The 57,671-nt window shown below is 62.3% G+C and carries 36 protein-coding genes (1 of these 36 running past the window's edge); 16 read left to right on the plus strand and 20 right to left on the minus strand.

The window, feature by feature from the left end; genetic code table 11:
- Nucleotides 1-53: 53 nt before the first annotated feature.
- The 6 genes from LZ005_RS05585 to LZ005_RS05610 are packed head-to-tail and all read right to left on the minus strand — an operon-like array spanning nucleotide 54 to nucleotide 7,935.
- Nucleotides 54-4,688 carry a pilus assembly protein gene (locus LZ005_RS05585; protein ID WP_237805544.1) on the minus strand — a complete coding sequence of 1,545 codons (4,635 nt, stop codon included), beginning with the start codon at nucleotides 4,686-4,688 and terminating at the stop codon, nucleotides 54-56.
- A 5-nt stretch (nucleotides 4,689-4,693) separates the two neighbouring features.
- Complete coding sequence (locus LZ005_RS05590) at nucleotides 4,694-5,293, minus strand: hypothetical protein (RefSeq protein WP_237805546.1); 600 nt, start codon at nucleotides 5,291-5,293, stop codon at nucleotides 4,694-4,696.
- Complete coding sequence (locus tag LZ005_RS05595) at nucleotides 5,290-6,474, minus strand: PilW family protein (protein WP_237805548.1); 1,185 nt, start codon at nucleotides 6,472-6,474, stop codon at nucleotides 5,290-5,292. The genes LZ005_RS05590 and LZ005_RS05595 overlap by 4 nt, the downstream gene beginning before the upstream one ends.
- Nucleotides 6,471-6,890 (minus strand): hypothetical protein, encoded by a 420-nt coding sequence (locus LZ005_RS05600; protein ID WP_237805550.1) that lies wholly within the window; start codon nucleotides 6,888-6,890, stop codon nucleotides 6,471-6,473. The genes LZ005_RS05595 and LZ005_RS05600 overlap by 4 nt, the downstream gene beginning before the upstream one ends.
- Nucleotides 6,887-7,513 (minus strand): Tfp pilus assembly protein FimT/FimU, encoded by a 627-nt coding sequence (locus tag LZ005_RS05605; protein WP_237805552.1) that lies wholly within the window; start codon nucleotides 7,511-7,513, stop codon nucleotides 6,887-6,889. Before LZ005_RS05605 ends, LZ005_RS05600 begins: the two co-directional genes overlap by 4 nt.
- Entirely contained in the window at nucleotides 7,501-7,935 is a 435-nt protein-coding gene (locus tag LZ005_RS05610) for a type IV pilin protein (protein WP_237805554.1), read from the minus strand. Before LZ005_RS05610 ends, LZ005_RS05605 begins: the two co-directional genes overlap by 13 nt.
- Nucleotides 7,936-8,314: 379 nt before the next feature.
- On the opposite strand from LZ005_RS05610, the gene LZ005_RS05615 reads away from it, so the two are divergent.
- Together LZ005_RS05615 and LZ005_RS05620 are read left to right on the plus strand one after the other, a co-directional pair.
- On the plus strand, nucleotides 8,315-9,223 hold the full coding sequence (locus LZ005_RS05615; protein WP_237805556.1) for an alpha/beta hydrolase: 909 nt from the start codon (nucleotides 8,315-8,317) through the stop codon (nucleotides 9,221-9,223).
- A gap of 8 nt (nucleotides 9,224-9,231) precedes the next feature.
- Nucleotides 9,232-9,981: a sulfite exporter TauE/SafE family protein gene (locus tag LZ005_RS05620; RefSeq protein ID WP_237805558.1), complete on the plus strand. Its 750-nt coding sequence runs from the start codon at nucleotides 9,232-9,234 to the stop codon at nucleotides 9,979-9,981.
- Here LZ005_RS05620 and LZ005_RS05625 read toward each other — a convergent pair.
- A complete protein-coding gene (locus LZ005_RS05625) occupies nucleotides 9,968-11,584 on the minus strand; it encodes a glycoside hydrolase 43 family protein (protein WP_237805560.1) in 1,617 nt (538 codons plus the stop codon). The two genes, LZ005_RS05620 and LZ005_RS05625, sit on opposite strands and share 14 nt — an antisense overlap.
- A 37-nt stretch (nucleotides 11,585-11,621) precedes the next feature.
- Here LZ005_RS05625 and LZ005_RS05630 point away from each other — a divergent pair, with 37 nt between their 5' ends.
- Nucleotides 11,622-12,497 (plus strand): SMP-30/gluconolactonase/LRE family protein, encoded by an 876-nt coding sequence (locus LZ005_RS05630; RefSeq protein ID WP_237805562.1) that lies wholly within the window; start codon nucleotides 11,622-11,624, stop codon nucleotides 12,495-12,497.
- On the opposite strand, the gene LZ005_RS05635 is transcribed toward LZ005_RS05630, so the two are convergent.
- The 5 genes from LZ005_RS05635 to nirK form a co-directional block, all read right to left on the minus strand.
- Entirely contained in the window at nucleotides 12,494-15,445 is a 2,952-nt protein-coding gene (locus LZ005_RS05635; protein WP_237805563.1) for a TonB-dependent receptor, read from the minus strand. The genes LZ005_RS05630 and LZ005_RS05635 overlap by 4 nt on opposite strands.
- A 253-nt stretch (nucleotides 15,446-15,698) precedes the next feature.
- A complete protein-coding gene (locus LZ005_RS05640; RefSeq protein WP_237805565.1) occupies nucleotides 15,699-16,394 on the minus strand; it encodes a FadR/GntR family transcriptional regulator in 696 nt (231 codons plus the stop codon).
- A 76-nt stretch (nucleotides 16,395-16,470) separates the two neighbouring features.
- Nucleotides 16,471-17,061: an SCO family protein gene (locus LZ005_RS05645; RefSeq protein ID WP_237805567.1), complete on the minus strand. Its 591-nt coding sequence runs from the start codon at nucleotides 17,059-17,061 to the stop codon at nucleotides 16,471-16,473.
- A complete protein-coding gene (locus tag LZ005_RS05650) occupies nucleotides 17,061-17,840 on the minus strand; it encodes a formylglycine-generating enzyme family protein (protein ID WP_237805569.1) in 780 nt (259 codons plus the stop codon). The genes LZ005_RS05645 and LZ005_RS05650 overlap by 1 nt, the downstream gene beginning before the upstream one ends.
- A gap of 8 nt (nucleotides 17,841-17,848) precedes the next feature.
- Nucleotides 17,849-19,312, minus strand: coding sequence for a copper-containing nitrite reductase (nirK, locus tag LZ005_RS05655; protein WP_237805571.1), 1,464 nt, complete (start codon nucleotides 19,310-19,312; stop codon nucleotides 17,849-17,851).
- Between the two features lie 269 nt (nucleotides 19,313-19,581).
- Here nirK and LZ005_RS05660 point away from each other — a divergent pair, with 269 nt between their 5' ends.
- The gene (locus LZ005_RS05660; protein ID WP_237805573.1) at nucleotides 19,582-23,643 is read left to right on the plus strand and encodes a DUF3857 domain-containing protein; all 4,062 of its coding nucleotides are present in this window, start codon (nucleotides 19,582-19,584) and stop codon (nucleotides 23,641-23,643) included.
- On the opposite strand, the gene LZ005_RS05665 is transcribed toward LZ005_RS05660, so the two are convergent.
- Nucleotides 23,637-24,431 (minus strand): ferritin-like domain-containing protein, encoded by a 795-nt coding sequence (locus LZ005_RS05665; RefSeq protein WP_237805575.1) that lies wholly within the window; start codon nucleotides 24,429-24,431, stop codon nucleotides 23,637-23,639. The two genes, LZ005_RS05660 and LZ005_RS05665, sit on opposite strands and share 7 nt — an antisense overlap.
- A complete protein-coding gene (locus LZ005_RS05670) occupies nucleotides 24,428-25,042 on the minus strand; it encodes a LysE family translocator (protein WP_237805577.1) in 615 nt (204 codons plus the stop codon). The genes LZ005_RS05665 and LZ005_RS05670 overlap by 4 nt, the downstream gene beginning before the upstream one ends.
- Before the next feature lie 133 nt (nucleotides 25,043-25,175).
- Here LZ005_RS05670 and LZ005_RS05675 point away from each other — a divergent pair, with 133 nt between their 5' ends.
- Entirely contained in the window at nucleotides 25,176-25,604 is a 429-nt protein-coding gene (locus LZ005_RS05675; RefSeq protein ID WP_237805579.1) for a hypothetical protein, read from the plus strand.
- On the opposite strand, the gene LZ005_RS05680 is transcribed toward LZ005_RS05675, so the two are convergent.
- Entirely contained in the window at nucleotides 25,538-25,999 is a 462-nt protein-coding gene (locus LZ005_RS05680; RefSeq protein WP_237805581.1) for a helix-turn-helix domain-containing protein, read from the minus strand. The two genes, LZ005_RS05675 and LZ005_RS05680, sit on opposite strands and share 67 nt — an antisense overlap.
- A 75-nt stretch (nucleotides 26,000-26,074) precedes the next feature.
- On the opposite strand from LZ005_RS05680, the gene LZ005_RS05685 reads away from it, so the two are divergent.
- Genes LZ005_RS05685 through LZ005_RS05695 form a run of 3 tightly spaced genes read left to right on the plus strand, consistent with a single transcriptional unit; the run spans nucleotide 26,075 to nucleotide 27,368 of the window.
- Nucleotides 26,075-26,557 carry a DUF2938 family protein gene (locus LZ005_RS05685; protein ID WP_237805583.1) on the plus strand — a complete coding sequence of 161 codons (483 nt, stop codon included), beginning with the start codon at nucleotides 26,075-26,077 and terminating at the stop codon, nucleotides 26,555-26,557.
- 11 nt (nucleotides 26,558-26,568) lie between these two features.
- Entirely contained in the window at nucleotides 26,569-27,132 is a 564-nt protein-coding gene (locus LZ005_RS05690) for a flavodoxin family protein (protein WP_237805585.1), read from the plus strand.
- Nucleotides 27,129-27,368, plus strand: coding sequence for a DUF2798 domain-containing protein (locus tag LZ005_RS05695; RefSeq protein WP_237805587.1), 240 nt, complete (start codon nucleotides 27,129-27,131; stop codon nucleotides 27,366-27,368). Before LZ005_RS05690 ends, LZ005_RS05695 begins: the two co-directional genes overlap by 4 nt.
- On the opposite strand, the gene LZ005_RS05700 is transcribed toward LZ005_RS05695, so the two are convergent.
- Nucleotides 27,346-28,248 carry a DUF2145 domain-containing protein gene (locus LZ005_RS05700; RefSeq protein ID WP_237805589.1) on the minus strand — a complete coding sequence of 301 codons (903 nt, stop codon included), beginning with the start codon at nucleotides 28,246-28,248 and terminating at the stop codon, nucleotides 27,346-27,348. The genes LZ005_RS05695 and LZ005_RS05700 overlap by 23 nt on opposite strands.
- The gene (locus LZ005_RS05705; protein ID WP_237805591.1) at nucleotides 28,245-28,709 is read right to left on the minus strand and encodes a hypothetical protein; all 465 of its coding nucleotides are present in this window, start codon (nucleotides 28,707-28,709) and stop codon (nucleotides 28,245-28,247) included. The genes LZ005_RS05700 and LZ005_RS05705 overlap by 4 nt, the downstream gene beginning before the upstream one ends.
- Before the next feature lie 789 nt (nucleotides 28,710-29,498).
- Between LZ005_RS05705 and dsr1 the strand changes: the two genes are divergently transcribed.
- The 3 genes from dsr1 to LZ005_RS05720 all read left to right on the plus strand — a co-directional run bounded on the left by dsr1 (nucleotide 29,499) and on the right by LZ005_RS05720 (nucleotide 37,773).
- Nucleotides 29,499-33,227 carry an anti-phage defense-associated sirtuin Dsr1 gene (gene dsr1 / locus LZ005_RS05710; protein ID WP_269106532.1) on the plus strand — a complete coding sequence of 1,243 codons (3,729 nt, stop codon included), beginning with the start codon at nucleotides 29,499-29,501 and terminating at the stop codon, nucleotides 33,225-33,227.
- A gap of 145 nt (nucleotides 33,228-33,372) precedes the next feature.
- Nucleotides 33,373-34,164: a hypothetical protein gene (locus LZ005_RS05715; RefSeq protein ID WP_237805595.1), complete on the plus strand. Its 792-nt coding sequence runs from the start codon at nucleotides 33,373-33,375 to the stop codon at nucleotides 34,162-34,164.
- A 9-nt stretch (nucleotides 34,165-34,173) separates the two neighbouring features.
- Entirely contained in the window at nucleotides 34,174-37,773 is a 3,600-nt protein-coding gene (locus LZ005_RS05720) for a hypothetical protein (protein ID WP_237805597.1), read from the plus strand.
- Between the two features lie 128 nt (nucleotides 37,774-37,901).
- On the opposite strand, the gene LZ005_RS05725 is transcribed toward LZ005_RS05720, so the two are convergent.
- Both LZ005_RS05725 and LZ005_RS05730 read right to left on the minus strand, forming a co-directional pair.
- Nucleotides 37,902-39,500: a hypothetical protein gene (locus tag LZ005_RS05725; protein WP_237805599.1), complete on the minus strand. Its 1,599-nt coding sequence runs from the start codon at nucleotides 39,498-39,500 to the stop codon at nucleotides 37,902-37,904.
- Between the two features lie 2 nt (nucleotides 39,501-39,502).
- The gene (locus LZ005_RS05730) at nucleotides 39,503-42,148 is read right to left on the minus strand and encodes a hypothetical protein (protein WP_237805601.1); all 2,646 of its coding nucleotides are present in this window, start codon (nucleotides 42,146-42,148) and stop codon (nucleotides 39,503-39,505) included.
- A gap of 438 nt (nucleotides 42,149-42,586) precedes the next feature.
- Here LZ005_RS05730 and LZ005_RS05735 point away from each other — a divergent pair, with 438 nt between their 5' ends.
- The 4 genes from LZ005_RS05735 (at nucleotide 42,587) to LZ005_RS05750 (ending at nucleotide 48,963) form a co-directional block, all read left to right on the plus strand.
- Complete coding sequence (locus LZ005_RS05735) at nucleotides 42,587-43,801, plus strand: DUF1173 family protein (protein ID WP_237805603.1); 1,215 nt, start codon at nucleotides 42,587-42,589, stop codon at nucleotides 43,799-43,801.
- Nucleotides 43,802-43,954: 153 nt separating this feature from the next.
- On the plus strand, nucleotides 43,955-45,205 hold the full coding sequence (locus LZ005_RS05740) for a hypothetical protein (RefSeq protein ID WP_237805605.1): 1,251 nt from the start codon (nucleotides 43,955-43,957) through the stop codon (nucleotides 45,203-45,205).
- Between the two features lie 14 nt (nucleotides 45,206-45,219).
- Complete coding sequence (locus tag LZ005_RS05745; RefSeq protein ID WP_237805607.1) at nucleotides 45,220-46,464, plus strand: metallophosphatase family protein; 1,245 nt, start codon at nucleotides 45,220-45,222, stop codon at nucleotides 46,462-46,464.
- 21 nt (nucleotides 46,465-46,485) lie between these two features.
- Nucleotides 46,486-48,963 carry a DNA repair protein gene (locus tag LZ005_RS05750; protein ID WP_237805609.1) on the plus strand — a complete coding sequence of 826 codons (2,478 nt, stop codon included), beginning with the start codon at nucleotides 46,486-46,488 and terminating at the stop codon, nucleotides 48,961-48,963.
- 1,691 nt (nucleotides 48,964-50,654) lie between these two features.
- Here the strand turns inward: LZ005_RS05750 and LZ005_RS05755 are convergent.
- Nucleotides 50,655-50,963: a hypothetical protein gene (locus LZ005_RS05755; protein WP_237805611.1), complete on the minus strand. Its 309-nt coding sequence runs from the start codon at nucleotides 50,961-50,963 to the stop codon at nucleotides 50,655-50,657.
- 757 nt (nucleotides 50,964-51,720) lie between these two features.
- Here LZ005_RS05755 and LZ005_RS05760 point away from each other — a divergent pair.
- Nucleotides 51,721-57,671 carry the 5' portion of an RHS repeat-associated core domain-containing protein gene (locus tag LZ005_RS05760; protein ID WP_237805613.1) on the plus strand. 4,747 nt of this gene lie beyond the right edge of the window, so only the first 5,951 of its 10,698 coding nucleotides appear in the window; the start codon lies at nucleotides 51,721-51,723; the stop codon falls past the right edge of the window.

Raw genomic sequence — 57,671 nt, forward strand, 5'->3', positions numbered from 1 at the left:
TTTTTTCCGGGCAGATAAATGGGGTCTGACCCCGATTTTTATGGGGGGATAGATTACTCGCCGTTGCCGTTCACGCGGCGCCAGCCGGTCTTCTTGGCGCCTTGTTCGCCGGGGTTGCTGACGCCGGTCGTCACCGTCGCGCCGCTGGCGGTCGTGGTGATCATCTTCAGCGCACCCGAGGGCAGGCGCACGATGATGAAGCCGACCGCCGCCGAGGTGTTCGAGAGTGTGGTGCCGATCGTGTTGTCGGGCGTGACCGGATTGCCGTTGCAGACGTTGAACTGGTAGACGTTGCTGGAGCCGCCTATCGAACAGGCTGACGCGGAACTCGGGGTGTTCGTCACCACATTCGCGGCGCCGCCGATGATCTTCGGATCGAGGTTGATGCGCTCGCCACTGTTCTGGTCGAAGTCGATGTACCAGCCGTCCTTGGTCGACAGGTCGACCGCATTGGTGCTGCCGGAGAAGGTCTGGGTATTGCTGCCGGATCCGACCAGGCTCATGTTCTGCTGCACCATCGTCGTGCCGCGCAGACTGATCGTGCTGGCGCCATCCTTCACCAGATACAGCGATTGGGTGCTGGTGTCGGCCGTGTCCGGCACGTCGAGCAGGCGGCCCGTGCCCCACAGGATGACGCGCTGGGCCACGCTGCTGGCGCCGCTGGTCATGCTGCACAAGGTGACGTCGGGACGGGTGGTGATCGGCTGGCTGCTGCCGGCGTCGCCGAGCTTGCTAACCGTGATGCCGGACGCGGCCGTAAAGTCGAAGCGCCACATCTTGCCCGTGTTGTCGCCGCCGTAGACATAGGTCAGGCCGGGGTCGAGGAAGGGGTTGTTGGTGATGGCCGTGATCTTGGCGAAGCCGGACGGGGTCGTGGTGTCGCCCACGCCGGTGCCGATCTTGCGCAGGATATTGCCGGTGGCGACGTCGACCACATACAGATAGCCCTTGCCGTCGCCGCTGGCCACGCCGTCGCTGCCGGGGATGTTGTTGTAGCCGGAGGTGAACAGCACGACCCACTGGCCATTCCATTGGCCGAACTGGGGGTTGCCGAAACTGAGGCCGAGGTCGGGGTCGCCCTTGCTGCAGATGCTGCTGTCGGCGCAGAACTCCCACAGCGCATGCGGGTTGGCCGGGTCGGTCACGTCCAGCGCGTAATAGCCGCGCCCGCCGCCGTTGAGGCCGGCCACGAGCACCGATTTCCAGACGCCGCCGATCTGCACGTCGGCGATTTCGGGCGAGCCGTCGGTGGTGAAGATGTGGTTGCTGCCATAGGTGGTGCTGGCCAGGTTGTACAGCTTGCTCATGGTGATGCGCGGCAGATAGCCCCACAGCTCGTCGCCGGTGGTGGCATTGAAGGCGTGCAGCATGCCGTCGTTGGCGGCCGTGAACACGGTGGCGGCGCGGCTGGCCGTCGCCACCTTGAAGTCGGCATAGCCGGTGGCCGAGTAGGACTTGCGCGAGTCGCGCAGGTAGGCCGGCTTGGACGAGGCGATGTCGCCGAGGATGATGGGGATGGGGCCGGACGCGCCGGCCGGGGTGTAGCTGGTCTGGGTGAAGGCGCGGAACAGGCTGTCGTCGGCATACTGCTGCTGGCCGCGCAGGTAGTCGACCAGATTGGCGCCGCTGTTGACGATGGCCTTGTCCGAGGCCGACAGCAGGGTGCACTGGCTGAGGCTGGCGCACTTGTTGTCGAACCAGGCCTTTTCCTGGGCGTTCATGGCGCTGTAGCGGAAGGACTTCAGAGCCGGGCTGGCCCCGGCCGTATCGAGCATGTACAGGGTGCGGCTGTCGCTGGCGGCGCTGACCTGGCGCCCGAGCCGGTCGGAGGTGTTCCACACGGCCGTGTTGGAGACGACGCCGGTGGCGATGTCGATTTTCTTGTCCGACAGTTCGCCGTACCAGCGCACGGTGGTGAAGGTGTCGGAGAAGATGTCATTGTCCTGCTGCGAGATATTCGGCGTTGAGGTGGCTGCTGCCGCCGCCGCGCCGATGCGCACCTGCATGGCGGCAATGGCGGCGCTCAGGCCCTGCACGACCTCGGTCGGGTCCTGGGCGCTGAAGTATTTGCCGTGGCCGTTCACGGCCGCATGCCACATGTCGTCCACGCGCTCCTGCACGGTGCTGGCCGTGTTGGTCACATCGGGATCGGGCCAGACATAGGCGCCGCCGTTATTCCACGGGCAGCCGCTGGTGGCGCCGGTGATCAGGTTGTAGAAGTCGCCGCCGACGCGCGGGGCGGTGTCGTAGTTGGGCTCGTAGCTCATCACGCCGTCCACGCCCAGGCCCAGCATGTAGGCGTTGACGTGCAGATGGGTGTTTTCGCCGGGGCCGGCCGGCACCAGGCCGGGGCGGCTCATGTCGGTCTCCAGGCTGGGGCGCAGCGAGACGGTGCTGGTGGCCGAACCGCCGTTGTACCAGTAGAGGGTGACGTCGGCCAGCGAGGGCTGGCTCTGGCTGCGGCTGTCGACGCAGCCGCGCGCGGCCGTGCAGAAGCGGCTGGCGTTCTCGGTATTGTCGTTGTTGGCAATGCTCGGGTAGCCGCCGTTCCAGTAGCCGTCGGTCACGTAGACGAGGAAGTTCTGCTGGCATGGGTACTGCACGACTTCGGCGCCGGCACCGTAGTTGTAGGGCGACTGGTTGGCGAACATCTTGCCGACCGCGTCCACAGCCAGGCGGCTCGGCGTCGAGCCGGAGGTGACGGCCCCGTACAGGGTGCTGTACCAGGTGGCGCGGTTGCCGGAGGTGAAGTCGGCCGGTTTCATCTCTACGGGACTGCCGGCGCCCATGGTCGACAGCTTGGCATAGCCGACGCGGTAGTTCTGGTTCAGGGCCGAGAAGGCGATGCCGGCCGAGGTCTTCATCATCTGGATGCGCGTCTTGTAGTAGGCGTACCAGTTGGCGAAGTTGGTCATCTCCTCGGCATAGGTGCAGACGCCGGGCGTGGTCACGCAGTCGCCGCGCCCGGCCGCCTTCGGATAGGTGGTGGTGGTCGGCACGATGTCGACCCGCTGGAAGGTGTCGGGCGGGGCAGAGCCGGCCGACAGGGCCGCCGTGGTCACCGGTATGGCGTCCGTCACGGCCGGGGTCGGGGCCACCGCAGCCGCGTAGCCGCTGCCGCCGACGGCCGAGAATGTCATGCTGCCGGCATTGGTCATGCTGCCGTAGGTTAGGTTGCCGATATTGGCGGTGGCGGCCGTATCGACCAGGCACACGACGCTGCTCGATTTGCTGGCGCAGACCGAGGTCACGCTATTGCCGCCAACATAGGCGCGGATATTGCCGGGCGCGCTGGTATTGATGGCGCTGACCAGGGTGGACACGGCATTGCTGGCAGTCTTGCCTTTGCCGATGGCGATATTCGTGGCCAGGGTGATGCCGTTCCAGCTGATGCTGGCGAGCGTCGGCGTCGGGTTGGTGTTGGGCGTGCTGCCGCTCACGCCCAGGGTGGCCGTGGTCGGCACGGCGGCCGAACCGGCCGTGGCCGGGGTCACGATGATGCTCGGCGCGGTCACGGTCATGGCCCAGCCGGCGCGCGAGTTGTCGGTCACGAAGGCGCAGTTGGCCAGGGACTTGCTGCCATTGCAGGTAATGGCGATGACGGCCACCACATTGTCGGCCCCGAGCGTGATGCCGAAGTTGGCGCAGGGCTGCACGCTCGGCTGGCCGACCGGATTGCGCACGCAGGCCCAGTACTGGGTGGTGAGGCCGGTCTTGGCGATGATGCTGGCGGCCAGGGCGCTGGCCAGGGTCTGCTGCTTGAGCAGGGTGTCGGTGCCGGTGGCGGCCGTCACGCTGCCATTGGTGATCGTGCGCGCCGTGCTCGGATCGGGAATCGTCACGCTGCTGATGCTCAGGCTGTTGGTCGTGCTGGAGGCGCCAATCGCAATCGTGCCGTAGGAGACGACGGCGCCCAGCGCGGTCGAGTAGCGCGGGTAGATGTAGACGCCGACGCGCTTGCCCTGGCAGCGCGTGAGCAGGGTGGTGTCGCACCAGCGCACCTTGGCCGGATACGGATAGCCGGCCGGTGCGGTCGCGCCCACGGCCACCGAGCGGCAGGTGGTCAGATTGGCGTCGGCGCAGTATTCGGCCACATTCACCTGGTAGTAGTAGGGATTGCCGGTGATCGACTGGGCCGTCGTGTAGGTGTTGTCGGGGTAGGTGTAGCCGCCGGTATTGCGCTGGCAGCTCGCCAGATTGGACGGATTGCACCAGCGCAGATCGGGAAAGCCGGTCAGCAGATTGATGGTCGAACTGGTACTGCCGTACAGGTCGAGCTTGCGTGCATTGAAGCCGTCGGCCGTCACCACGGTCCAGCCGCTGGTGTTGGCGCTGTTCATGTCGGCGTAGAAGCTGCCGTCGGCCTTGACCGGGGCCTGGTAGCGGATGGCCGGGTTGTAATACTGCTTGTTGAAGTCCGGGCTCATGAAGGGCGGCATGCCGACATTGCAGGCCTGGGTGCCCGATGCCAGGCTCGACTGGCGGCGGCACAGGCTGTCGTTCACATAGTCGGGCGTGTAGGACTGGTCCATCGAACCCGAGTTATCGAACAGCAGCATCAGGTTCGGCTTGACGGCGCCCGTGCCATTGATGTTCAACAGCGGCACCTGGGCAATGCCGGTCGGGCCGGCCCAGGCGGGCGCCGCGGCCAGGGCCAGGGCCAGGACAAACAGGGAACGCAGATTCATGGTGCTCAGCCTCCGATGGTGACGACGGCCTGGTTGATGACGTTGCCGCCGCGCGGACCGGAGATGCGCGCCGCGATCACATAGTGCACGCGCGGCACACCGGCCAGCTGGACGGCGTCGGAGGCGAGGCTGTCGCCGAGGGCGATGGAATTGTTCATGGTCGAGGTGTTGGCCGAGGTCAGCACACAGGTGTTGGCCGGCGGCCCCAGGCTGTCGTAGGGGCCGGCAAACGCGCACATGCGGTGGATCACGTAGTCGATGCGGTTGCCGGCCGGATCGGTAATGCTGACCGCGCCATCCCAGAAGGCGCTGCTATTGATGCCCTGGGCCGTGTTGTAGCTGGCCACATAGCCATTCGCGGCCTGATTGCTGTCGAGCAGGGCGCGGTTGCTGGTGGCCGTGCTGGTCAGCCATTCCGAAGCGCGGTGGATGCCGAGGTCGGCCGCCGCACTGAGCGCCGACTCATAGGCCAGATTGGTGGCGGCCAGGGTCGCCGAATTGGACGAGCGCAGCAGATACACGCCGGTGATCAGCAGCACCACGAGGATGATCATCATCACCGGCAGGGCGATGCCGCGCATGCGGCGCAAGGACAGGGCGTTCATGCGTTCGGCCTCCAGCTGGCGTTGCGCAGCGGGATGATGGTTTCGAAGCTGCGGTAGCGGTAGCAGTGCCAGTCGACCGGGTCGCCGCTGATGCGCACATCGAGGGTGACCGGCACGGCCGTCACGCCGTCCGGCTGGGCGCTGCTGAACACGGTGATCGCGTTCGGGGTGGCCGTGCACGGCTGGCCGGCGCCGACCCGCTGCGGCAGCGAGCCGCGCGCCACCACGGCCAGGCGCACGGCGGCGATGCGCTGCACATCATTGGCGTCGATCGCGCCATCGCCGTCGGCGTCGATCAGGGAAGCCGACCACTGGCTGATGACCATGCCGTTTTCGGGCGTGAAGGCGGCGCCGGCGCGCGTGTCGAAGCCGTACTGGGCTTTGAGGCCGACGATATTGTCGGTCACCGTCACGGCCGCCGCGGCCGCGCCCTGAACATCGGCCGCGCGCAGCTGCAGGAAGCCGCCGGCCGACACCGACCAAGTGCGAAAGCCGAGCGCATTGCCGCGCCCGAGATTGAACAGGCGCGCCTGGTTGGCCGCATAGGTGGTGCCGAGATTGCCGCTGTTGTAGCGGTAGGCGCTGCCGCTGGCGATCAGCACCTGGTTCTGGCCGGGCGCGGGCGGCGTCACCAGCGACGATACCTGGCCGATCGCGCATTGGCTGGCGCCGCGCGTTTCGGGCATCACCACGATCACGTCGCCCTCGGCGAAGCCATAGGGATTGCGGTCGACATTGATGCTGGTGCCGCCGGCATAGGCGCTGACCACGCGCAGCATGGCGGTGCCGGCCAGATTGCTGCCGGACTGGAAGCTGATGCGGTCCGGGCGCGCGCCGTTATTTACGATCAGCACCGGGGACAGGGGCGTGACCGTGGTGTTGACCCCGGCCGCGCTGCTGTAGACCACGCTCGGCAAGGCATAGCCCTGGGTGTCCGAGAACAGGGTGTCGCAGCCGACCACGAGCGGATCGTTTAATCCCCAGCCGGCCTGCTCGGCATCGCGGCTGAGCGAGAACAGGGCCAGCATGCCGTTCTGCAGCGCATCCGAGCCGCCGAGCTGGGCGTTCTTGTTGCGCTCGACATTGCCGACCAGGCCGGTGGCGAAGATCAGGGCCAGCAGGCCGATGGCGACCGCCACCAGCAGCTCGGCAATCGAAAAACCGCGGTCGATGCGTTTCATGCCGCCCCCGCCACATAGGCCGTCACGCGGTGCGTCATCAAGGCGGCGCCCTGTTTGCGGCGCCACTGGATCTGCACGTCGACGATGTTGCGGCTGGTCCCGGCCACGGCGCTGACCGTGACCTGCACGCTGGCGCCCGGCAGCATGGTCTGGGTTTCGTTGTACCAGGCGCTGAGCTTGGCGCCGGGCGTGGCGCCGGCGGCCAGCGCATAGCTGGCGACATTGGCCTGGTCGTTGCGGATCAGGCCGATTAGTTTGTCGGTGGCGATGGTCGCCTCGGCGCGCTGGGTGGCGTCGGAAAACGCACCGAAGGCACGCGCCTGCATGGTGAGCGTGCCGATCACGCCGACCGCCAGCAGCAGCACGGCGACCAGCGATTCGACCATCGCAAAGCCGAGGACAGAGCGGCGCTTCATGGCGGGCACCCGCGGCTGTCGCCGGTGGCGGCATCGGGACGGCAGCGCGTGCCGGAGCCGGCCACGGTGACCGCCACGGCCTGGGTCGGGAAGGCGCCGCTGCTGACCGGGGCCACCACCACGCGCGTGGTGCGGTTGGCCACGGCCGTATCGACCCAGCCGGTCGGCGTGAAGTAGATGGCCGAGGTGTTTTCGGGCAGCAGGCTGATGTCGAGCACATTGTCGGGCGCCAGCACATTCGCATAACCGTGCAGCGACAGGAAGCCGCTGGCGCCTTCCGGATCGCCGGGCGCGGGCGCGCTGACGGTCGACCAGCTGCCGGCCACTTCATTGCAGGGCAGATTCGGGGTCGGGAAGCACAGGTCGATCTGCCAGTCGGGCTGGCCATTGTTGGCATTGGCGGAGAACACGATGCGGCTGGCGGCATTGTGGCGCAGGGCCTGGCCGCGCGCCTGGCGCACCCCATCCAGATAGAACTCGATGGCGGCGTTGGCTTTGTTGGCTTGAATCCAGGTGGTCAGGCGGGGGATGCCGATCGCGGCGAGGACACCGAGGATGGCGAGGACGACGAGTGCTTCGATCAGGCTGAAACCGGGGACGCGGCGGCGGGCTATTGCGAACATGAGCCATCCTTCCGATCGACCCAGCAACTGCTATTGCTGGTCCAGCCGCTCGGCACGCCCGTGGTGGCACGCGCGCCCGACTGGTTAATCGTGAACACGAAGCCGGACAGCTGGCCGACGCCGGTCGCGGTCAGGGTGTAGGCGCTGGCGCTTGCTCCGCTGAGGCTGTACTGGAAATTGGCCGTGTTGGCCGGCACCTGGTCGAAGCCGACATAGGTGTGGTTGCTGGCCCAGTATTGTTCGGCATTCGGCTGGGCGGCGCCCAGGGCGGAGAAGGCTTCGACAAGTTTGCCGCGCAGGGCGTAGTTCTGGTAGCTGGGCAGGGCGATCGAGGCCAACACGGCGACGATGACGAGCGCCACCATCAGTTCGACCAAAGTCAGGCCCTGCATCGTCTCTCGACCCTGTCGCTGCTTGTCCATGATCTTTCCCCTTTATTTAGAAATTTCTTTGCTGCGCACAAAGTTTGCCTTATTTAAAATCATAACGGAAATTTTAAGCGTAAAATTAGTAAAAATATACTAAAAATTGACCGTTTGCAGCTTGGAAACTTCTTTTTGGAGTGTGCAAGAGTTGTGCCAAGAGGAAATATTGCATGGGTGAGGCCAGAAAACATGCGGCCTGCCGACGATACTGACAAAAGCTGTCAGTCCATGGTCAGGATTTGTTCAGGCGGCTGCGGTTGGTATGGGAAATCGACAAATTTTTACATATGCATAAATGAAGTGATAACACATTTTCCCGTGTGGAAAATTTGTCGGATGACCGACCTCTGCTTGCCGTTCAGGGCATAATCAGGACATGGCAAGCGTCCCCAGTTCCTCGCATGTGCGGACGGTCGCGCTCGACGGCGTCGATCTGCATTGCCGCGTCCTCGAGCACACCGGCAAGCCGACGCTTTTGCTGCTGCACGGTTATCCCGAAAACCATCGGATGTGGCACCGGCTGGTGCCGGCGCTGGCGCCGCATTTCAGTCTGGTACTGCCCGACCTGCGCGGCTATGGCCGTTCAAGCAAACCGGCTTCCTTGCCCGACGCCGCCAACCAGAGCAAGCGGGCGATGGCGGCCGACATGGCGCAGCTGATGACGGCACTTGGTTATGCGCATTTTCATGTTGCCGGGCATGATCGTGGCGCACGCGTGACGCATCGGCTCGCCCAGGACCACGCCGCGCGTGTGCTGTCGGCCTGCGTGATGGACATTGCGCCCACGCTGGACGTGTATGCGCGCATCGACCAGGTGATGGCGACCGCCTATTTCCATTGGTTCTTCCTGATCCAGCCGGCCCCGCTGCCCGAGCGGATGATCGGCGCCGATCCGCGTGCCTGGCTGCTCGGTGCGATCGAGCGCTGGAGCCAGGGCCAGCTCGGGCGGTTCGACCCGGCCGTGCTGGACGATTATGTGGCCTGCTTCAGCGACCCCGAGACGATCCGCGCCACCTGCGACGACTACCGCGCCGGGGCCGGCATCGACCTCGAACATGATCGCGCCGACCTCGGCCGCCCGTTGCCGATGCCGCTGCTGGTGCTGTGGGGCGCGCGCGGCATCGTCGGCCGCCGCTATGACTTGCGCGCGCTGTGGGACCCGCGCGCCGAACAGGCCAGCTATGCGGCCATCGATTGCGGCCATTTCCTGCCCGAAGAAGCGCCCGAGGAGACGGCCGCGGCCATGCTGGCCTTCTACCGCGCGCAGGGCGTCGTGCCGGGCTGAGACGCACGGTGCCGCTCGATTCCGCGTTTCTGGTGTCGGCCTTGGCCGCGCTCTGTGTCGGCTTGTCCAAGGGCGGTCTGGCCGTGGTCAGCGGGCTGGCCGTGCCGCTGATGGCCCTGTCGATGCCGCCGCTGCAGGCGGCCATGCTGCTGCTGCCGATTTACATCGTGTCCGATCTGGCTGGCCTGTGGATCTGGCGCCGCGCCGCCAGCCGCGCCCATCTGCGCGTGCTGTTGCCGGCCGCGCTGGCCGGAGTGGCGCTCGGCTGGGCCACGGCCTCGCTGGTGTCGGACGCCTTCGTCAAATTGCTGCTCGGTGTGAGCGGCGCTGGCTTTTGTCTGCTGCAATGGGCGGGCTGGCCGCGCCGTGAGCAGCCGCCCGGGCTGGAACCTGCCAAAGGCCGCGCCTGGGGCCTGCTGGCCGGCTTCAGCAGTTTTATCTCGCATGCGGGCGGGCCGCCGTTCCAGATGTACATGTTGCCGCAGCAGCTGCCCAAGGCCATGTTGGCCGGCACCAGCACCGTGCTGTTTGCGGTGGTCAATCTGTCCAAGCTGCTGCCTTACCACCTGCTGCGCCCCTACAGCCTGGGCAGCCTGGGCGCCACCGCCCAGCTGATTCCGTTTGCCTTGCTTGGCACCTGGCTCGGCGCGCGCCTGACCCACTGGCTGCCCGAGGTCTGGTTCTACCGGCTGGTGCGGATCGGCCTGTTCCTGCTGTCGCTGCGCCTGATCTGGGAAGCCTGCTTCATGGCTGCGTGAGGCGGAAATAGGCGACGTCGAGACTCGATGCCGCCGCGCCCGCTTGCAGGCCAATGCTGAACAGTCCGAGCTGGGCGCCGACCCAGCGCCCCTTGCTCGGCGTGAAGACCGGACCGGCCGCCGTGTACTGCTGGCCGTCGAGGCTGTAGGCAAAGCGCGCGCGGGCCCCGTCCTCCATCTGCACGCGCAGATGCAGGCTGGTGGGCGCATCGGCCAGCAGCACCTGGTTACTTTCCTTGCAGCGTAGGGCGGCCGGGGTGCAGGTCGTGTAGACCAGCTCGGTATGGCCGGCGCGCTGGCGCAGGCCGAGCCAGGCGTATTGCATGGCGTTGAGGATCAGGCCGGCGCGATCGCCTTCCTGCGGCTGATTCCACTGGATGCGCGTGTCGGCCACGAAGGCCGGGGCTGGCAGCTTCTGGCTGAGGATGCCGGGCGCGCTGCGCAGATGCTCGGCGCTGTCCGGCGCCGGCACCGTGTGCAGGCGCAGCCGGCCGGGACTCAGGCTGGCCCAGCCGGGTTGGGGATTGGCATTCCATTGCCACTGCGGGCCCAGGCGTGGGGCGCTGAAGTCATCCGAGGTGGGCGGCATGGCGGGCGCCGCGCCGGCGAGCGGCTTGCGGTAGCTGAGCACCGGTTGGCCGGTGCCAGCGCGCGGACCGGGCTCGCCGATCAGCGGCCAGCCGTCCTCCCAGCGCATCGGCTGCAGATGCACGACACGCCCATAGGCCTGCTTGTCCTGGAAATGCAGGAACCAGTCCTGGCCATCGGCCGCGCGCACCCAAGCGCCCTGGTGCGGCCCATTGACCGGTGTGCGGCCCTGGTCCATGACGGTGCGCACCGCATAGGGACCGCGCACGCTGCGCGAACGGAACACGGCCTGCCAGCCTTCCTCGACTCCGCCGGCCGGCGCGAACACGTAGTAGTAGCCATCGGCCTGGTAGAACTTGGGCCCCTCGAGCGTGCGGTAGCCGGGCAGCTGGTCGCCGTCGATCACAGTCTGGCCGGCATCGTCGAGCAGGCGGCTGGCGTCGGGCGCCATCGCGCGCAGGGTCAGGCGGTTATTGAAGCCGGCCCGGCTCTTGGCCCAGCCGTGCAGCAGATAGGCCTTGCCGTCCGCGTCCCACAGGGGCGTGGGATCGATGATGCCTTTGCCCGGCAGAAGCAGGTGCGGCGCACTCCAGGGGCCGCTGAAATCGCGCGCCGTGATCACGTAGACGCCGAAGTCGGGATCGGGATAGAAAATCCAGAACTGCCCGTCGTGGTAGCGCAGGCAGGGCGCCCACACGCCGTCGCCGTAGCGCGGCGTGGCGAAGTGGGCTTCCGGCACCAGGCGCGCCAGGGCGTGGCCGACCAGTTCCCAGTTGACCAGATCGCGCGAGACCAGCAGCGGCAGGCCGGGTACGCTGTTGAAGCTCGAGGCCGTCATGTAGTAGCGATCGCCGACGCGGATCGCGTCCGGATCGGAATAATCGGCGTGCAGCACCGGGTTCTGGTAGCGGCCGTCGCCAAGATCGGCCTGCCAGGGCGGGGCCGCCAGCGCTGGCGCCGCCGCGAGCAGCAGGCTGAGAAATACGGCGCGCAGGCCAGCGGCGCGCGCGGGCATGCTATCGTGCGCGTCTTGTGAGATTGGGATGTATGGCATGTTGAATCAGGAAGTCGAATGTATCTGGCCGCTCGGGGCCACGCTGGGTGAAGGGCCGTGCTGGCACGCGGCTGATCAGGCCCTGTATTTTGTCGATATCAAGGGCCACGCCGTGCACCGCTGCGCGGCCGATGGCAGTGCGCGGCGCAGCTGGCATCTGCTGGGCCAGGTTGGCTTTGTGCTGCCGCTGGCCAGCGGCGGCCTGGTCTGTGGTCTGCCGCACAGTCTGCTGCATCTGGACCCGCACAGCGGGGCCACGCGCGTGCTGCGCGAGGTCGAACCCGACACGCCCAACAACCGCTGCAACGACGGCTTCGCCGATGCCCAGGGCCGGCTCTGGTTCGGCACCATGGACGATGGCGAGCGCGAGCACAGCGGCGCGCTCTATCTGTGGGACGGCCAGCGCCTGCGCCAGCAGGACAGCGGCTACATCATCACCAATGGTCCCTGCATCAGCCCGGACGGGCGCAGCTTCTACCATACCGACACGCGCGCCAAGTGCATCTACGCCTACGATCTCGCGCCCGATGGCAGCCTCAGCAACCGGCGCGTGCTGATCCGTCCCGAGCCGCCCGGCCACCCGGATGGCACCTGCATCGATGCCGAGGGTGCGCTGTGGGTGGCGATGTTCCGCGGCGGCCGGGTCGACCGCTACGCGCCCGATGGCCGCCTGATCGGCAGCATCGCGCTGCCTTGTCCCAACATCACCAAGCTGGCCTTTGGCGGGCCGGATGGGCGCACGGCCTTCATCACCACGGCGCGCAAGGGCATGACGCCCGAGGAAATCAGCCAGGCGCCGCTGTCCGGGGCGCTGTTCCGCGTCCGGCTCGCGGTGCCTGGTCTGCCTCAGCATCTGCTCGCTCCCATCGCTTAGTACTTGTAGCGCAGGCCGATGTAGTAGGAGCGGCCCGTGTGCACGGCGTCCGAGGGCGCATTGCCGTCGTAGTTGCCGAAAGTGGCGTTGTTGTAGGCGTTGAAGCGGTCGTCGTACTGGTCGGTCAGGTTCAGGGCCTGCACGGTCAGGGTCAGCTTGGGCGTCAGGTTGTAGCTGATCTGGGCGTCCACATTGGTGGTCGCGTTCTTGCCCTGGAAGTCGGAGCCGCTGCCCGGCAGCAGGATGTAGGTGTACTTCGAGCGGTAGGCGCCGGTGATGCGGGCCGAGAAGTCCTTGGTCTCGTAGTACAGCGTGGCATTGGCCGACTTGGGCGACATGCCGAGCAGATCGGCCACAGTGACGGTCGGCGAGGTCGGCGACAGAATGTACTTGAGCTTGGACTCGACCTTGGTGAAGTTGAGCACGCCGCCGAAATTATTGAAGGGCGCCGGCAGGAAGTCGAAGTTCTTCTGCAGATTGACTTCGAATCCGCGGATCAGGCCGCCCGGCGTGTTGACCCAGTTGGTGATCGAAAACGGCGTGCTGGCGTCGATGCCGCTGGCCGCGCCCAGGGCCGGATCGAGACCGAGCGAGCCGAAGGTGTCGGTGTGGGCCGTGCGCTGGATATAGCTCTTCATGTTCTTGAAGAAGTAGCCGACCGAGAACAGCGAGTCCTTGTCCTTGTACCATTCGAGGTTCAGGTCATAGGTGGTGCCGCGGATCGGCTCCAGCGTCGGATTGCCGCCGCTGTAGGTGCGCTTGTCGAGGTCGATCGAACCGGCCGGGGTCAGCGCCTGCAGCGAGGGGCGCGACATCACCTTCGAGGTGCCGAAGCGCAGCAGCACGTTCTTCAGCACTTCGCCCGTGATATTCAGCGAGGGCAGGTGGTCGGTGTAGGACTGGGTCGCCGTCTGGTAGGTCGGCGGCGGCGTCACGCCGTTCTTCGCCGGCAGGCTCAGATAGGCGGTCGTGGCCTGCTCGGTCTTCACGATGCGCATGCCGGTATTGCCGCGCACCGGGATGCCGAACAGCTCATAGTTGAAGTCGAGCTGGGCGTAGTAGCCGCTGTCCTTTTCGCTCGCATCCTGGTTGTTGCCGCGCGCCGAGGACACGGTATTGCTGACCGTGAAATCGTTGCTGGTCGTCGGCAGGCCGCTGCCGGTGAGCGGCGAGACCACGCAATTGCAGCCGAAGTTCAGCGCCGATTTGATCGCATTGAAATTCGGGATCAGCCAGGTCTGGGCGCCATAGCCGGTGCCCATGGTCTGCGGCATCACGTAGTTGCTCAGATTGGCATTGAGGAAGGCCGCCGCATTGGCCGGAATGTTTTCGCTCGCCAGGCGCGCTTCGACCGTCTTGAAGCTGAAGCGCTTGATGCCGACCCCGGTCTTCAGGGTCAGGTGATCATTGAGCTCGTAGCTGAGGTCGGCAGTCTGGGTGTTGAAGCCATTGTCGGTGCGGTTCGGACGGATGCGCACGAGGCTGGGGTCGCCCTTGGCGGCCGAGGACGAAATCTGCCAGTAGCAGGCCTGGTCGACCGTGCAGCCGTTGAGCTTGCCGTAATTGAAGACGGGCTTGAGTGGATTGCTGTAGTCGTAGCTATAGCCCTGCACATCGTAGGCGTCGAGGGTCAGCGTGGTCTGCTCGGGATTACGCTGGGCCGAGTTCGATTTGCCGGCGAACAGGCGCAGCTCGGCGCGGTCGCCGAGTTTCTGATTGAGCGTCAGGTTCATCTGGTTGAAGCTCGACTCCAGCTCGTCGTGCCGGCTCTCGGAGCGGATGTCGACGTTGTTGAAGCTGGCCTTCTGGATTTCGCCCTTGCTGTTGATCATGTAGTTGTAGATGCTGGTCGACGGATTGCCGACCGCATTGCCATCGCCGCGGCTGAAGGAGATCGCCTCCAGGTATTGCTCATTGCGGTTGGCCACATAGTTCGAATGCATGAGGTCAAGCGTCAGCAGCGTGCCTTGCACGGGCTTGAACTGCACGGCGCTGGTGATGCCGAGGCGCTTGACGTCGTATTCGATGTGGCCATAGCGCGGAATGCGCGGGTGCAGGGCCTTGCTGATGTTCAGGGCCTCGCCGCTGAGGTCGGCCAGCGAGCCGGCATTGGCATTGGTCTTGGCCAGAAAGGGGATGGGGATGAAGCTCAGACCGCCATCCGTCGAGTAGCTCTTGAAGCGCATACCGGTCGACTGGGCCGAGGGCACGCCGGCCACCGTGCTCAAGGAGGCGTTCTCCCAGCGCCCGGTCGAGGGGCCTTCCTCCAGCTTGTCATTGGTCGAGTCGGCCACCGACAGCATCACGCCCCAGCGCTTGTCGTCGCTGCGGGTCGACAGCATGAAAGTTTCGCGCCGGTTGGCTTTCTTCGACAGGTCGTTGTACTGGCCGGTCACCGAGGCGGCCGCCGCAAAGCCCGGGTAGTCGAAGGGGCGCGGCGTGGTCAGGTCGATGGTGGCGCCGAGCGAGCCTTCCTCCTGCTCGGCGCTGGCGGCCTTGGAGACCTTGATCGCGCTGAACAGTTCGGCGGCGAACACATTGTAGTCAAAGCCGCGGTCGCGGTTGGCGCCGCCCGAGGAATCGCGCCCGCCGGTGGTGGCCAGGGCTTCCATGCCATTGAGCTTGGTGCGCACAAACAGGCCCGACAGGCCGCGCACGGTGATCGTGCGGCCTTCGCCGGCGTCGCGGTCGATCGCCACGCCGGGGATGCGCTGCATGGCTTCGGACAGGTTATTGTCGGGGAATTTGCCGATGTCCTCGGCCTTGATCACGTCGACGATGGTGTCCGATTCGCGCTTGGCCGCGAGCGAACTCTGGAGGCTGGCGCGGTAGCCGGTCACCACCACCGTATTGCTCTCCGGCGCGGCCGGCGGCGTTGAAGTCTGGGCATAGGCCTGGCTGATCGCCAGCGGCAGAAGGGCGAGAAGATGCTGCTTGCTGCGTTTCATATCGTTTGTCTCCGTTATGTTCCCGCCGTGGCGGCGTGGATTGTTATGGGTGATGCGATGAAAGCGGGCGGCGCGGCCACGCGCGCGGGTGGCCGGTAACTTCTGGTGAGGCGGGAATGCGGTGCGCTGCTGGCTAGTGTAATGTGGTCAGACCAATTTGGCTAGTGGCCTGTCCAAGAGGCACAAAAAGACCACCGCGTGGCCAAAAATGGCCTCGGTGGTCAGTCCGCTTGAAGGGGGAGGGCGGCGGCTGTCAACCGCGCGAGAAGGTCTGGGTGACGCGGTCGAGGTGCTGGCGCATGGCCTGGCGGGCGCCGGCCACGTCGTGGGTGGCGATGGCGGCCAGGATGGCGCGGTGGTCGAGCAGGGTCTGCTGGCGCAGTTCCTCGGTCTGGTAATGTTCTTTCAGCCGGTGCCACAGGGTGCCGCGCTGATTCCACAGGTATTCGACCACGCCGACCAGGGCGCTATTGCCCGAGGCGCGGGCGATCGCCAGGTGGAAGTTGCGGTCCGCCATTTCGTTGGAGCTGCGGTCATTGTGCTCGCGCTCCATTTCTTCGACGGCGCTCAGGATGGCGTCGATGGCGGCGTCGGTGGCATTGCGGGCGGCCATGCCGGCCACCTCGGATTCGATCATGCGGCGCGCCGACAGCACTTCGAAGGGGCCGGGGCCGAGGGCCGGGGCTTCCTTGGCCTTACCGCTGTCGACCACATACATGCCGGAGCCGCCGCGCACCTCGATGGTGCCGCCCAGTTCGAGCGCGATCAGGGCTTCGCGCAGCGAGGCGCGGCTGACGTTCAGGCGGGCCGACAGGTCGCGCTCGGACGGCAGGCGCTCGCCCGGCGCGATGTTCTCCTCGCGGATCAGCTCCTGGATGCGGTTGGCAACGACCCGGTAGAGTCGGACTTCACTGGCGGGAGTGGGGCTGGCTGCCGTGCTGTTCTTCATGGATCTGGTCTGAGGATTGGCATCTTCTAAAGGAATCTGCAAATCTTAGAGTGGTCAGACCAAGGTGTCCAGCCTTTCAGGGGGCGGGCGGCTTCAGGATGTCGTGCAAACGCGCCAGGAAAGCCGGGTCGACTTCGCCCAGCACCTGGGTGCGCGCGGCGATGCGGCCGTCGGCGTCGAGCAGGACCAGCACGGTCGTGTGGTTGAACTCGCCATTGCTGAGCTTGCGGTACTGGATGCCGAGCGCGGCGGCCAGCTTGCGCACGCCGGCCACATCGCTGGTGGCCACGGTCCATTGACGGTCGAGCTGGCGGTTGCTGGCCACGGTCTTGAGCACGGCCGGCGTGTCGCGCGCCGGATCGAAGCTGACCAGCATCAGGTCGAGCGCGCCGCGTTCGGCCGGGCTCAGCTGGTCGCTGGTCAGGCGGATCGTGTCGATCAGCATCGGACAGACGAACTCGCAGGAGTTGTAGAACATGCTGAGCACCTGGGGCTTGCCGCGCCGGCTGGCGAGGGCGAAGCGCTGGCCGTCCTGGTTGACCATCTGCAGCGGCAGGCGGTAGACCGAGTCGCCGGGGATCGACTGGCTGGTGGCGGGCGCGGCGCTGGCGGCCAGCGGCAGGCCGCCAAGCAGGGCCAGGGACAGCACAAGGGCGGAAGTGTTCATCAGGGTTCCTTGTTCAGCGCCCGCGCGCAGCGGAAGCCGAGGTTGTCGGTGGTGCTGGTGCCATTGAGCGCGGACAGCAGGGCCACGCGCATCAGCACGGCGAAGTTCTCGCGGTCCTGCAGGCTGATGGCGCCGGCGCCGCAGTATTGCAGCTTGCTCGGATCGCCCTGGTTGCGGCTGTCGGCCGAGACCAGGAGGGCATTGAAGTCATCGACCCATTCCCACACGAGGCCGTGCATGTCGCGCACCCCATAGGCATTCTTGGCGGCGCCGACCTGGGGCAGCTGGGCCGGATTGGCGCGCGCATACCAGCTGAGGATGGCGCTGCGCCAGGCCGGGTCGCTGCGCGCGTCGCGCCGTTTGGCGTCGGCTGCGGCCACGTATTCCCATTCGTACCAGGTGGGCAGACGCGCGCCCTCGGCTTCGCAGAAGGCCTGGGCGGCAAACCAGCTGACGCTGGTGACGGGGCGGCGCGCATCGGCCGCCGACAGCGGCGTGGCCGGCAGGCGGCTCAGGTAGCTGGCGTCGGCGAACACGGCTGGAATCTCGGCCTTCGTCCATTCCGGATGGGCGGCCAGAAAGGCCAGGTACTCACCATTCGTGACCGGGGTTTCGCGCAGGGCGAAGGGGGCGACGCGGACCGGCAGATTGGCGGCGCTGCCGCCCGACAGCACACTGCTGAAGCTACCGGCCGGAATCGGCACATAACGCGCCGGCTCGGCCTGCGCCTGCACGCAGCAGGCGAGGGCCAGGGCCAGCAGGCAGAGACGGACGCGCATGCGGGACCTCAGTGGGCGCTGACGGCGGTTTTGACGTTCTTGGCGCGCTCGGCTTTCACCTCGCTCGCCTTGATCTGGCCACCCTTGTTGCCCCAGCTATTGAGCACATAGGTCAGGATATTGGCCACTTCGTCGTCGTTCAGCTGGTTCATCGGCGGCATGGTCGAGTTGTACTCGGTGCCATTGACCTTGACCTTGCCGTTCAGACCGCGCAGCACCACGCCGATGGTGCGCTTCGGATCGGCATTGACATAGTCGGACTTGGCCAGCGGCGGGAAGACGCCGGGCAGGCCGGCGCCATTCGCCTGGTGGCAGACCGAGCAGGTACCAGCGAACAGGGCTTTGCCGGCCAGGACCTGGTCCTGCACGCTGAGCGCGCCGCTGGCGGCCGCCGCAGTGGCCTTGGTGACGGCGGCCATGTTCGGCGCCGCGCGGTCGCCCAGGTAGACCGAGTCGACTTCCTTGCCGCTGTAGATCGACTTATCTTCCGGACCATCGACTTTCATGATGGCCAGCGCGCCCTTGTTGAAGGCGCGGAAGATCGAGTGGTCGACCATCACATAGCTGCCCGGTACTTTGGTGTTGTACTCGACGATGGCCGCGCCGCCGGCCGGAATCAGGGTGGTCTGGACGTTCTGCTGGACCTGGGAGCCGCCCTCGAAACGCACCTTGTCGAAGATGGCGCCGATCACGTGGAAGCTCGACACCAGATTCGGGCCGCCGTTGCCGACGAACAGGCGCACCGTCTCATTGGTCTTGGCGGTCAGGGCCTTGTCGCCCGTGAGCGCACCCTCGGCGCCGTTGAACAGCACATAGGTCGGCTTCTCGTCGATGGCTTTTTCCATGTCGAAGCCCTGCAGGCCTTTCTCGCGGTATTTGCCGCTCGTGTAGAAGTCGCCCTGCATCACGTAGTACTCGTGATCGACCTTGGGCAGGCCTTCCGGCGGTTCCACCAGGATCAGGCCGTACATGCCATTGGCCACGTGCATGCCGACCGGCGCCGTCGCGCAGTGGTAGACGTAGATGCCCTCGTTCAGGGCCTTGAAGGTGAATTGCGATTCGTGGCCGGGCGCCGTAAAGCTCGAGGCGGCGCCGCCGCCGGGGCCGGTCACGCCGTGCAGGTCGATGTTGTGCGGCATCTTGCTGGACGGGTGGTTTTTCAGGTGGAACTCGACGGTGTCGCCCTGGCGCACGCGGATGAAGCTGCCGGGCACGGAGCCGCCGAAGGTCCAGAAGGTGTAGCTGACCCCTTCGGAGATCTGCATTTCCTTCTCGATCACCTCGAGTTCGACGATGACCTTGGCCGCGTAGTTGCGGTTGGTCGGGGGCGGCACCATCGGCGGACTGGTGAGGATGGCGCGCAGGGCGGCGCCCTGGGGTTCGGCAGCGGCCGCGTGGCTGCCCGAGAAAATACTGAACGCTGCCAGTCCGACGGCAAGCGCGGCATGAACGGACTTGGTGAGGGGGATCATAGGCTCTCCTGAGGAAAGGCGTGCGCTTCAGTGGAAGCTCTGTCGCCATGGCAACAGACTAAAGCTGCCGCGCTCGCGTTACTATTGGCCGTATGCATGATTGGCCACGCCATCCGAACTAGGGCAGTTGCCCCTAGCCTAGATCGTCCGGAGTATATCTGACGAGAATCAAAAGAATTTCCGGTTCTTCAATCGTGCGCGGCATTTAATGTTGCGAAAGTGCAAATGCGGTGCGAGAATCCTTGCGGTCCGATTCTTGCTTAGATGCCATGCCTCTGCTCGCCTTGCTGTGCCTGTTGTTCCTGCTGCCGCCCGCCTGGGCCGCCGCGCCCGATCCTGCACCGAACTTTGCGCGCCAGGCGGCCTTGCCGCGCTGGGCCGAGCTGGCCAGCGAGATCCCGGCCACCACGCGCACCGACCCGGTGGTGCTGCGCCTGGCCGAAATCCAGGTCGATCTCAGCGGCGAGCCGGTGGTGCTGGTCAACCGCGCCATCCAGGTCAATAGCAGCGCCGCGCTGGCCAGCATCGGCCAGATCGAAATCAACTACGTGCCCGCCTATGAAAAGCTGACCCTGCATCGGGTCAGCATTTTGCGCAATGGCCAGCGCATCGACCATCTGCAGGATGCCAGCCTGCGCCGCCTGCAGCGCGAGGCTGGCTTTGAAACCGGCGTGTACGGCGGCGCCGAATCGGTACAGCTGCTGCTCAACGATGTGCGGGTCGGCGACACGCTCTGGCTCAGCTATTCGATCAGCGGCTTCAATCCGGTGTTCGAGAAGCGCTGGCATGCCTCCTTCGGCTGGGACGGCGACGCGCCGATCGAACTGCGCCGCATCCATGTTGCCTATCCGGCCCAGCGCAAGCTGCAGTGGCAGCTGCTGGGCGAGGGCGGCCCGCAGCCACGCGAGACGGTCGATGGCAAGCTGCGCCATCTGCGCTTCGAAGAGCGCGGCCTGGCCGCCATCGCCGCCGAGCCGTATGTGCCCAGCGATGTGCTGCAGTACCGCATGCTGGTGTTGAGCGAATACGCGAACTGGGGCGAGGTCGCCGCCTGGGCCGCGCGCCTGTTCCCGCCGGCGGCGCGCCACCCGGCCGTTGAGGGCCTGGCGCGCACGCTGGCGCCGCAGGGCAGTCCGGCCGAACGGGCGGCCGCCGCCCTGCACTGGGTGCAACAGGAAGTGCGCTACTTCAGCGTCGCCCTGAGCGAGAATTCGCATCGCCCGCAGGCGCCCGAGCAGGTCCTCAAGCGCCGCTATGGCGACTGCAAGGACAAGAGCTATCTGCTGGTCTCGCTGCTGGGGGCGATGGGCATCGAGGCCGAGCCGCTGCTGGTATCGGCGCGCGCACCGGCCTTGCCGGCCAAGGTGCTGGCCACGCCGATGATCTTCGACCATGCGATCGTGCGCCTGCGCATCGACGGACAGAATCATTTCGTCGATCCGACCCTGCCGCTGCAGCCGGTCGGCCTGGCCAGTCTGCCGCGTGCGCTGCCGGGCGCGGCGGCCCTGCCGGTCAGTGCCAGCGCCTTGCTGCCGATTCCGCCCGAGACGCACAGCGCGCCGCGCATGGAGCTGATCGAGCATCTGCGCCTCACCGGCCTCGACGGCCCCGCCGAACTGGATACGGAGCGGCGTTACCGTGGCGCCTGGGCCGACAATCTGCGCCGCGTGTTCGCGGGCATGAGCGCAGTCGACCGCCGCAACTTCTTCCTCGAGCGTTATGAGAAGACCTATCCGGGCGCCCAGCTGATCGGCGAGCCCGAAGTGGTCGAGGACGGCAAGGAGGACAGCCTCGGTCTGAAAGCGCGCCTGCAGTTGCCGAGCGCCCTGGTCGCCCAGGACGGCGGCGGCTACCGGATTGCGGTCGAAACGCGGGTGCTCGAAGGCGCCATGAATTTCCCCGAGAAGCTGAGCCGCAAACATCCGGTCCAGCTGGCCGAAGCACCGTACGGCGTGCGCTATCGCCTGCAGGTCGACTATCCGGCCGCGGTGGAGATGTGGATGAACAGCGCGCGCCAGGAGATCGACAACCCGAGTTTCAGTGCCGTGCGCGAACTGGTGGCGGCCGACAATCACACGGAACTGGTGTTGGACTTCCGTCTCAAGCAGGCCCAGGCCAGCGCGCCCGCCTTGCCGGCCTTGCATGCCGATGTACAGAAGCTGGCCCGCTTGACTTCGCTGGAATTGACCCTGCCGGCCGGCGCCATCGCCACGGGCAAGGCCCAGGGTCTGCCACCGCGTCTGGTCGACGCCCTCAACACCCATACGCTGGAGCAGGAGGAGAGCAAGGCCCTGAGCGCGGCCCGCTGCAAGGACTGGCTGGCGGCCTGGGCCGCGCGCGGCCTGACGCGCGCCAGCGTCTACCCCGTGTTGAACGCGCTCGAGAAGAAGGTCGAGAGCGGCAAGGCTAATCCGATCGAGCAGCGCTGCCAGGCCCAGGTCTTGTATGCGGTCGGCGACGGCGATGCTGCGCTGCGCCTGGGCGCGCCGCTGACAGGCGTCGCCGAGGCCCTGCCGCTGGCGCGCCAGCTGGCCTGGCTGCGCCTTTATCGCGGCCAGGCGGCCGAGGCTGTGGCCGATCTGGAAAAGGCGGCCGTTGGCCAGTCCGACATGCTGCTCGACGCGGACCGCATTGCCCTTCACCAGCACGCCGGCCTGGCGCTGCCGCCGGCCTTGCTCGAACGCGCGCGCGCCATGCCCGATGGACCGTGGCCGCGCCCGCTGCTGGCAATGCAGATCGGCCTGCTGGACGAAGCGGCTGTGCTGGCCAGGATCGAAGCCATGCGCCCCGTGCTGCGCGCCTTCGCCCGCGCCCAGACCTGGTTCTATCTGGGCCAGCGCCGTTGGCAAGCCCAGGACCTGGTCGGCGCACGCCAGGCTTTCCAGCGTGCGGGCGACGGCAGCCCCGGCAGCGAGCCGCGCGCGACCGACGCCGCCATCGCCATGCGTTATCTGGACGGCGATACCGAGCTGGTGCGCAAGGCCTTCGCCACCGAGGGCAAGGGCGAGCGCAGCGCGGCCTTGAACCAGTTGCGTACTGCGGCCGAGGCCGGCTCTGTGAATGCGCAGATTTCCTATGCCCTGGGCCTGAAGGAGGGCTGGGCCGGCAAGCCCCAGCCGGCCGACGCGCTGCCCTGGCTGGAACGCGCGGCGGCGCAGGGCGAAGCCTATGCGATGTATTTGCTGGGTCTGGCAGCGGCCGATGGCCTGGGCCGCGCCAAGGATGCGCAGGTAGCGCAGCGCTGGTTCGAGCAGGCGGCCGAACTCGGCCAAGCCGACGCGCAGTACCGGCTGGGGCGACTGCTGGAGGCAAAGGCGCCGGCGCAGGCGCTGGCCCTGTACGAACGCGCCGCCGTGCTGGGTCTGGCCACGGCCCAGGCGCGCCTCGGTTATCTGTACGGCGCGGGCAAGCTGGTGCCGAAATCCGATGAGCGCGCCTTCCTGTGGGACAGTTTCGGCGCCGAGCAGGGCGATTCCCAGGCCCTGCACAACCTGGGCTGGCTGTACGAAACCGGGCGCGGCGTCGAGGCGAATCTCGAGCGCGCCTTCGAGATCTATCTGCTGGCGGCCAAGCTGGGCTATACCGATTCCCAGCTCAACGTGGGCAATATGTACCAGCGCGGGCGCGGCGTGGCGCGCAAGCCGGAGGTGGCGCTCGACTGGCTGCGCAAGGCGGCCGAGGGCGGCAGCGTCGAGGCCCTGAACTCGATCGGCTACGCCTATGACGAAGGCCTGGGCGTCAGCAAGGACCATGCGGCCGCCACGCGCTACTACCAGGAGTCGGCGGCGAAAGGCAGTGCCCAGGGCCAGTACAACCTCGGCTACAACTACCGCTACGGCGAGGGCATCCAGCAGGATTTCGCCAAGGCCCTCGAATGGCTGCGCCGCGCCGACGCCCAGAACTTCCGCGATGCGACCCATATGCTGGGCATGATGTACCGCGACGGACTTGGCGTACGCAGCGACATGGGCGCGGCGCGCCGCTATTTTGAACGCGCCGCGGAATTGGGCAATACGCTGGCGCCGAACAAGCTCGGCCTCATGTACCGCGATGGGCTTGGAGGCGAGGTCGACCGTAAGCTGGCCGAGCAGTGGTTCAGAAAAGGCATTGCGCTCGGCGACCACGATGCCAAGAGCAATCTGGCCGCCATGTTTGCGCAGCCGGAATCGAGCCGGGCCGAGAAGATGGATGCCGCACGTCTGTGGCGGGCCGTGCTGCAGGCGAGCGACGTCAGCCCGGATACGCGCGACACGGCCGAGCGTGGCCTGGGCCGCCTGCTGGTGCTGCTGACGCCGGCCGAACAGGCGATCCTGAAGAAAGAAGCTCAGTAAGCGGCGTGCAGCGCGCTCAGCTCGTCTTCGCTGAAGCCGGCCTGGCGGCGCGCGTCCAGATTGAAGGGGCCGCGTAGCTGCGGCGCCTGGTACTGCGCGGCCAGGGCCGGGTAGGCGCTCTCGGGATCGAGGCCACGCAGGCGGCACAGATGGTGGAACCAGCGGTTGCCGATCTCGACGTGGCCGATCTCGTCGCGCAGGATGATGTCGAGAATGGCGGCGGCCTCATGGTCGCCGGCCTGGGCCAGCTTGGCGCGCAGCGGCGGCGTCGCGTCGAGCCCGCGCGCCTCGAGCGTGCGCGGCACCAGGGCCATGCGGCCCAGCACATCGTCGCGCGTGCGTTCGGCCATGTCCCACAGGCCATCATGGGCCGTGAAGTCGCCATACGCATGGCCGAGCGTGGCCAGATGCGCGGCCAGCAGGGCGAAATGCTGAGCTTCCTCGGCGGCCACGCGCAGCCAGTCGTGGTAGTAGGCGGGCGGCATGTCCGGAAAGCGCCAGACAGCATCCAGACCCAGATGAATCGCATTGAATTCGATGTGCGCGAGCGCGTGGATGAGCATCGCGCGCCCGGCCGGCGTCGCCATCGAGCGCCGCCCCACGTCCTGCGGCGGCACCAGCAGCGGCGCAGCGGGCCGGCCCGGCGCGGCGGACGCAAAGCGGGCGCCGGGGTCGAGCCTGAGCGTGGGAGCGGCCGCGGCCAGGGCCGCGACGGCGGCCACTTTGGCCGCGGCCGGTTCGATCAGAAAGCAGGCGCGGGCCTGCGCGCGCAATTCGCCTGCGCTCATTCCCGGACCAGGGCCATGGCGGCCGCAAAGGCCACGAAGATGCCGCCGGTGATACGGTTAAAGGCGCGCATCACGCTGGCTTTTTTCAGATAGGCGGCGAGCTTGTAGCCACTGGCCGCGTACACGAAATACCAGCTGATCTCGACCACCGAGAAGGTGCCGAGCAGGATGGCGAACTGGGGCAGGGTGGGCGCGTCGGCATTCAGGAACTGCGGGAAGAAGGCGGCGGCAAACAGGATCGCCTTGGGATTGCTGGCGGCTACATACACGCCCTGGCGGTAGTGATGGCCGGGGGCGCGCTCGGGCGGCGGTGCGTCGCTTGCTTCTTCCTTGCTGAGAATGCTCTGGATGCCGAGCCAGGCCAGATAGGCCGCACCGAGCAGACGCATGGCCTCGAAAACACTGGGGAAGGCCTGCAGCAGCGCACCCATGCCGGCGGCCGACAGGGCCATCATCGCGATCAGTGAAGTCATGCAGCCGGCCATGGTGGCGATGGCTCCGCCCATGCCGTGGCGTGCGCCCTGGCTCATCACCAGCAGCATATTCGGGCCGGGGGTGCCGGAGATAACGAAGCTCATGGCCAGAAACAGCCACCAGGTATGGGCGCTCATGCTTGCTCACAAAAACAGGTTCAAGCCGATCAGCTTAACATGCCCGTCCGCCCCCTGCCAGGCGCGGCCAATTGCCCGGCGGCCCGATTTGCGTTACCTTGCTGTAATTACAAAATTTCCAGGGGAGGGGACGATGAAAGCGATCATCCGGAATGTGCTGGCCGTTGTGTTTGGTCTGTTGATCGGCGCAACGCTCAATGGCCTGCTGATCAAGCTGGGCCCGCACCTGATTGCGCCGCCAGCGGGCGCCGACGTCACCACGCTCGAGGGCCTGAAGGCCAGCCTGCCGCTGTTCGAGCCGCGCCACTTCCTGTTTCCGTGGCTGGCGCATGCGCTGGGCACGCTGGTGGGCGCGGCGCTGGCGACGGCCGTCGCCGTCGGCGCGCGCAAGCTGCCGCCAGCCATCGTCGGTCTGGCCTTCCTGCTGGGCGGGGCGATGAATGTGGCCATGCTGCCGGCACCGCTGTGGTTCGACTGCGCCGACCTGCTGCTGGCCTATGTGCCGATGGCCTGGCTGGGACGCGCCCTGGCGCTGCGCTTTTTGCCGGCCCCCAGGGTCTGAGGCTGGCCGATCAGGCCGCGCGCAGCGGCCGCCAACAATTTCTGAAACGTCGGACAGTCGCTGTGGCTGGGCGCCGGGCAGCGCGCCGCGTGGCGCAGGCCGCGGCTGACGGCGCTCAGGCGCGCAATCTGGGCATCGATCTCATCGGCCTTGCTGCGCAGGCGCGCGCGGTCGATCTGCTGGGCGCCGCCCGGCAGGATCAGGCTGCGGATCTCATCCAGACTGAAACCGGCCGCCTGGCCGAGCGCGATCAGGGCCAGCTGCTGCAGCACCTCGGGCCCGAAACGGCGCCGCGCGCCACTGCGGCCGAGGGAGACGATCAATCCCTTTTCCTCGTAATAGCGCAGGGTGGAGGCGGGCACACCCGTCTGTTTGGCGACGTCGGCGATGTCCATCAAATAGTCCTTGACCTCAAGTTGACTTGAACTCCTAGAATGACCTGCATCCGATTGTTCGTCAAGGAGATGCAGATGCAAACTTCAATCTGGCTCGGGCAGGCACTGCCCATAGGTATTGGCGCCACGCTGCTGATGGATGGCTGGCTGTGGCTGCTGCAACGCTGCGGTGTGAAGACCCAGAACTTCGCCATGATCGGCCGCTGGGCCGGCCATCTGGCGCAGGGACGCGTACGCCATGCGGCGATCGGCGCCGCACCGCCCGTGTCCGGCGAGCTGGCCCTGGGCTGGGCCGTCCACTACGCCGTTGGCATCGGCTTCGCGCTGCTGTTGCTGCTGTGGCAGGGACCGGCCTGGCTGGCCGCACCGCGCCCGCTGCCAGCCCTGTGCTTCGGCTGGCTCAGCGTGGCCGCGCCGCTGCTGCTGATGCAGCCGGCCATGGGGCTCGGCCTGTTCACACTGACGCCAGCGGCCGCGCTGCGCCAGGCGCTGCGCAGCCTGCTCAATCACACCGTGTTTGGCCTGGGCCTGTATCTGTCGGCCCTGGCCCTTTCCTGAAAGGATGCATCATGAAAAAGATCGCCGTGATTTACCACAGTGGCCATGGCCACACCGCCCATCTGGCCCAGCATGTCGTGCAGGGCGCCGCCAGTGTGGCCGGCAGCGCAGTCGATTTGCTGCGCGCCGAGGACCTGCGCAGCCAGCCCGAGGCCCTGAGCGCCTACGACGGCCTGATCCTCGGCTCGCCCACCTACCTGGGCGGTGTGTCGGGCACCTTCAAACATTTCATGGATGCGACCGGCGGCCTGTGGCGGCGCCAGCAGCTGGTCGGCAAGCTGGCGGCCGGTTTCACCGTGTCCTCGCTGCCGGCTGGCGATAAGCAGTCGACCCTGTTGTCGCTGTTCGTGTTCTGTATGCAGCATGGCATGATGTGGGTCGGAAATCCCTTCCTCCCGGGCCAACATCAGGGCGTGCCGTATGATGAGGCGGTGAACCGGCTCGGTTCGTGGTCGGGGCTGATGGCCCAGGCTGCGCACGGCGCGCCGGCCGAGGCCTTCAGCCCGGGCGATCTGCGCTCAGCCGAAGTGTTTGGCCGCAATTTTTCAGAACAGTTGCAACGGATGAGCGCATGATCCCGAAGAAATTTGAACCCCTGCTGTTTAGCCTGATCCTGTCCGGCATGATGTCGCTGCTGGTGTCCGGTGTGACCACCTGGCGCGTGGGCGGCCTGCATCCGGCCTTTCTGCAGCAATGGCTGCAGGCCTGGCTGACCGCCTGGACGCTGGCCTTTCCCGCCGTGACGGTGCTGGCGCCGGCCACGCGCCGCCTGGTGGCGCTACTGGTGGCTAAGGACGGTCCGGCGCGTTAAGGGCCAGCACCGTATCGCCCGGCTGCGGACGGCAGGCCGCGTCGAGCGGCTGCCAGCCATGGCGGATGACGATGTGCTCGGTCGTATGGCACAGCTCCACGCGGCGCGCCTGGGCCACCTGCTGGCGGGCGAAGGCTTCGATCGCCGTTGGCAGGCTGATGCGCAGGCGCAGGGCCTGCAGGTCCTCGACCGGATGGTCCTGCACATGCACGAGCGGCACAAACTGCGCGGCGAACGCCACCCAGTGGGCCGGGATGCGGACGGTGTCGGGCTGGTAGTCATGCGCGCGCAACCAGGCCTGGGCGCGCTCACGCAGATCGGGTCCCGCGGCAATGCCACCCCAGGCCAGGGCCATCAGCTCGATCAGCCATTGATTGCAGTTCTGGTAGCGCGTGGCAAAGGCGTAGGCATTCGCGCTGTAGTCGCTGGCCAGAGCGCTCAGGGCGCGCGCCTTGTCGCTGGCGGCCTCGGCCAGTGCGCTGCCCGCAGCGCCGGGCAGAAACACCAGGGAGATGTGGGCGCTGCCCGGCTGATCGGCGCCGAGCGCAAAGCCGGCCAGGCCCTGATCGAACAGGCGCGGGCGTGCCTCGTCGCAGGCGTAGTAGAGCTGGCGCACGGCCCAGCTGCCATCGGCCGGGTCGCGCAGCGCGATGCCCGCGTGCGAGTACAGCAGGCCGAAGCGCGACAAGTCCGTGCCCGAGCGCGCGATCAGCGCCAGGTCCGCACCCGCCTGCCTGAGTTCATCTTTAACGGCCGCGGTAAAGCGCAACACGCGGTCCTGCTCGCGCGCGCTGATGTCCTTGCTACGATCGCAGAATGGCGCCGTGCTGGCCTGAGCCCCGGCGCAGACGAGCAGGGCGGCCAGCGCCCAGCGTCTCACAGCGTGACGCGGCGCGATTGCAGTTCGCGGTACCAGTCGTCCTGCAGCGCGAGGAAGAAAGGCTGGCGCGTGTCGGTGTGGGCGAATTCATAGCCATAGGCCTGCTCGCGCACCTGCACGATTGCACCGGTCTGGAGCGGGCGGGCTGCCAGCGCCCGGTTCGGCACATCGAGGAAGAATTCCTGCGTGGCGCCCGCCGCGGCGGCGCGCAAGCTGATGCGCGTGGTATCGGCCTTGGCCGGCGCCTGGGCGATCTGGATCACCTGGTAGTCGCCAGCGGCCACCCGCTTGTTGCCGCTCGAGCTGTTGCTCGACGCGCCAATCGAATCCGACACGCTGCCCGACGAGGCCGAGGCGGCGCTGGAAGCCGACGAGGCGATACTGTCGGCCAGGGCCGGTGCGGCGCAGGCCGCCACGAAAAGCGCCAGACCCAGGTGGCGCGCGAGGGGACGGAGAGTCATATGCATCCTTCAGTCAGCAACAAATAGAGTCCTATTGTACAAGCGCTTGGACCTGCGGAATAAGTCGTCTTCCTCGCGCCATGCTGATCCTTCGATTGGGCACGCATGCCTGCCAGAGGTGCGCACAGCGGTGCAGGGGGGGGGCAGTTTGAAAACAAAAAAGCCGGGAAGTTCCCGGCTTGTTGCAAGCGATGCGCTTGTTTATTTGGAGGCGAGGGCCGGAATCGAACCGGCGTAGACGGCTTTGCAGGCCGTCGCATCACCATAAAAATCAATGACTTAGAGCGCTGCTACCCTTTCGGTCACCAATGTGAATGCCTGCTCCTCAAGCAGTATAGCCTCTTTGTGCAGCGTCATTTTAGGGTGCGTTTCAAAGGAGTCATATGTCTTGATGCAGTGGCTCTTGACTTCGCGTCTTTTTTTCATGCTCTCTGAGAATGAAATGGTGAATGAGATACAATGTTTCTCACCTCCCACGTTGACTTCAAGTTGTCATGGCGTTGGTTCAAAGCGCCTGTCACTTGACGCAATGATTGCAGCTCGAGGGAGCTCCAAGAAGATCTTCCAGATGAGGGATGGATGCCGACGCCGCAAGGCCGTATCCGAGAAGAAATTCCGTACGTTCCAAACCGTGATTCATTGTTTTCAGGTGTGGTCCGGTGAGTTTCGCTAGCACTTGTCTAATTGCCCGAAATGAATCTCAGTTGGCCGGGTTCTCTATGACGTTGGCAATGTGACGGGGAAACCAGCGAAAATCGTAAGTGGTCAAAATCAAGGTGTGTCCGAAAAATGCAATTCATAAAGAATGGACCCGACATTCCCGAAAGACTATTGCAGGCGCATGAAGACGGAAGGGTAGTGTTTTTTTGCGGTGCGGGCATATCTTTTCCTGCGGGACTCCCCGGGTTCGGCGGACTGGTGAGCAAAGTTTACTCGGGCTTAGGTGAGGATCCGAATCTAATCGAGCAAGCTGCCATTAAGGCTGGGCAATTTGATACTGCTATTGGTCAACTGGAAGAGCGGGTTATTGGCGGTCGACACGCAGTACGGGCTCAGTTGGCGGCTACCCTTACGCCAAATTTGGCTGGAGCAGGTGCTACCGCGACACAAGAAGCACTCTTAACGTTGTCCAAACAACGTGAGGGACGTTTTCGATTGATAACCACAAACTTCGATCGCCTGTTCGAAGAGGTGATTAGTTCGAAGAGGCTGTCGATAGCGACTTACGAAGCTCCACTATTACCTGTACCAAAGAATCGCTGGGATGGTTTGGTATACCTGCATGGATTGCTTCCATCAAGCATAACGCCGGGTGCGCTCGACAGACTAGTGGTTTCAAGCGGCGATTTCGGACTGGCATATTTGACCGAAAGGTGGGCGGCGAGGTTTGTGAGCGAACTCTTCAGAAACTTCACCGTGTGTTTTGTCGGTTACAGCATCAACGATCCAGTGCTTCGGTACATGATGGACGCTTTGGCTGCGGACCGCCTCTTAGGAGAGTCGTCGCCTGAAATGTTCGCGTTTGGGGGCTCAACGAAAGGGCAAGAGGAAGCTAGGGCCAATGAGTGGCGAGCTAAGAACGTCACGCCAATCTTGTATTGGGAAGCCAGGAATCACAGCATATTGCATAAGACGTTGCAAAGTTGGGCCGAAGTTTATCGAGACGGGGTGCTTGGTAAAGAACGAATTGTTATGCAATACGCTGCCACCAGGCCGGTAGCAAGTACCAAACAAGATGACTACGTTGGGCGAATGCTGTGGGCACTCTGCGACAAACGCGCTCTACCTGCAAAGCGCTTCGCCGAACATGATCCTTTGCCGTCTCTTGACTGGCTCGATCCATTAACGGAGCTTCGATTCAAGCATCGAGACCTTCCTCGTTTCGGTGTCGCGCCGGATGCAAATGAGGACAACTCCCTCGAATTCAGTGTCGTTCGGAGACCATCGCCATATGCGCGTTCGCCGTTGATGGCGCTGGTCGGGAATGGGTATCCGTCAAGCCAGTGGGATCACGTGATGCATGAGTTGGCACGATGGCTGACGCGACATGTGCATGATCCAGCGCTGATACTTTGGATCGTGAAGCAGGGCGGTCACGTTCAACATGAATTTGCTTGGATGATCTCCCGCGCAATAGTGGAGAATTCCCCGCCGAAAGTAATGAAGACTCTTTGGGGCATTCTTCTGTCGAACAAGATTAAATCGGCCCATTCCAAATACGATCTTTACGAGTGGAAGACGAGATTCCTCCGTGACGGGATGACACCAGTGATGCGCATGGAATTGCGTGACATTCTGAATCCACGTGTCTCTTTACGTGAGCCGTTTCGAATGTGGGATGAGGATGATGGTGAACGATCAACTAATGAAACTCGCATCAAAGAAATTGTTAATTGGGAGATCGTTGTTGGCGCTGACCACGTGCATTCTGCTTTGGAGCATGTGCGCCAGACGCCGCAGTGGTTTGATTCATTGCCGGATCTTTTGTTAGATGCCACGACACTGCTACGTGACGCAATGGATCTCATGCGCGAGCTAGGCGGTGCGGATGATTTGAATGATCTTTCATATATCTATCAGCCGTCAATCAGCAGTCACGCTCAAAATCGTGACTTCCATGACTGGACAGCGCTGATCGAACTGGTTCGAGACGCGTGGCTAGAAACTGTGAAGCGATCGCCAAATCGCGCGCGCGTGGCCGTAACTGGGTGGGAAGAGATTCGATATCCGGTATTTCGTCGCCTGGCTTTATTTGCCGCAGCGAACGCTCACGTGTTTGCTCCTAACGACGCCCTTGAAGTCTTGATCAGTGATCGAACTTGGTGGTTGTGGTCTATTGAAACTCAGCGAGAGGCCCTGCGTTTATTGGTTTCGCTTTCTCCAAGATTGGACCCACACGCATTCTCAAAATTGGAAAATGCAATTCTACAAGGGCCCCCGCGTGAGATGTTTAGAGAAGACGTTGAACCAGAGCGCCTACAGAAAACGTGTGATCACATGATCTGGCTCCGTCTCGCGAAAGCACAACAGGCCGGTGGGCGTTTGTCAGACCGAGCGCTTACCCGGCTTCAGGCTGTGGCGGTTCAATTTCCCGGCCTGCAGTTACAGGCAGACGAACGCGACGAGTTTTCCTCTTGGATGGACAGCGGTAACGAGTTAAGGACGTTTGTTGTCGCACCCAAGACAAGAAGGGAACTGGTTGAATGGTTGCAGATTGAGGTCACGGATCAATGGCAAGAAGATGATTGGCGCGAACGGTGTCGCGATCATTTCGGTGCGGCATCGACAGCTCTAATACGGCTGTCCCAAGATGGGAAGTGGCCGATTGACAGATGGCGGCAAGCCCTACAGGCATGGGCCGAAAGTTCCTTGTTGAGTCGCTCGTGGCGCGTTGTCGCTATGGTCTTGGAGGGTGCCCCGGATCAAGTCCTCCAATCGCTGGCGCACCCTTTGGCTTGGTGGCTTCGGTCGCAGGCAAAGTCATTTGTCGGACATGACGCCACCTTCTTGAGGTTGGTGGCCCGTCTTGTCATGAATAGCAAGGCCGATAAATATGAGCCAGACGATGACCCTGTTAATCGCGCCATAAATCATCCAATTGGACAGAGTGTCGAGGCGGTCCTGCATTGGTGGTATAGGCAAATACTTGAGGATGATCAAGGTTTATCGAGGGAGATCAAACCACTGCTTACCGATTTGTGTGATTTGCGAGTATCAGTGTTCGCGCTTGGTCGCACAATTCTTGCTGCCCACTTGGTTTCGCTTTTTCGCGTCGATCCTGACTGGGCCAAAATGGAGCTTATCCCCGTATTTGACTGGGCGAGGTCTCCAGAAGACGCCCGGTGTGTTTGGGAAGGTTTTCTCTGGTCGCCTCGGTTATACGTTCCACTCCTTGAAGCGCTTAAGGAGCCCTTGTTAGATACCGCGAACCATTACGACCAGCTTGGCAAGCACCATGGGCAATACGCTGCCTTTTTGACCTACGCGGCTCTGGAAACGGAGTCTCCATTTTCGAAAACTGAGCTGAAGAAAGCTACGCATTCATTGCCGAGTGCTGGACTGGAGGAAGCGGCGCAAGCCTTGATTCGTGCGCTCGATGGTGCGGGAGAGCAGCGGTCCGAATACTGGGAAAACCGTATCCAGCCCTACCTTAAAGCGGTTTGGCCCAAGTCCCGGGCGTCGGTCACAAAAAGCATTTCGGAAAGTTTTGCCCGCTTGGCCGTGGCCACGAATCAGATGTTCCCGGAAGCGTTCGATGCCTTGAAGCATTGGCTAGGCCCCATTGAACATCCGGATTATGTTGTCAACCTACTCAGTGAAGCCGAGATTTGCAGAAAATTTCCCGATGCCGCTCTTGAATTCCTAGCGCTGGTGATCGAGTCTACGACTCAATGGCCGCCGTCACAGTTAGCCGCTTGCTTACGTCAGATTCGTGAAGCACTGCCGGGTTCTGCAACTCACAGTCGATTCATTAGATTGGCTGAATACGTAAGGCGATTTGCGCCAGATGACATTTGATTATGTTGGCCCTTTGATTTTGGACTCGCGTAATCATCAGTTCCGGTCGGTCTTCAATTGAACCGTGAATTCGGCTGATCATAAGAAGCAGTTCAGGCACGCTTGGGGCGCTTGCGCCTTACCAATAATTGAGTAGGTGACTTGAATGACCATCGCGCGCTACAGAGAATTTCATCGGCAATTGAAAGTCACCCCTTTGAAGGGGCGATTCATGCCTTACCGTTGGAGTACGCTTGGGAATGAGTTGACGATTGTTTGGTTCCCCTACAGCGAAATGCTGCTCGACTATTCGAACGAGCTTGCCAACGCCATCAATGCAATGACCAATTACACGCATGAGCTTGCAGCATGGCGAGACGTCATAGTCGGGTTGAATGACCAACAGCTCATGGATGTAACACATAAATTTGTCGACCCAATTGCGACATTGGTGCTCAATCTTCCGTATGCCATCAGGTCGCGGTTCATATTTGCCGCTGCCCACCTCTGTCATCAAGCGAATCGTCTCAAGTACAAATCTGAATGGCGCGATGATCTGCCTCCTGACGACCTGATCTATGCTGAAATTGCGGATGCCGTCGGACGACCTTGGCCGAGCTATCGTCCGTTTAAGCGGGCATGGGAGAGATTTGGGAGCAGAAAGTTTCAAACGGCGACTGGGAACTTCAGGAATTCATTTCACCACCAGTTTCCGCCACGTTTTGAAATTGGATACACACGGAGCGTCAGTAGAAAGAAAACATCCGCTGCTGGCCAGACGATTTATGGCTTTGGCGGAATGCCGCCGCTGGCTTTGGCGCACATCGTGCCGCTGCTCGAAAAGGAATGCGATCACGCATACGTACTGTTCGAGAGGTTCCAAACACTTGTGGAGGAGCAAACTAGGCTGATCAACGCCGCTGTTGCACTCGATCCGCTCATTCGCAAGGCTGGCTAGGGAGAAGTGGTGAAAAAGTTCGAAAGCTTTAATCATGTGCCGGCCGAGACGAGGCGGGTATTACGCGAGCGATTCTCGCGAAGCCTTTTCACAAGAGGCTTCAAGCAGCACTTCCCACCAGAGCAGGTCTTCTTGAAAGACGAGGATGTTTTGAACGCATTGTTGGAGTGGGAGCAAATGCGCTTCAATACAACTCAACGTTTGCAGTGCGAAATTGACAAATTCGAGACAACCGAAGGAAAGGCCCTCTCCATTAGCGAGCTGACAGAGGCCGGCTGGATTGCGCTGGGTTGGCAAAAGGTCGGAGTACTCAGTGGGGTGCGCGAGAGAGTGCGGCGTGGCGATGTTCCACGTGAGCTTAAACCCGTCGCGAAGTGGCTGGAAAGCTATGGTCATGAGGAATTCGTCTACAGAGGTCAGGAAGATGGAAAAATTGCCGATGCAGCAGAGGACAGGCGGCGCATGCTCGCGAACCGATCACAGGCATTCTTACCAAGCGAGTCGCCGGTGTGGGTGGCGGCGCGCAGTTGGGAAAGAATGTTGGTCCAGAGCGGTGAGAATCCGCTTCAACGTTGGATCAAGGGCTACGATCTCCTAGCCTGTCCTGAGCTTGTGCCTTCTGCTCAATGGCGAGGGAAAGCCTATGACGCCTTCATTGGGGCGGCATTCGACGTCTTAGAAAACCAATGTTCCTTCGAGTCATGGCATGAGTACCGGGTCCATGCTGTCTCGCGAATGGCGCATGCGCATTCTCAGCTGACGGTCAATATCGAGAGTCAAATACCGGACATTCCGGCCTCGCGCCTCGATCGCGCTTACTGGTTTAGTAGCCCACTTATCCAACGGCTCGAAATGGACGATCACGGAACTTGGTATTTGCTCGGTCATGTCGTCAGGCTGTTATTTGACGAGATCGACCACGCAGACGATAGCCAGGCCCCACATCCTATTTTCATTCGGATGCTTCGCGCGGCCGAAGATCGCCCTGTGCTCTTTTCAAAACTGGTGAGGGCGGCAGGTAGCCGACCGCATCTCGTCGTTGAATTGCTCCTGCAACCCGAGTGCGCGCCGTTGGCCTGTTCCCTTGTGGCGGACTGGATGCTGTACACGGGTGCGTGGGAGAGAGACATGATGGAGGCCGATAACCAGGCGTCCCGACATCGATCCTTCAGTGATGCGGTCGAAATTTTGGGTTTGCACGTACGCCGGCAGCAGGTGCCGCCTGCGGAAATCGCGGCACTTCTGCACCGTCTTCGCATGCTGACAGAACGTTGGGACGGGCGACGCATGGGGGCAGTTGAAGCGATGCGACTTCTACTGGTGGATGAGATTCGCAGTTGGGAACGTGGCCTACTCAAAGACGTCTATCAGTCATTGATAGGCGGCGCATACGAATTGGGACTTGGTCTTCCGGCCTTCCTGGCTGCATTGGACGTGGTCGAGGTGGGAAAGCTGATCGAGGAAGTGGACGGCACTTTACTTGTCAATGCCTACATTGCCTCTGTGTCGAGTCAGAAGTTTGGACATACGGCCAACCGGCTCACGGCGCCCATGGCGAACTTGCTCTTTAAGATGGCCGAAAAAGGCGGAGAGGCTCACCTACGTATGTGCTTGGACCCGGTCGACGTGCCATCGGTCCTCGCCAAAATTGATGAGGAAAATGAATTCACGGTGCGAAACGACTTGGCCCGCGCCGTTCGTAGTCATATTCGTGCGTTGGCACGCGCAATATTGGAGCGGCGCGGCTCGGATTCAGGGCACTTGGTTGAAGCCTTGGGCAGGGCACTGTTTCGCGGCGCGATTGCAAACGCCGAGCGAGGGCGTGTGCACGCCTTTGCTCTCGACTTTGAAATTGACAGGGCTGGCACCGTTCATGAGCCCGGTATTGCTGGCGACTTGGGACGAGCTTTAGGGGTTTTGGACGATCGGACGGCGAGGCAACTATTGAGCGAAATCCTGGAATCTGATGAGCCTGGGTTCCTCGCACAGGTTAAGGCGGTGGCGCCACGGGCAATGCGTGCCAGTCTTGACGCCCGAATTCTCGCGTTGACCCCCGAACGGGCGGCGCAGGTTTACTTTCCTGCGGAACTCCAGAGGATCGAATCGCTGCTCAATGCCGGACTCAATGGTGCAGCCGCGACGTTCCTTGCTATGGAGCTCCCCACGCCAAGAAGATTGCCTTCCGAATTCTGGATCACGCACTTCCGGCAATCACTCCGTCTGGCCTTAGCCACGCAAGATTGGGATACGATTGACGAAGCCGAAGTGCCTGATGGGCTAGGGCATTTTGATGCGGAGGTCGCCCGCGATGCAATTTCATTTTATCGCGCGACGTCGCAACTGCTTCGTGAAAATGGAAACCTCGAAGTTGGCGAGCAACTGTTCGACGTCCTTTGCCGAAAACATCCCAATTCACCTGAGTATGCTTTTAATCGATTTGCATTGAAGATCCAGCGTTTGCTGAACAAAGACGTGTTTCAGATTTTGAATGAAGAGGAACGCTGGAAAGCCGATGAATTGCTCCTCGAAGCAAAAGAGATTGAAAGGACATTTAGAAACGAGCCGTCGCTTGGCGACACGTTCCAACTCAACATGGGCTTGTTACTGCTGGCTTCCGGGCATCCCTCTGAAGCTGTAGAGACTTTGCAACAAACCAAGGCTGAAGCGAGAACGGAAAAGGTTTCCGCAGTGTTGGCGGTGGCGCTTTGTCGAAGCGGGCGGGGTGTTGCAGCGGCAGGTGAACTCGATAGTGCTGAAGCAGAGTTCGGACAGACGGAGCTGCTGCAGAAGGTGCGTGGGTATTTGAATACCGGCACGGGTGTTCGAATCGGGCTAGAGATCAGTGAAACATCAGAGCCGATTCGCGATATTCGAAGCGCACTATGGAGTTTACAATCGATGGACCCCATTCGCCAGGCCGAGGCGTGGAGTTCAGTCGGATTTCTTGACTTCATTGTTGAGCATGTTCGAAACGCGGCTGCCAGCATAAACTCACTTGTTCCTGCCATGCGCGGAATAGAATTTGATACCTGCGAGGATGACCTCAATATGCTTCTGCGCGAATTGCTTGCGTCGCGATTGGCTTTCTTGAATTGGAGCGTGTCGGACCAATCAATGGGCGGCTATAGCGGTAGTGAGAATCCGGGTAGGCGGGACATCGTCCTCAAAAAGGGCACAAATGAGTTTGTCATCGGCGAAGCTTTGATCTGTTCCAGGCCCGCGTCAACGGAGTGGACGAAGAAGGATCTCGCTATGCACTTCGCGAAACTCTTTGCCTATGGTTCCTGCAAATTCATGGTGCATTTGACGTATTCCCGCCTTTCGTGGAATGGCGCGATTCTCGATGAATTGAAGAAAATCGCAAGCGAAGTCACGGTTGGCGGATGGATTCTCGAAAAGTTGGACGTTCACCCACCGATAGACTCTCGGCCGCCTGGTCTGACTGCGCACTACGGAAATGGCATCGACCAAGTTCGGGTCGTCTTCTTGGTTCTCGATATCAGGCAACAACAACAGCGTACAGCGGCAAAGGCTGCGGCACAGCGAAACCCTAGAGGCGTGAAGAAGCACAAACGAAAGGTCGGCGTCGTTGCTAGAAGCGAGAGTTAACTGATTGTTCTTCGGGCAAACCTGCAGGCGCTACGCTGCTACGTTTGGCGTGGTGGAAGGCCATACTCTTGCCGTCCTCAAAACGGAATGCGTGGAGTGGGCGCTGGCGGTGATCGGATGATCACGACTCACAGCCTCGTCACGAAATAGCGCGTCTCGTCCTCTTCTGGTGAATAGCACTCGATTTTGCCGCACTCGTGCAGCAAGGACAAGGCAGTGACAACTCGATCGGCCGTAAGCGTCGGGCTCCAGCATTCATTCTCTCCTTGCAGCAACGAACTAATGCCGGCATCGTCGATACTCAAGCGCATGCGCCCACTGTCGTCGGTCGAACGCGATGCGGCGACACCGAGATGCTGTGATACCAACCACGTTTCGATCAATCGCTGCAAGAATGTCTGCAGCGATTCGCCACCGTGTGCACGTAAGGTCGTCGCCCACCACTGCAGTGGCAAGCGCTGATAAGAAGCGTTAATCACGTACGGCGCCAAAGTCGGAGAGCGCAAGAAGTGTTCGGTGTGAACGGCGACGAGTATCAGTAGATCAAGTGCCGAAACGACGACCTCATCGTCCAGGGTCAACCCCCGGGCCGCTTTGACGAGCTCGACCGCAGCGCCCACGACATTGCATTCTGGATGGGTCCAGCCGTGTGAAAAAAGCGCTTCGGAGGTGTCGCCCATGGCCGCGAAGTACGTGAGGCGTCCGGCTAGTACGGTCTCGACATTCCAGTCAGGGCGTACTTGGCGTACTGCTTCGGTCATCCGGGAGGCGTATTGCGATGTCGTGTGCATGTCCTCTTGCCAAATGCAACGTTCCATCCAGCCGAACAAAACCTCTAAAGCCAAACGTTGTGCCTGGCGCAGTTGCAGCGCTTTCCAGCGCCATCGGGCATCTTCCACCGCACGGGGCAATGGAGGCAAGTCTCCCATTGTCATCGAAAGACGGATTTCGTGAGCCGAAAGTGGCTCGCGGCTGTGCTCCAAAACTGACAAGATCAAGTCAATCGTCGCGACGCGTGTCTGCTCACGTGAACCCGAGTCGTTGCTCGGATAGAAACGACTGAAGAATTCCATTTGCTCTTTGGACGACGGCTTTTCCAAATGCCAAGCGGACGCAAACGCGACGACCTCATCCGTCGGGAGCGTGAAATGGTCCGGCGAACGCAAGAATTCATATTGGCTCTCCGTGAGTTTCTTGCGCAGGCGTTCGTCGAAGGCCTTCGCCAACCGTTCTCCAACCTTGGTTACCAAAAAGGCTTTTGGGACTGCCGGATGGGGGTAAGCAAAATGATATCCGCCGTCACCTTTGAGACCAGGTCCGTAATTGACGGCTTCAATCAGCGTGTTTCTGCTCTGGCGCCCTAGATCTTCGAAACGCAGCGTCGTCTTCTTGCGCGTTTCGATTCGCTGCTGTGCGCCCGCGATACCCGTCAGGGGAATGCCAGCAAACCGGTGGCTGAGTACGAAAAGAGCTTCGATTTTTTCGCGAAACTTTAGGTACTGCCTGGCCTCCAAGTGTGAATTGCGCTCTTTCTGATAATCCTCGTAGGCCCATATCGTCCACGTCAACAAGGAAAACGGCCGGATGCGATTTGCCACGTTATTCAGGCCGGGTAATAGTTGATCCATCATCTGGAGATTGATGGCGCGAAGTCCGAGGTAATCGACGCCACCAGATTCATCTTTGTGTGGCGGCAGAAAGAAGGGTGATTCGATGATGGAATTCATAATCACTTTGGCAAGGCAATTTCGTTGATCAGCGGAGCCCGGCACTTGGGGCATTCGGCCACACAAAAGAGTTTCAGTTGGGCGAGCATCGTTGGGTCTGGGCGCCGGTCGTCCCGCCCTGGGGCGGTAATGCGCAAATCGCGATTGCACACTGTGCAAGACGTGACTGCGCGGACATCAACCCGTCCAAAATGCTGTCCAGGACGTCCAGGACGGACTGCGGCGTGTAGCAAACGCAGCATGCTCTCATTCAAAGGGCGCCATATAGTTGGGTCCGAATGAACAGGCCTTTCTTTTAGGTAGCGTGCCACAAGAGCGCGTGGTGTCGGCTGCGACAAGGCGACGCTGAGTGCCGTGATCGCTTTTGCTACTGCTTCGCCCACCAAGGCATGGCCCACTTGTGAATTGAGCCAATCAGTCGCAAGATCCAGCGTCAATTCAATGTCTGGCGCGCCACTGAATGCCGCTTCTAGGTACTGTGCAGATCGGCTCGCTTTGGTGGGAGCGCTGAAGTTCGCTAGTGATTCCATCAATGCGCTTGGCTTATCGGCGTTTTGCAGGGCTAAAACCGCGGCACAGCCGGCATATTCGAAAAGCATTTGCGCTTGCGCCGCACCAGAAAAAGCGGTGTCCACCGACCTGTGCAACCATTCCCCGACATGACGGACAGCGCCCGGAATATCATTTAGCGGGCCGGCGTGCGCACGCAGCATCACATGAAGCCAAGTGCGCTCCAAGTGGGCCAGGTTCAGGAGAATCTGCTCGGGTTCCTCACCCGCCGCGCGTGCGCGCTCGATTCGCCGTTGCAGTTCCTCTCTGCAGTCGCCGATGAGACTTTCAAAGTTGCCAATCGCCGCAAGCAGAATTTGTTGTGCAGCCTCCACCTTTTCCGGATCGGCATCGTCCTCATGCTCCGGGTGCACGATTGGATGCGCCGGCGGCCGCACAGTTCGTCTTGTCGCAGATGGGGACGTTGACGTTTCCGGGCCATATTCAACCTGCGATGCCGAGGGGCCGAGTAAGACGTGCGCTAGCTGTCCCCAGACTGACCATCCAGATTGTCCGCTGGCTAGCGCAGTCAGCAGTCGCTCGCGGGTTCCGCCGACAGCCGGGTGGGGACCATCGGTGATGACTTCGCGGGGAAGCGCCGTTGGTTCAGGTGCATCAGCTGCGCCCCGTTCAGAAGCGTTTTTGTGGTGTTTGCTTCCCGCCCATTGACCGATGTTGGAAGGGTTCTCGGCCGTGAAAATGCGGATCTCGTCCATTAGGATTGTCAGCAAGCCCGCAAAACCAGCTGCGCTCTCGGAACCTTGGCCCACATCCGCCAGACTGGACAAGAGGGCACGTCGCTGTGCTCCGATGTTTAGGATGTGCGGCAGCGATACCCAGCCGCGCGCGGCATGGGAACCCGCATCCATGCGTATTTGCAGCCCGCTTTCCCTGTCGGTGTCAATCTGCTTTACCAGTCTAACTTTGAATTCGCCGTCCTCGTTGACACAGACCGGCTGTGAGGCCGTCGGTGCAAGCTCGCCGCTCTGCAGGCTGAAGGTCCATTCTCGCGGCGCCGATGCGACATAGCCAACGATGCGTCCGGAAAGGGTGCCCAATGACAAAGACGCGGTTACCGGCAATTCGCCGATCCCCCCGACGCGTGGAAAGAGTTGCTTTTCGAACGGCATGGGTTCTACCTCGAACCACTCCGTCGATGGCGAAACGTCGCGCCGGAGGACGCCGCATTCGATATTGGAGCAGCTAGTCAGCGATTCTGCAGTGGCGTTAAAGCTCCCCGTGAAAATCGTCGCTCGGCCGGCAGCGCGCCACTCGTACCATTTCGCGTGAGGAAAGCGACTCTTCACCTGGCGAGCCGCGACAGCGCGAATTGAGCACTCCCAATTCGAAGCACGCTCAAAAGGGAATGGCGACGAATTTGCTTTCGCATCGACGGCCACCAGCAACGTTCTTGGTCGTGTTGCTTCGACCAGTTGCTTAACGGGGATCGCCTCTGGATGGTGGTAGGGCGACATGACAAGAAATTCGTCGAATTCTTGGCCAGCTAGTTCGCGGATCAATTGATGTGACGCTGGCTCGCCAAGACAATGGACGAATTGCACGTCTTGTGCGTTGGGATATTTTTCGGCCAAGGCCTGCGTTCGCCTTTGCAGTCCTTCCAACGGGCCGCCGGCATCGCCGATATCGATCCTATTGGTGCGCAGTTTCGCCAATTCGCCAAAGAACACTGCCGCTTGCGCGAATGCCTTCGCGTGCAAAGCTGGGCGCAAGAGTTCAAATACTTCCAGGTTACCGCCGTGGCCGGCGTAAGTTAGATTGCCGCTGCCAACCATCAGTACGTCGCCATCACCGTCCTCAGGCCATAGATAAATCAATTTGGGATGGAAAATTCCTGACCTGACATGCACCGGATGGACGACATAGTCGCGTCCGGCGTGCCGGCTGCGTTGTTCCACGAGGGAATCCCGGTAACCCAAGGCATCGACATAGAGGTCGATTGCGCTGCAACCTTGAGCGCGAAGGCGCGGCAAGACGTAGCATTCAAAATAAGTGAGGGAAAGCGTAAAACTGGTGAAGACGGCACGGCGCCAACGGCCATTCGCGATAATTTCGGCGATTGAGCTTGAATTTTCAGACATAAGAGTGACAGTCGGTAAATGCCAAAAGTATAGCTAAACGGAATCCTTGGTAATTGTTGGATTGGGTCAATTACTTCTTCTGGCTGAGTTTCAATCGCAAGGCTAGGCGGTGTTGGGTCGAGTTTTCTCTTGCGCCTTGGGGGGAAGGAAGGGTGGTTCAAAGGTGAGTAATTGCAGAAAGGGTGTGCACGGACTCCGCTAAACGTGCACGTGCTTCAGTTTGATGGCGAATTGGCTGACGTCGGTTTTCAATTCCAAGAGGTGTTGACCGGCGCAAGCGATCAAGACCCTCCCGTAACAGCACGGTAGTGCGCAGACTGGTCCGTGATAGCCGGAGGCCGCACATAAACCAGGCGTGTTTGGAGTAGGGGTTCTTGCTTGTCGAGCGTGCCACGCCGTGATGAACTCGCGATGAAGCCCCATTCACTCTCGAGCGGTATGGAAGAACAGCAGACATATTTGATAGCCGATCGCTTGATCGAGCGCTCCGACACGGCCCTACAGTCTGCCCTGGCCGCATGCCACAGGAGCGCGGCCCGTCCGCGCTGTATGTGCGTGCCAGGCGGCGTGGAAATGTATGTCGCGCGCTACCATCGCTTTGTCGTGAAGTGCATGCCGGGCACGGGCGCTCTGCACCATCCTCGTTGCATAGCGTACGAACCGGAGCCCGATGTCTCCGGCGCTGGTGCGCTCGTCGGAACCGCCATGCGGGAAGGGCCGGATGGCCTGGTCGATGTCAGCGTCCGATTCGCCTTGGCCCGCCAACCAGGGCGCTCCAGGCCTTCCGCCGCAGCCTCTGACCGGCCCGATGTGGTCGCGGGCGCGCAGCCGATGTCTCTGACGGCCTTTCTGCATCTGCTCATGGAGCGTGCAGCGCTGCAGCGCTGGCACCCCGCGATGGCTGGTAAGCGTTCCTATTCGCTCTTCCAGCGTTACTTGCTTGATGCTGCCTGCGAAATTCGCATGAAGGGAGTTCTGCTGCGCGACCTGCTCTTCGTCCCGGAACCATACTATCCTGAGCACAAGGTGGCGATTGCGGCGCGCCGCAACCGCCGGTTGAGCCGCTTGACGGTACGGGAGGATGGCCGCATCCCGATGCTACCGATCATTGGCGAATTGAAGGCCATCGAACAGGGGGCAACCAATCGCCTCGTGTGGCTAAAGCATATGCCAGACTTGCCACTCTTGATCGGCGCGCAAGTATGGGAGCGCCTCGCGCGCAAGCACCGCGAGTTGATTGACACGATGGACGCTGTCGCCCAGACTCGTGTCGTCCTAGCCGCTATCGTCTGGGCCCGCAGCGAGCGCGAACTTCATGTCGATACCATGACGCTTATGTTGACATCGAAGGTTTGGATGCCACTGGCGGGGAGCCACGAACTCGGACTACATGACGCCCTCGTGAGAGCCGGTCGGCGATTCCTCAAGCCTCTGCGTTATGACGCCAAGTCTTGGGGCGCTTTCGCCAATTTTCTTCTACTTGATGCCGGGCCTCGACCGCTTCCTCTGCATGTACTCGATCCTTGGGCGGAATTGCGGGACCAGCAGGAGAAGCAGGCGGCCATTGACAAGGACGAAGGTTGCTGGCGGTGGAGGCTAGATCACGCCATGCCGGCGCTGCCACCGGTGGCAACCATCGGTGACGACAATTGATACAAAAGGGGAGACCGCGCCTACTCGCTTTGGCGAGTAGGCGAAGGGCGGGCCGTCAGTGGGCCCGACGCGCTGCGGTCCCACCACTTGACGCGGCGCGGTTCGGCGAGACCCTAGAAGTGCGAAATGAATCGCGCTTTCTAGGAGAACGCCATGACTACGACATCAATCGCACTACGCCCACAAACGTCATTCCCATCCGTGCTGGGCCAGCGCAGCACCCGCATTCCGACCAGTGGCAAGATCCGAGCGGGGATCAAAGTCCTGACCCGTTCTGCCGAGAATCACCCCAAGGCGCGCGCCCTGTACGAGGAAGGCGTCGGCGCCGGGCGCAGTTTCGAGGAAATTGAAGCGACGATTGCGCAGACCATTAGTGAATTGCCGCACCCTTTAGTGCCGAAGAACGTCCAGTATTTCACGGCGCGCCCGGGCGATTTTCCCAACCCGAAGACGGCGCAAGAGATTCTCGACGCGTTCGGGGAAGACCGCGGCGACGGTATCAAACGCCTCTACCGCTTCCCCGTCATCTTTCCAGCCGATGTGTGGCAGGCCGTGATGCCGCATGAGCTGGTGGCCTGGGGCGCGAGCGAGCGCAAGTTTTGGAGCGAATATGCCGAAGACGGCTTGATCCGATATTGCAAGTGCTATGCGCCCGCGCCGACCGATCGTGGTGGCAAACGCGTGCTACGTCCTTTTGGCGGACGCAAGACGCAGCTTCGTGCCGAGAACGGCGGCATGTGCGACCCGGAGAATTGCCCCGAATTTCAGAGCCGGCAGTGCAACTTGTCCGGCCGCTTCCTGTTTTTCATCCCGGGCATCCGTTCTCTCGATGCGTTCGAACTGCACACGAATAGCTTTACGGCCATGAGCCGGGCCGTCGCTAAATTCCAGACCCTGTCCACCCTTTGCGGCGGACGCCTCGCCGGCTTCGTCGATGGCCGCACGCCGTTCTACCTGAGCAAAGTCAAACGCGCACTGACCCATCTCGACGAGACCGGGCGGGCCGTGCGCAGCGATCACTGGATCATCGAATTGGAAGCGCCGATCGACGTGGCGGCGTTGCTAAACATTGCCCCAGATCGCTTGGAGGGCGAGACCCGGGCAGCGCTCGACATTTTGCAGGAACCCGAAGTGTTGGAGGCTGAGGCCCTTTCGGCGCCTGTATCGCCCAGCTTTGGGCAGGGCTCAGACCGTACCGGGCCCACGGAGGAAGACGTGCGGGCGCGCGCTCTCGCCGCCGGGGTGCCGCCTGAGCGGTTCGAAGCGTTCGCCGACCAGCGTTGGGGCCGCGGCTGGAAGCGCAATCCCGGTGGGCGACGCCTTGTTCTGGCTGAGTTGACCAGAATGGCTGAGCAAGGGGGCATCGCGGCCGAAATCGAAGCCGTGCTGGGCGCGACCGCGTGAATGGAGGCGCCATCATGACCCTTCGAGTTGCGCATTTTTCCGACCTCCACTACGCGACCGGCACCTTGGCGGAAGTAGACCGTTGTTTCGCCTGGGCAGTGCAAGCTGCGGTAGGCGAGGGGTTGGACCTGGCAATCGTCTCTGGCGATGCGACGGACCACGCGCTGGGTGTCCACGCGCCGGCCGTGGACACTTTGGTGCGACGGGTGAGACAGCTGGCGGACCATTGCCCGGTGTTGATGTTGCAGGGTACGTTTTCACACGAGCCGCCAGGCACGCTCAACGTCTTTCGGCATGTGCGCGCGCGTTGGCCCGTCTATGTCGCCGAGCGGATCGAGCAAGTGGCTTTGCTCAATGGCGGTCGGTGGCTGGCCGAGCCGGACTGGGATGAAGCTGTGCCCGAGAACGCACGGGCCGTCGTGACTTGTCTCCCGACAGTCAACAAGGCGACGGTCGCCGCCCATGTTGGGGCAGGTCCCGCGGCGCGTGCCATCGGCGAGCAGCTGGCGGCCGTGTTGGCCCATTTTGGACACGCCAATGAGGCGTTTCGTGCCCTCGGCGTCCCGACCATCGGCGTCGCGCATGGGACGGTGCACGGCTGTGTGACGGAACACGGCGTCCCGATGGCCGGTTTCGACCACGAGTTCACGAGCGCAGCCCTGTTGGCCGCCGGCGCCAGCGCATTCATGCTCGGTCATATCCACAAGCATCAAGCCTGGGAGCGGGCAGGGCGCATGGTCGCCTATGCCGGTTCGATCGGCCGCCTCCATTACGGCGAGGAGGGCGAGAAAGGCTTTTTGCTGTGGAAAGTGGGCGTGCGAGGGGCGACGTGCAGCCTCGTCCCTACGCCAGCCCGACGAACGGTCGATATCGTGTTCGACGGCCCGCCGGACCTGAACCAGCTGGCCGAGCGGGCCGCGCAAGCGGATGTCGACGGCGCTTACGTGCGGGTGCGCTGGCAAGTGGCTGAGGAAGACCGGCATGCTATCGACCGGGCGGCCATCGAGCATCTGCTGGCGTCCGCTGCAGAATGCAAGCTCGAGGGCCGGATCATCGGCGTGCAACGGGCACGTGCCCCCGGCATGGCCACGGAGACGAGCGTGGAAGCGCAGTTGGCGCGCTGGGCCGGCCTGGTCGAAGCGGACCCCGAACCCTTGCGCGTGCGGCTCGTCGCATTGCGCGAAGCCGCGCCCGAGGCGATTGCCGAAACTATCCTGGCTGAGTCGCTGCCGGCCGCTTCGTTGCCACTCGCGGCTTGATGAACGACGGGAGGATCGAACATGAAGCCCATTTCTTTGACGTTGCGTGGCTTTCGCGGCATCCGCGACGGCCTGGGACGCGATGAACTGCATTTGGACCTCGCCGCACTGTCGGGCGGGGCGTCTTTAGTCGCGCTGGTCGGGTGTAATGGCCGCGGCAAGAGCACGGTTCTGGACAATCTCACTCCATTTCTGACCATGCCATCGCGCGCAGGCGGAGACGGTGGCGGCAGTTTCCACTACTACGAACACGTCTGCCTGCCCGAGAGTACGAAGGAACTGGTCTGGGAGCACGCTGGGCAACGCTACCGCAGCACGGTGCTGATCCGCACCAATGGGCGCCGCAAGACGGAAGCCTATTTGCACGAATGGCGCGACGGTTGGCGCGCCGCGCGGCTGCCCGACGGCACGCAGTCCGACGGGCGCATCGACAGCTATGAGCGCTGCGTCGAATCCTTGCTCGGTACGCCGCGTGCGTTCTTCGTCTCCGTATTCGCCGCCCAGGGCCGGCGCCATCTGGCGGCCTACGACAATGGCGAGATCAAGGCTTTGTTGGCCGACATACTCGGACTGGACGCCATCCGTGCGCTGGGTATCCAGGCCAATGAAGTCGTCAAATTGCTTCGTGGCGGGCTGACTCGCTTGCGGCAAGAGTCGGCGCAGTGTGAAGTCGATCTGGCTCGGATCGTGACGAATCATGGCGTATTTGGCGATACGGCCGCCCGCGCGGGAGAAGCACTCGCCTTGCGCACGGCGCGCGCTGCCGGCGTCTCCGCCGCCGAACGCGAATTGGCGCGCGCGGAAGCCCTCGCCACCCAGGAGGCCGATACCGATTCCAGGCGGCGCCGATTGGAAGACGAGCTGGCCCAAATCGACGGGCTGGAACTGGCGGGGCGCCAGGACCGCGCGGCGCTACGACAGCGCGAGCTCGCGCGTGACGGGCAGGCATCACGCCGCATGGTTGCACGGGCAAAGGCCGCGGCAGAGCGCCGCGTGCGAGCGCGGGCCGAGCGCAGCGAATGGGAGAACTTGCTCGCGCTGGAAGCGCGCATCGTCCGCGCCGGTCGTCGCCTTGGACTTGCCCGGCAAGTTTTGTCTGCACGGGAGGCAGCCGTCCAGGTCAATCTGGAACAGGTACTGGAATTGCAGGAACGGCAGGCGGAACGTCGGCGACTGGCAGAGGCGATCGCGGCGATCGAACGCGAGGCCGGCCAAGTGCTGCTGCGTTCGGAAGATGCGGGACGGCGCGCTTGTCTCACCGGTCAGGTGCCCTGTCGCGGGCATGCGATGCAGGCCGCTTGCCAACTGCTTGCCGATGCGCGCACTGCGGCCATGCAGAGTTCGTCTCTGCAGGCTGAGCGCAGCCGCTTGCTCCGCGAACGGGATGGATTCGCGGACAGCCTCGTACGCGTTGACGCGCAAATCGCCGTATTGGAATCCGCGCCCATGTGCTTGCGGCGGGCGCGATCCGCTCTCGAAGCTACACGTAACAGCGTAGCGGCGCGCGCGGATTGGGCGGGCAGGGCAGTTGCGCTGGGGCGGGCCCGAGCGGCACTTGCGCGCTTGGATGAGCAGCAGCGCGCGGCGGATTTGGCGGACACGAGTGGCGATGCTGAGGATGCGCGTGAGCGCGAATGCGCCACGAACGAGTTGGCGCGAATCGACGCTATCGACGCGCGCGAGGAAGAGCGGTGCTCGGCGCAACGGACTCGCGTCCGGCAGGCCATCGCCGATTTGCCCGTAAGTCAAGGGGCGGAACGTGTCGCTTCGGCCCGTGCTGCTTTGGCCCAAGCGCGGCAATCGTTGGATTGGGCGGAAAACTCCTATGTCAATGCCATGCGCGACCAACAACGTCAGGCGGATTTGACCTCGCAGCGTGCCGATGTCGGCATCCGCAGGGACCGATTGGCCGCCCGCGTCCGCCTTGTCGAAGCTGAACTCGGCTATTGGCAACTGCTGACGAAGGCCTTCAGCAACGATGGCGTAATCGCTCTGGCCATTGACGACGCCGGCCCCGCCCTCGCGGCGCTGGCCAACGACTTGCTGTTGGCTTGTTACGGCGGACGCTTCAGCTTGTCGATTCAGACGCAGGTGGCGAATGCGAACGGCCAGATGCGGGAGAGCTTTGACGTTCTCGTCTACGACGCCGATGCGGCCAGCAGCAAAAGCGTGAGCGAGATGAGCGGAGGCGAGCGCGTGTGGATCAACGAGTGTCTGACGCGCGCGATTGCGCTTTATTTGGCGCAACAAGGTGGGCGACAATACAGGACGCTCTTCTCCGACGAGGCCGACGGTGCGCTCGATAGTGACCGTAAGCGGATGTTCATGGCCATGAAGCGTGAAGTGTTGAGGATCGGCGGGTACGATCAGGAATTCTTTGTATCCCAAACGCCCGAACTGGCGGACATGGCGGACGTCTGTATCGACCTGGACAAGTATTGCGTCTCCGAGCAGGAAGGCCTCCCGAAGGACTGGCCCGACGACCATGCTGTCATCTGATCGCCCATCAGTGAAGGGCCTGGCGTGGGCCCGCTGTGCTTTAAATGTGGCGGGGGCGCGACGTTCAGCGCCGCCTCCAGTTGCCATCGAGCGCGTGGAAGACTCGATGCCGCACCTGGTGCTAGGCTCGCTCCCATGACTGATGCAACTGAATTTGCGATTGAGGGCGTCCGGGCCGCCTTGGAGCGGCATGCATGGGCCACAGCCATGGTCGTCGATGCGGCCGTTGGCCTGGCGTCAGTCATCGGAACGGCGCCGGCGGCACACTGCCTTGCCCAAGGTGGCGTACCCTTCGACGTGGCTTTGCGTGTGCTGACCAGGCCCGGGCTGCGCCGGCGGGAATTGCGACCGTTCCCGGCTGACGCCCCACCCGGTCGAAGACGCGCGCCTAAGCTCGCTGCCGACTCCGTCCCGCCGATTGTCTACCTGCTGCCATGGTGCTTCTTGCGTTGCCGGGATTCAATTACCTCGCTTGGCGCGCTGGTGAGCTTACACAGCCAAGCCCGGCATACGACAATCGTCTTTTAACGATCCGTCAGTTTTTCCGATCCGGACAGGGTGAAGCGTGCGCCTGCAGCCCATTGCAGGACAGGGTCGAATAGTTGAGCCACGCAGTCGGCGCCGAGTTGGGCCCGCGCGACTTTTGCGCGCGGTGGCCCGTAGTTTCAAGAATTTCCAACTCACCCTGGAAGCGCCGGGCTAAACGATCCAGCACCCGTGATCTGGGGAGTTCGACACCGCGATTAAACATACAGTAAAAGTAAATTTTCACATATGCTGTATTAATATGCAGTAGTTTTGAACAAAGGCCAGGGCCGAGCATTTGGTACGCGGCCAGGTCGATTCACCAGCAGCTTTGAAAATCAGAGACTTAGGACCGCCCGTTGGCCTGCATCTGTCGGTTTTTGCCGGATAGTGAGGACAGAAGTCACGCAAGAGTCACGCAGCTCAGCAAGAATTCGAAGATGCAGCGAGGCGCGCTGCCGGCATCGCATTCGATTCCGAAAAAGCGCTTTCGTTTCGTTGCACTATCCGATCGAAATTTTTGCAATGACCTTTTTGGCGCCGCTCGTAGTAGGGACGAGCGCAGATTTATTAAATCTATTTTAACATTCTTCGCATCGTTCAAAAGCGAACACTATTTATCAAAAAGTAAGGGTGACAAAAAGAAAATGTACATGTAGTATCGCGGCTTTGTTTCAAAAACTTACAAATCTGTCCAATTGCAGATTGGCTTGAGGGGCCAAAAAATCCTCTCGAGTTGAACCGGATCCTAGCCCCGATACCATGAATCGTTTCACGTCCCGCCTCGTTGATCGCATTCGCTCTTTCTTCTCCCTCCAGACCCAAAAGGAAACGCCGATAAAGGCCCGCGCCAAGGCCGCGCCGTGGCGTCTCTTGGCCAATCGGGGCTTGGGCTTGCGATTACTGGTTGGGGCGATCGGCCTATCGACGGCGAGTTCCGCCTTTGCCTACGCCAGCATCAGTGGCAGTGCCCCCGGATCGGTGGCGCCGGGGCAGTCGTTTACGGTCAGTTGGACAACATCAGGTGCGAACGACATCAGCGTCTTTTGTAACGCCAATAATGGCGGAGGCTATCCAGCATTCGGCATGAACCTGCCAACCAGCGGTTCAATGTCTGGCGTGGCGCCGAGCGGTAGTACTTCGATCACATGTTCGTTTTATGGTTTTTACACGATTAATGGCAACGTATTAGAAGCCTCCTCGGATACGCAGACGATCACGATTGCGCAGGCATCGCCGCCACCGACCATTTCGGTCTCGCGCAGTCCGAGCCCGATGACTGCAGGGCAGTTGTACACGGTGAGCTGGAGCACGACCAATGCGACCTCGGTCTCGTCGAGCTGCGAGAGCGCGGGTTCGCCGAATGGTTCTGCCAGCGGCACGGCCAGTGCCTCCTGGGTGTCGAGCCCGCCGTCCTGTACCTGGACCGCATACGGCCCGGGAGGCAGCGCCTCGACCTCGGAGACGCTGAGCACGAATGCGGCGCCACCACCAATGGCGACGCCGACTGTCTGGGGGAGTGTGCCGGGTTCGGTTCAGGCAGGCAGCAGCTTTACGGTGAGCTGGGGAACGACTAACGCGAGCCAGGCACAGATATTCTGCCGTGCGAACTCGTCAGGCAGCTATCCCGTTGCCTACTATCCTGCTCCGACCAGTGGCAGCACATCGGGAACGGCGCCAAGCGGAACGGGAGACACGCAGATAGATTGTTCGTTCTACGGCATTCGTTCCGATGGCTATACGGTTGCGGACTACAAGTCATTCCCAATCACGCAAGCGACACCTGCGCCGACTTTGAGTTTGTCGACAAGTTCAGTCTCAGTAACGGCGGGCCAATCGTTCTCAATTGATTGGACTGGCACCAATGCCACTTCTGTCAGCTACAGCTGTTCAGCCTCCGGCAGCGGCATGAATACCAGCGGAAGCGGCGCTGGATCGAGTGGAACATTCTCGCGCACCAGTTCGTCGACGTGGGTTGGCTATCCGTCTACGTGCACGTTCACGGCAAGTGGACCCGGCGGCAGCGTATCGCGTAGCGCGACGGTAACAACAACGGCAGCGCCGGCTGCCGTATTGTCGGTGTCGTCGCCTCCCTCGTCAGTTAATGCTGGCGACACTTTAGGCTGGAGTTGGAGCAGTAGCAATGCGACGGACGTGGCCTATAGCTGCTCGGCGGCAGGTGGTTCCACCGGTTCGACGCATGTCGCGCTCAGCGGTAGCACAGGAATGGGAGTGCCCAGCAATTGGGCGGGTTATACGATGAGTTGCACCTGGGTGGCAACCGGTAACGGAAACCCAGACAGCAAGTCTTTCTCGATTACCGTGAATTCGCCGCCGCCAGCGCTTGTAAATGGCGCGTCCTTTTCGTCGCAATCGACACCGCCTGCCTCGATGATTGCTGGCCAAACGGCGAATGTCTCGGTGACGATGACTAACAACGGGACGACGACTTGGACGGCCAGCGACAACTACAAGCTCGGCTCGCAAAATCCTCAGGACAGCACCTACTGGGGCTTGTGGCGCGTCCCTGTCGGCACCGCGGTGGCGCCGGGAAGCAGCTACACGTTCAACTTCACCATTACCGCACCATCCACGCCTGGCACTTACAACTTCCAATGGAAGATGTTGAAGGAGTCTGTCGAGTGGTTTGGCGCCTCAAGTCCGAACGCGACGGTGACCGTGACGGCGGCAAATGATGCCGCGGTCGGCGAATCCTATGGGACCTACGGCTTGCCGTCGTTTGGCGTGTGGCCCAATTCGACCTCCTACGCCTATGTCAAGATGCGCAACACCGGGAACACGACATGGACGGCGAATCAATACCAATTGGTGTCGCAAAACAGTCCCTCCAATTTGTGGGGAACGACCAGCGTTACGTTGAATACGAGTGTGGCACCTGGAGCTGTCGCGGAATTTGAGGTGCCGATTAATACCGCCACCGCCGGTTATGCGACCTTGCCATTCAAGTGGTGTCTCGCCAAGGTGGGCGGCTCGTGCTTCGCCAATTCTTACGATGCATCGATCCAAATCAATGGAGCGGCCCCGACGACGGCGCTTACCAGTGCACCTTCAGTGACCCTGTACTCCGGTCCTGGCGGAGTGGCGAACTATACGATCACCGGTACTGCCACTCCCGGAAATAATGCGCGGATTTCAAGCGTTGATTTCCTCCGTAGCAGTGACCCGGTGGGTACACGAATTAGCTACAGCAGTGCGGGAACGCAGAGTTTCTCACAGGTGCTGAGCCTGCCTGTTGGGGTGCACAACATCTGGGCGCGTGCGATCGACAACTACAATGCGGCCAACATTCAGTCGAGTTCTCCTTATGTGTCTGTAACCGTGCTGGCGCCGCCGGCACCAGATACGACCCTGACGGCGCCAGACAATAACAGCACTATCGTCACCGCAGGCACGTCCTCCAATGTGACAATCACTTGGAACACGGCCTATACCACAGGCGCCAGCTTCAAGTCGGTAACGGTGTATAGCGATGGCAATCTGGCCACAACAATTAGCAGCACTAGTACGAGTGCCGTGGTAAGTCTTCCAGTACGAAGCCAGGCATATGGTTTGAGCGTCCGCATCACGGACAGCAATGATCGCTCGGCAGAATCGAATCGGATTTATGTCACTGTCCAGCAGGCGCAGCCGCCGACGACAAGCTTCACGACGCCTTCGACCAATCCGACTTTGACGGCGGATGGCAGCGGCAATGCTTCGCTGTCAGTGGTGGCATCGGCTACCGCCTATAACGGTGCCTCCGTCACGAAGGTGGAAGTGTATGAAGGGGCAACGCTGAAGGCGACGCTCAATCCGAGCAGCTTCAGTGGCACGGTTACGCTTTCTGGCACAGGCGCTCACGTCTTGACGCTGAAGATCTATGACAGTAACGGCCAAACCAATGTGGGCAGTAACAGTGTTACGGTCCAGGTGAACGCTCCTGCGCAGACCTACGGTCCGATCGCCGGATATGTTGACAGTATTACATACGATGTAAATGGCGCCGCATTCTTGAATGGTTGGGTTTGCGACAAATACTATGACGCTGCAATCCCGGCGCGTATCTATGCGATCAACGGTTCTGGCGTTAAGACACTTCTAACTTCGCAAACAACAAACCTTGGCAATGAGGCGGCGGTCGCCACGTCGTGCGGTTTGCCAAATTCGCAGGTGCCGCATCGTTGGAGTATCAGCCTTGGGAGCTTCCAAGCAGCGTACGCCGGTCAAAACTTGGAAGTTTATGGGTTCTCGACCGTTCGAAGCGTAGAAGAAAAGATTCCAGGCAATAGTTTCACAATGCCGGCACCCGCCACGGCACCCGTTCCTTCAATCACCAATCCTACGGCCTCGACTATTTCGACTGACCTACAGGTTGCGACCACAACGATTAGTGGTACCGCAGTTGCATCGAGCGGTCGCAGCATTTCAGCCGTGGAATTGGTTGTTGATGGCGGGGCAGCAAAGCCGATGACGCTTAGTGGCGGGGTCTGGAGTGTCAGCGTCGATCTGACCAACGATGCCACTCATACCTTGCTGATGCGTGCCACCGACAATACCGGCGCGCAAGGTACGGCCAGCCGCACAGTATCGATTGCCCCGATTACGCGTAAGAATGATGCCGAATTCGTGTCGCAGGATGCCGTACCTAACTTGCTCGCGGGCCAGGCGGGTACGACGAAAGTCCGTATGAAGAATACGGGCAATACGACTTGGGATGCGAGCACGTATTTCCTCGGCGCGCTAAATCCGCGCGATAACCTGAATTGGGTGAATCCGCCTCGTGTCAGCCTGCCGAACTCGGTGGCGCCAGGCCAGACCGTCGAAATCACGGTCAACTACAACGCCGCTGTGATTGCGGGATCGTATGGCTTCCAATGGCAAATGATTCAAAAGAATGTGGAATGGTTTGGCGCCATCACCGCAAACTTGCAGGTCAATGTCGCGGCACAGACCGATACCTCCATGAGCGGCCTAGTTTCGGCGACGCCGAGCAATGCCCGCGTGGGCACGGACGGCAAGCTCAATGTGACGATTACCGGCAAAGGCACGAGCACGACCAACCGCCTGATGCGCGTGGACTTGATGCGCAACTATTTCGACGGCCAGGGCTGGAGGCTGACGGGCACCTACAATACGAACGGCAGCGCCACCGGCACGCTGAACTTGAGCAGCACCATGTCGCTCGGCACGGGCTATTACGGCTTCAAGTTGCGCATGACGGACGTGAATGGCACCGTGTGGGAGTCGGTGCCGACCTATGTCAACGCCATCAACAGCAGCTTGCTGGGCCAGATCAATGGGGTGCGCACGACGGGTTCGGGCGCGAATACAGGCGCCTTGCTCACTGGCTGGGCTTGCGCCTCGGGCCAGGATGCGGCCTTGAGCTACTCGCTGTACACGAACGGTCCGGGCACGGGCGCTGGCGGAACGCTGGTCTCGACCGGCACGGCCAATACGATGACGGAAGGCGACGACGCCGCCGTGCGCACCAGCTGCGCGACACCCAATTCGAGCCACAGCTTCGTGATCGACCTGGTCGACGTGGCCTCCAAGGTTTCCGGCGGCATTCCTGCCGGTACGCCGCTGTATGTGCTGGTGCAGAACGCATCCGGCACGAGCACGGCCTTGCCCTGCGCGGACAATAACTGCGCCATGCCGGGCAGCCTGCGCGTGGCGCTGTCGACGCCGGCCGATGGCGACACCGTCGTCGCCGGTTCTCAGGTATTCCTGCGCGCGGCGATCCAGCCCGCGGCGAACGTAGCCGACGAGATCGCCTTCAGCGTCGATGGCCAATGGATCAATGGCGCGTGGGACGCCGCGGCCGGCGCTTTCTTCGCCAGCAAGGCTGACTTTACGGCCAACACCAGCGGCTACACGGTGATGGCCAAGGTGCGCCAGGGCGGCGTGACGGTGTATTCGCCGCCGGTGACCTTGTATGTCACGCCGAGCAATCTGTATGGCCTGGTAATGACGAAGCCGGCCAACGGTACGCTGACGGCGGCCGTGGCGCCGGTGGCGCTGACCGCTCGCCCGGGCGGCAATACGGCCTCAGTGACCGAAGTGCGCTTCTATGTGAACAAAGTGCAGGTCGGTACGGGCACGAACACCAGCGGCGACTGGAGCTACACCTGGACGCCGCCGCGCGCCGGCTATTACACGATCAACTCGGCCTCGTACAACGGCACGACCTTGCTGGCTGTGTCCAGTGGCGTGCGTGTCGGCGTGGGCGTGGATACTGGTCCGAGCTCAAGCGCGCCATTGGCTGTCTCCTCGAGTGCTCCGTATCTTGGAAATGCAAACGCGGGCACATTACCAGGCAGCCTGGGTGTCTCCCCAGGCGGTGCGGCGACCTATGGCATTGACATTGTCGTGCCGCCTGGCGCGGCTGGCGTGCAGCCCCACCTGTCGCTGCAATACGATAGCCAGGCAGGCAACGGTCTCGTTGGCCTCGGCTGGTCGCTCAGTGGCTTGTCGCGGATTCACCGCTGTGGCCGTACGATCGCTCAGGACAACATCAACAGCCGTATCGCTTTCAATACGACGGATCGCTTGTGTCTCGATGGCCAACGCCTGGTGGCGATCAATAAAGATGCCTCCGACGCCGGCTACTGGGCCGATGACGCCGAATATCGCACCGAACTGGATCGCTTCGCTCGCGTCCGGGCCCAGGGTACAGGCGTCGCCAACCGCAGCTTCATCGTGCAGGAAAAAGACGGCCGTATCATGAGCTACGGTTCGACCACCTCGGGCCGTATTCTGCCTGTCTTTGGCTTCGTCAATAGCAGCGACGCAACTGCCAGCGGTACTATTTTGCAACCGGATCCGACGCAAAAACTGGGTGCGATGTTCTGGGCTCTAGATCGCGTGGAAGACCGATTCGGCAACTATATGTCGGTGACTTACGAGCGCAAAGCCGACACCAGCCACAAGTACGACATGGAAGAGCCGGTGCCCAGTGTGATTCGCTATGGCGCCAAGAATAGTTCCGCGCACGCTGCGGTCGAGTTCCGGTACGAAGACCGTCCGGACCGCTGGACGCGTTACATGGATGAGGCCAGAAACGACCTGATCCGTCGCCTGCAATCGGTACGCACCTATGTCGGCACCAATCTCGACGGGGCGTTGCCGGCGACGGTGGTGCGCCAATATGACTTGGCCTATGAGGTGAGTCCGACCAGCGGTCGCAGCCTGCTGTCCTCGGTACAGGTATCGGCAACCAATCCGCAGACAGGTGCGCTGGAGAGCCTGCCGAAGACGACTCTCGCCTGGGGCAAACCTGATCCGGCCAAGAGCTATGGCTTTACGCGTTTTGGCAGCAATCAGACAGGCAACGACTGGGCCAATGCGCCACAGTTGTCGGTCGTCTTCCAGTCGGGAAGCGTGATCAATCATGAGCTGCATCCCGAGTATTTTGCCTTCATGGATTTCGAGAACCACGGACGCGCCGATGCGCTGGAGAAGAGTGTGGCGCCCGTGTTCTGGGACCATTCGACGCCTCTGAGTTCATATCCGTCAGACCGCCAGCCGGGTACGCGCAAGACCCAATATCGCTACTTCCACAACAATGGCAGTGGTGGGTTCACGCTGTACAACTACCGTTTGAGCACCAACGACGCCTTCGCGGTCGTGGACGTTGCCGACTTCAATGGCGATGGTGCACCGGATTTGCTGGTGTCCTCGAACGGCTCCTCCGACCTCTTGATTTGTCTGTCGCCGCTGGCGGCCCCGGGGGCGCTGGGCGCGGCCGGTTCCACCATCGTCTTCACTTGTGACGCTAACCTGAAGACGACTTACCTCACCAATGGCCTGGGCCAGGTGCTGACTCCGTTTATCACCGATGTACTGGGTGACGGACGTTCGGCGCTGTTCGGGCGCCAGCAGCAGGATGGCACGGCCATGCTGTGCATTCAAAATAACTGCAATCCGGTCAGCAATCCGCCGACAGCCATCATCGGCGTCGACTATGCAGCGGATGGTTCGCCAGAAATTTGGCGCCACAACTACTCGGCATTCGAGCAGATGGTCGACTTCACTGGCGTCGGGAAGACTTACGATGTGCGCTGGACCAAACCGCACTTTGAGAATGGCACACAAGAAACGCAACGCGGCTGGGTTGGTGTGACGATGATCCCAACTGTCAGCATGCTGGCGGTTGACGCGCCCAGTGCCGGTTTTGCCGTGGC

The sequence above is a fragment of the Massilia sp. TS11 genome, assembly GCF_022012445.1.
Classification (GTDB): domain Bacteria; phylum Pseudomonadota; class Gammaproteobacteria; order Burkholderiales; family Burkholderiaceae_D; genus Telluria.

Bases quoted from the DNA above. Each gene is read 5' to 3' on its own strand.
- LZ005_RS05725 (WP_237805599.1), bottom strand. From the start codon at position 39,500: ATGAATTCCATCATCGAATCACCCTTCTTTCTGCCGCCACACAAAGAT.
- LZ005_RS05650 (WP_237805569.1), bottom strand. From the start codon at position 17,840: ATGCGCGTCCGTCTCTGCCTGCTGGCCCTGGCCCTCGCCTGCTGCGTG.
- LZ005_RS05685 (WP_237805583.1), top strand. From the start codon at position 26,075: ATGCAAACTTCAATCTGGCTCGGGCAGGCACTGCCCATAGGTATTGGC.
- LZ005_RS05735 (WP_237805603.1), top strand. From the start codon at position 42,587: ATGGAAGAACAGCAGACATATTTGATAGCCGATCGCTTGATCGAGCGC.
- LZ005_RS05635 (WP_237805563.1), bottom strand. From the start codon at position 15,445: ATGAAACGCAGCAAGCAGCATCTTCTCGCCCTTCTGCCGCTGGCGATC.
- LZ005_RS05665 (WP_237805575.1), bottom strand. From the start codon at position 24,431: ATGAGCGCAGGCGAATTGCGCGCGCAGGCCCGCGCCTGCTTTCTGATC.
- LZ005_RS05695 (WP_237805587.1), top strand. From the start codon at position 27,129: ATGATCCCGAAGAAATTTGAACCCCTGCTGTTTAGCCTGATCCTGTCC.
- LZ005_RS05600 (WP_237805550.1), bottom strand. From the start codon at position 6,890: ATGAAGCGCCGCTCTGTCCTCGGCTTTGCGATGGTCGAATCGCTGGTC.
- dsr1 (WP_269106532.1), top strand. From the start codon at position 29,499: ATGCAATTCATAAAGAATGGACCCGACATTCCCGAAAGACTATTGCAG.
- LZ005_RS05610 (WP_237805554.1), bottom strand. From the start codon at position 7,935: ATGGACAAGCAGCGACAGGGTCGAGAGACGATGCAGGGCCTGACTTTG.
- LZ005_RS05625 (WP_237805560.1), bottom strand. From the start codon at position 11,584: ATGCCCGCGCGCGCCGCTGGCCTGCGCGCCGTATTTCTCAGCCTGCTG.
- LZ005_RS05675 (WP_237805579.1), top strand. From the start codon at position 25,176: ATGAAAGCGATCATCCGGAATGTGCTGGCCGTTGTGTTTGGTCTGTTG.
- LZ005_RS05715 (WP_237805595.1), top strand. From the start codon at position 33,373: ATGACCATCGCGCGCTACAGAGAATTTCATCGGCAATTGAAAGTCACC.
- LZ005_RS05680 (WP_237805581.1), bottom strand. From the start codon at position 25,999: ATGGACATCGCCGACGTCGCCAAACAGACGGGTGTGCCCGCCTCCACC.
- LZ005_RS05660 (WP_237805573.1), top strand. From the start codon at position 19,582: ATGCCTCTGCTCGCCTTGCTGTGCCTGTTGTTCCTGCTGCCGCCCGCC.
- LZ005_RS05595 (WP_237805548.1), bottom strand. From the start codon at position 6,474: ATGAAACGCATCGACCGCGGTTTTTCGATTGCCGAGCTGCTGGTGGCG.
- LZ005_RS05750 (WP_237805609.1), top strand. From the start codon at position 46,486: ATGAAGCCCATTTCTTTGACGTTGCGTGGCTTTCGCGGCATCCGCGAC.
- LZ005_RS05645 (WP_237805567.1), bottom strand. From the start codon at position 17,061: ATGAACACTTCCGCCCTTGTGCTGTCCCTGGCCCTGCTTGGCGGCCTG.
- LZ005_RS05615 (WP_237805556.1), top strand. From the start codon at position 8,315: ATGGCAAGCGTCCCCAGTTCCTCGCATGTGCGGACGGTCGCGCTCGAC.
- LZ005_RS05605 (WP_237805552.1), bottom strand. From the start codon at position 7,513: ATGTTCGCAATAGCCCGCCGCCGCGTCCCCGGTTTCAGCCTGATCGAA.
- LZ005_RS05730 (WP_237805601.1), bottom strand. From the start codon at position 42,148: ATGTCTGAAAATTCAAGCTCAATCGCCGAAATTATCGCGAATGGCCGT.
- LZ005_RS05640 (WP_237805565.1), bottom strand. From the start codon at position 16,394: ATGAAGAACAGCACGGCAGCCAGCCCCACTCCCGCCAGTGAAGTCCGA.
- LZ005_RS05690 (WP_237805585.1), top strand. From the start codon at position 26,569: ATGAAAAAGATCGCCGTGATTTACCACAGTGGCCATGGCCACACCGCC.
- LZ005_RS05585 (WP_237805544.1), bottom strand. From the start codon at position 4,688: ATGAATCTGCGTTCCCTGTTTGTCCTGGCCCTGGCCCTGGCCGCGGCG.
- LZ005_RS05590 (WP_237805546.1), bottom strand. From the start codon at position 5,293: ATGAACGCCCTGTCCTTGCGCCGCATGCGCGGCATCGCCCTGCCGGTG.
- LZ005_RS05745 (WP_237805607.1), top strand. From the start codon at position 45,220: ATGACCCTTCGAGTTGCGCATTTTTCCGACCTCCACTACGCGACCGGC.
- LZ005_RS05705 (WP_237805591.1), bottom strand. From the start codon at position 28,709: ATGACTCTCCGTCCCCTCGCGCGCCACCTGGGTCTGGCGCTTTTCGTG.
- nirK (WP_237805571.1), bottom strand. From the start codon at position 19,312: ATGATCCCCCTCACCAAGTCCGTTCATGCCGCGCTTGCCGTCGGACTG.
- LZ005_RS05670 (WP_237805577.1), bottom strand. From the start codon at position 25,042: ATGAGCGCCCATACCTGGTGGCTGTTTCTGGCCATGAGCTTCGTTATC.
- LZ005_RS05630 (WP_237805562.1), top strand. From the start codon at position 11,622: ATGTTGAATCAGGAAGTCGAATGTATCTGGCCGCTCGGGGCCACGCTG.
- LZ005_RS05740 (WP_237805605.1), top strand. From the start codon at position 43,955: ATGACTACGACATCAATCGCACTACGCCCACAAACGTCATTCCCATCC.